Source organism: Plebeiibacterium sediminum (assembly GCF_026013605.1).
Taxonomy (GTDB): domain Bacteria; phylum Bacteroidota; class Bacteroidia; order Bacteroidales; family Marinilabiliaceae; genus Saccharicrinis; species Saccharicrinis sediminus.
Genome location: NZ_JAPDPJ010000042.1, coordinates 1 through 56,692, shown reverse-complemented (window position 1 = coordinate 56,692; position 56,692 = coordinate 1). Strand labels below are relative to the sequence as shown.

Genomic DNA, 56,692 nt, shown 5'->3' with positions numbered 1-56,692 from the left:
TTCATAGCCAATTAGTATTTTTATGATTAGACACCACAAAAATAATTGTTCCAGGAAACTGGAACCTAATTGGCTTTATTTAGGACAGATGTGAAATAATCTAAAGAAAATGGTTTTTCAATATAACTATCAGCACCATAATCCAAACCTTCAATTTTAGTATCCAGATTGGTTTTTGCGGACAACAATATTATAGGAATATGACTTGATTGTTCATTTTCTCTGGCCTTTTGTACCAATTCAATTCCATCAACCTCTGGCATCATTACATCGCTAATGATGATGCTAATAGATGTGTTTTCCAGAATTTCCAAGGCTATTTTGCCATTTTCAGCTGTATAAACAGTGTACTCCACTTTTAAATTTTTTTCGAGGAAATTGCTCAAGTCATCATTATCTTCAACTATTAGTATGGAAGGTCTTTCATTTGATTCAGTAATTAATGGTATATTGCTTTGTTTTATGTGTGGTTTTACTTGTGAAAGACTTCGCTTTTCCTGTTTTGATTCCGAAATTAGTTTTGTACTAATTGCAATTTGAAAGATACATTTTCCTTCTTTTGGTTCGATTAATCTCAAATTACCATCATGTTTTTCTGCAAGCTGTCTTGAGAATGCAAGACCAATTCCGGTACCATTTTTTTTATCATCATTATTTGTAGCATCAACCTGAAAGAAGGGATCAAAGATTCTTTCCTGATATTTTATAGGAATTCCAGGACCATCATCCTCCACATCTATGATTACAAAATCTTCATTTTGTTCCAACGAAATAGTAACTTTCGAGTTCGTAAATTTTAATGCGTTTGTCATTAGATTACTAAATATTTTAGTAATTCCATCTCTGTCGGCATTACAAATTATTGTAGTATCAGGTATTTGAGTTATAATAGATATGTTTCTCTGAGATGCTGTTGGTTTAAATCTATAGCATATATCTGCAATAAGAGCGTTAAATTCTAATGGTTCAATCTTAAGTTTATAGCTATTATCTTCAATCTTTCTGAAATCAAGTAGTTGATTAATCAGATTTAATAATCTATCCGCATTTTTGTCTATTACCTTAATGTTATCATCTAATTCCTGTTGACTTATTTTCTTTGTTTTTATGCAATCAAGAGGTGCTTTAATAAGACTAATCGGAGTTCTGATTTCGTGTGCGATATTGGTAAAAAAGTTTATTTTGGAGACATAAGTTTCCTTTTCTTTTTTTATTCTAAAATCCTCTAACTTTTTATTTTGACGAGTTTGGGAGATACTTACATAGTTCTTTATAATTAACAGGATTATACCTGTCATAAATAAAAAATAAAAGACATAGGCATAATTGGTTTTCCAGAACGGAGGAAGTATAGTGATTTTAATATAATCGCCATCATCGTTCCATTTTCCATCATTATTTGCACCTTTTACTCTAAATATATATTCTCCGTGTTTTAAATTAATATACGAAGCCTGATTTTGAGTTGTAGTTTGTACCCATCTGCTATTTAAATTTTCTAAAATATATGCATTGGTATTTTTTGAGGGTGCTTGATAACTTAGATTAACAAAACTTATTCTAAATGATGCTTCATTATGTTTTAAAGTTATATGTTTTGTTGTGTTTAATATTTCAATAAATGAGGTGTCGTTACTTTGTAATACATCAGTATCAAGTAATTCAAAGTTAGTTATAATAACAGGTGGATTATATTTATTTTCCTTTATTTCGTTGGGGTAAAAGGCATTAAAACCATTGATTCCTCCAAAGTAAAATTTACCATTTTTAGTTTTTAATGATGAGCGGTAGTTAAATTGATTACTTTGCAATCCATCCTCCTGTGTATATGTTTTTACTGACATGGTGTTCAGGTCAATGCAAGATATTCCCATGTTTGTACTAACCCAGATATTTCCATAATTATCATCTATTACACCATATACTACATTGTTGGGAAGTCCATCTAAACTATTTATGGTATAAAAATCATCTGTATCGTAGTTGTATTTGCTTACGCCTCCTCCTTCGCTAGAGAACCATAATCTTTTTTGTTTATCCTGATATACATCTGAAATTTTATTAAAGGGAAGTGAAGTCTTTTCTCCTTCAATATTTCTGTAGTTTTTCCAGGTCTTGGATTGCTTATTGTATTTAAATACACCTTCGCCATATCCTGCAACCCAGAAATTACCTTGATGATCATCAGTCATGTCATATACAAACCCTTGTACTTCATCAATTCTGGTGAAGTTATCGGAGTCTGGATTAAAGCGATTTAATCCGACTGTTGTTCCAATGAATAATTCATTATCTTCTGATTTGTAAAGAGAAAAAACGCAGTTGTCGTTAAGTGAATTAGGGTCCTTTTGTTTGAACTGGTAATTTTTAATCTTCCCGGTTTTAAGGTCCATTACATCCAAACCTCTTGAAAAAGTACCAATCCAAAGTTTTCCTTTATAAATAGTTAGTGCGTGTATGTTATGATAACTGATTTTTGATTTGTCAGAATTGGGTAAATAGGTTTTAAATTGTTTTGTTGTAGTATTAAAATAGTTTAAACCACCGTCTTCTGTTGCAATCCAAAGGTTTCCCTTTTCATCTTCACAAAATTGACTAACAGCCTTACCTGATAAACTGTTTTTTGGCGGATGTGGATAGTAATATTCAATAACCTGACTGTTGGGAGATAAATAATTTATACCACCAAAGTATGTTCCAATCCAGATTCCATCCTCTCTATCCTTATATATTGCATATACATTCTGATCACTTAAACTTTTAGGGTCAAGAGGATCATCAATCCTGGAGTATTCAGTGGTCTTTTTATTGAAAAGATATAAGCCATCATCAGAACCAATTAATAATTCATCTTTACTATACTCAAAAATGGCACGTATATGAGTGATATAGGTTTCGGATTTATTTGTGAAAAATGAAGTGAACTCATTGGCGGTACGATTAAATTTTACCAGTCCACCTTCCCAAGTTCCTAACCAAAAAATACCTTCAGAATCTTCAAAAATTGACAGGACTTCCGGATCAGTCATAGGGCTATTTTTATCGCGCGATCCGTAAGTGACAAATTCGGCTGTTTCTTTATTGTAAGTAGTTAATCCGTTTCTTGAGCCAAACCATATGTTACCAGCATAATCTTTAAATACTCTCCAAACTACATTTGATCTAATTGTTTGGTCATCGTTTCCTGCAGCGTACTGAGTAAGATCCTGAGTGTTTTTGTTAAAGCAAAATGCTCCCTGATTTCTGGTTCCAATCCATATTTTGTCATCGTTTTCGGCTTGTATGGACGTAACTCCGGTATTGATAGTTATACCATCTGAGGTTTTATAAGTAAATGCTTTAAATGTCTCCGTGTTTGGGTTAAAAATAAAAAGCTTGCTATCAGTACCAACCCATATTTTGTTATCGATATCCTGAAAGAGACTTATTACAAAATTATTGCCTAAAGATTGATTGTTGTTAATTTCATGTTTGAATATTTTAAACTCGTTTCCATCAAATCTGTTTAATCCATCATTTGTTCCAAACCACATAAACCCACGATTATCCTGAATGATACATTGAATGGTGTTTTCTGATAACCCATTACTCACTTCATACTTTCTAAAATTCATATGAACAGCCCATAATGAGATTGGCTGAATTAATAAAAACAGAAGAATAAAATTTATTTGAATAGAGGATTTTCTGAGACTTTTCATGACGCTACGATTCTTACATTACCATCTTATTTATTATAACAATAATGGATTTATTCGTGATAAAGGATAAAATAAATTAGTCATAAAATAACACAAATTGGTAACTTCTATGAGTAATAGTAAGGTTTTTCTTGTATGACCAGTAAATTCTATTGATTGCTTAAATAGTGGCATTTTATTATGTCAAGGTAAATTTACTTTGTTGCATAGGAAGATCAGATTCCGAATACTAAAATGTGTTAACTAAAAATCAAAGGTTATGAAAAAAATGTTAGCAGTTATATTACTGCTTGTTCCTCTTGGGTTGTTAGCCCAAACAATAAGCCTAAAAGGAAGGGTTACTGATAAAGGGGGAGAGCCTATTCCTGGAGTGAATGTTTTTATTCAGGAAACTACAAAAGGTACTATTACAAATTTAGAAGGGTATTATACTATTGCCGTAGAAGCGAATCAAACAGTTAAGTTCTCTTTTATAGGCATGAAAGAGCAGGCAATTGTTTACAATGGTCAGGCTACTTTAGATGTCACCATGTTGAGTGAGGATGAATTGGTAGATGAAGTTGTTGTAATCGGTTATCAAACAGTAAAAAAAGCCGACTTAACAGGTGCAGTTGGGGTTTTTAAACCTGATGAATTAAAGAGTAGTGTAGTTACAGGTTCAGTAGGTGAAATGCTGGGAACCATGAGTGGTGTGTTTTCTCGTACAGAAGGTAAGCCAGGTGCTGAAGGATGGGTAGAGATCAGAGGAACAAAATCTTTTGGATCAAGTCAGCCATTATATGTTATTGATGGAATTGCTGTAGAAGGTGGAGCTAATCGTGATTTTAACTTTAACGACATCCAATCTATACAGGTATTAAAAGATGCATCTGCTGCTGCGATTTATGGATCAAGAGCTGCCAATGGTGTAATTATTATTACCACAAAAAGTGGAAGCAAAGGTCCGATGAAAATTGAAATGTCTGCTAAAAACAGCTTTCAATGGTTACCAAAATATGATTTAACCAACAGAGATCAGTGGATTGAGTTAAATGATATGGCTTTTGAAAATAATGGTTTTGCAACAGCCAGTCACTTTGATGGGGATACCGATTGGCAGGAAGAAACTTTTAAAACCGGAGTTATTGAAGATTATAATATCTCATTTTCGGGAGGTGCTGATAATAATAACTATTTTATTTCAGCCAACTATCAATCAAACTCAGGTACAACTATCGGAACAGAAAGTAATCGTTTAACCATACGTGCAAATACATCGGCAACGAGAGATTTTGGCGAAAAAGTATCCTTTAAAATTGGGGAGAACATTATTGTTAGTAATTATGATATTGATGAGTTGAATACTAATCCTATTATTGATGTTTATCGTATGTTACCAACAATCTCAAAGTATAATGAAAATAATGCCGGAGGTTTTGGTTACGGTGATGGAGGCAGAGATGTTACTTTTGGAACCAATCCATTTGCTAAAGAAAAACTGACAGACACTCATAACCAAAATATGAGAGTTAGAGGTAATGTGTTTACTGAACTATCATTCTTTACAAAATTAAAATACAAGTTGAATATTGGTTTTGAAACCAGCTTTGATGAGCATCGTTATATTCGTAAAGAAGGTAACTGGACATACAATCAACCTTGGGATCCATCCTCACTTAATAAAAATAAAGCAAGGTTTAATTCAATGGTGTACGACAACACCCTTGAGTATAATGATTCTTTTGGTGAGCATACTGTAGCTGCTGTAGTAGGAACCAGTTTTATGGATCAGAATTATGAGCAACTATGGGGCTCAAAAAATGAAATATTAAGTACCAGTGACGGAACTTACTTTGAACAGCTAAATGCAGCAACTGTAGATCCAAGAACTGGAGGTTACAGGGATATGACCAAACTATTTTCTGTGTTTGGTAGAATTAACTATTCTTACGGAGATCGTTACTTGTTTAGTGCAACTGTAAGACGTGATGAATCATCAAAATTTGGTCCTAATTTTAGTCATGGTGTATTTCCATCAGTTTCAGGAGCATGGAAAATTAGTAGTGAAGAGTTCTTCAATATTCCTTGGATGAATACTTTGAAAGTAAGAGCTAACTATGGAGTTTTAGGAAGTTCAAATATTGGACCATGGGATTATGTTGCTTTTATCAATTCATTTCCGCAAGCTGTTTTTGGAACTGATCAATCTGTTGTAAACGGACAAACACAAGTTAAATTGGTTAATGATGATTTAAAATGGGAAGAATTACATCAGATGAATATCGGGGTTGATCTGTCATTTTTTGATAATAAATTAGATGTTACCGGTGAATATTTTAAGTCAGAAACCAAAGATGTTTTAACGGGTATGCAGATTTTAATGACTACCGGAAATAACGGAGGTAATCCAAACGTAAATGCGGCAACACTTCAAAATACAGGAGTTGAATTATCACTTACCTGGAGAGATATGATTGGTGATTTGAAATATAGTGTTAATGCTAATATTTCAACAGTTAAAAATAAGATTATTGAATTAGGGTACGGACGTGAGTTCTTTACTCAATGGAATACCAGATCATATGTAGGTAAGCCTATTGGAGAATGGTATTTGATTAAAACAGATGGTTTATTCAGAAGTGAACAGGAAGTACTTAATCATGTAAATTCTAATGGTAACCTAATTCAGCCTAATGCAAAACCCGGGGATATCAGATATGTAGATTTTAACGATGATGGTACAATCACAGATGCTGACCGTCAGTATATTGGCAGTCCATGGCCAGATTTACAATTAGGTATCAATGCTTCTCTTGAATGGAAAGGATTTGATCTTCAACTTCAAATGGCCGGTTCTTTTGGTCACAAAGTATTCAACGGACCAAGAAGTACAATGGATAGATTTGATGATAACTCCAATTACAGAGCTGATTATGATGCCTGGTCATTGGATAATCCTAATGCAAAAGATCCACGTCCTTTATATCAGGATAGTAGAAATGCCAGAGGAAATCAGGATCGCTGGATTGAAAATGGTTCGTACTTAAGGTTAAGACAAATGGCACTTGGATATACTGTTCCTAAACAGGTGTTAGGTAATGCAATTGATAAAGTACGTGTGTTTGTGAATGCTCAAAACTTAGTCACTTTTACGAAATATAATGGACTGGATCCTGAATTCAGAAATTCAAATATTTGGGAAAGAGGACATGATTATGGTGCATTCCCAAATCCTAAAGCTGTTACCATTGGTGCTCAATTAACTTTTTAAGAGATGAAACGAGTCATGAGAACGAATTCTCTCACATGAGGATGGTTTAATTAGCGAGTTCCATATGGCATTAAAAACAAATTTAGACATATGAATAAAAGCATAATTCTATTAAAAATTAGATTAATGAAAAAGATTCTATATACATTATTATTGTCATGCCTCTTAATCAGTTCATGTGATGTAGAGGTGACAAATCCCAATGATCTGGAAGTAAAAATCTTCTGGAAAACAGAAGCGGATGCACAAAGTGGCTTAAATGCCGTTTATAATATGTTCTACAAACCTGGTTTATATACTCGTTGGATTTGGTTTAGATATGATTTAGCTTCAGATGAAGCATTTAGCTCAAGTCCCTGGTTAGAGTTGGCAGACTGGACACGTTTTAATTATGCCAATTATAACTTTTGGGAAGGTAATGCCTGGACGTACAGAGACTCTTATGAGGCTATTTATAGAGCAAACCAGGTGTTGCATTATACTCCGGATATTACATTTGGTAATGAAACAGAAAAGACTTATGTATTAGGTCAGGCTTACTTTTTAAGAGCCCTTCATTACTATAATCTGGCTCTTTTATGGGGAAGTGAAAATAATAGTCTTGCAATTGTTTTAGAGCCTTCAAGTCCGGGAGATACTCCAGAAGGTCATAATGTAACTGAAGTTTGGCAACAAGTAAAGGATGACTTGGCAAGTGCCATTAATATGTTACCTGCCAGTTGGGATGATACAAATAAAGGACGTGCAACAATTGGAGCAGCAAAAGCTTTAAGAGCAAAATGTTTAATGCAACAACATGAATGGGAGGCTGCTAAACAAGAGTTAGAATGGTTGGTTACAGGTGAAGGATCACAGTATTATGGTTTAGCAAACAACTTTAAAGATAATTTCACGCATTTAGCAGAAAATAATATTGAATCGGTATTTGAATTACAATATTCAGATGCTCATAAAGCGCCAGCTGGAGATGGCGATTTTGATATTGATCCAAATTTAGGACAAAACAGAGCTCAGTTCTTTGGCCCTCCGGGAATTGGTTGGACAGATGGTGAAGCAAGAAGTTGGTTAGTGGATGAGTTCAAGAGTGAATTAAATAATGATGGGGAGTACGATATCAGATTAAAGACGAGTCTTTTTTATGAAGGAATGGATGTTGATTTTGCTGATAATGACAGAATGTATAGCAGAGATATGGGCGCGTGGCAGCAGGATAACTATATAGGAAGAGTGTTCATTAGAAAATATGCATCTGACTACTATCGCGATTATGAAGACTACCACAATCCTATTAATATTCGTTTGATTCGTTATGCTGATGTTATGTTGATGTATGCTGAGTGTTTGGCAAATACAACTTCCGGAAGTTTAAATGAAGCTGTTGATTTAGTAAATGAGATACGTGCTCGTGTTAATATGCCAGAATTAGCGGTTAATCATCCGGAAGCAGTTGCTGATAAAACTGCCTTTTTAAAGCGTTTACAAATAGAGCGCTCATTAGAGTTATGTCACGAAGGGCAAAGATGGGCTGATTTAAAGCGTTGGGGCTTGTTTGATACAAGTGCTGGTTTAAATGAGTTAAAGCAAAGAGATTCTGATTTCAATAATTTTGTAATTGGCAGACATTCTAGTCTTCCAATACCTTCAAACGAAATAGATAACAATGCCGGATTACAACAAAATCCAAACTATTAGCAAATAAACATTTTAATAAATGATTCAGGTTGCAATAATGCTTGCAACCTGAATTTAAAAGTATTGATTTATGAATAGAATGATTGCAATATCAATATTACAGAGTTTGTTATGCTTTTTTTCATTTGTTTCATGCAGTGCAAATGATACTGAAGGTATAGATGATCCGGTTACTTATGCAAAAGTTCCTCTTGGTGATCCTTTTATTTTATTACATAATGGAACTTACTATGCTTATGGAACACAATCTGCTGATGGTATTGTTGTTTATACATCGGATGATATGGAGAATTGGCGAATTCCTTCTCTAACTCATGGAAATTTGGCATTGTATAAAGATGATGTGTGGGGAGATCGTTGGTTTTGGGCTCCGGAAGTTTATGAAATTGATGGTACGTTTTATATGTATTTTTCTGCAGATGAGCATACTTGTGTTGCAACATCCGATTCTCCATTAGGTCCTTTTGTGCAGGAAAATAAAGTGCCAATAATTCAGGAAGAAAAAAGCATTGACAACAGTTTATTCATTGATGAAGATGGTAAGGCCTATATGTATTTTGTTCGTTTTAACGATGGAAATAACGTGTGGGTTGCTGAGATGACAGAAGACTTAAAGGGCGTTAAAGAGGAAACTTTTACTAAATGTATAAATGTTTCACAAGTCTGGGAAGAAGTATGGCCAAGAGTAAATGAAGGTCCATTTGTGAAAAAACATAATGGATTGTATTACATGACTTACTCTGCCAATAGTTTTGAGAGTCCAATGTATGGAGTTGGATTTGCAACATCAGAAAGTCCTTATGGTCCCTGGGTAAAATATGAAGGTAATCCGATTTTACAAAGTCCGGGGCAGTTAATTGGTGCAGGACATAGTGCTTTGTTTTATGGTAAAGATGGGGCTTTGTATAAAGTGTTTCATGCACATAATAGTGCACAAAGTATACATCCTCGTAAAATGTATATCTCAAAAGTATTATTTAAATCTGGCAATAAAGATTTTGATGTGATGGAAATAGAAAGTGAATATATAACTCCGGTAATTGGAAATTAGTATGACGAAATATTACGGAGTGTATCAATTGCTGTTTTTATTTCTGATAGGATCAATAATGAGTTGTTCATCTTGTTCAAAAAAAAATGATGATGAACCTCAATATGAAAAAGAAATAGGTCAAACTGTTGACGGAGTTCGAATAGCATGGGATTATAAATCATTGCAACGAATAGCTCCGCAAGAAGGACGTTCATTAAACTGGGCAGGATATCCAAGAGTACATAAATTAAAAGATGGAACAGTATGGGTTACCTATGAAACTCAGGGAAATATTGAATATGTCAAAAGCGATGATGATTGTAAATCGTGGTCAGAACCGGTGATCCTGTTTGAAAAACAGCAGCAATTTAACGGATCTGGTCAAGCTACTTTTGTTAATATGTCAAATGGTGAGCTTATAGAGCTGTCTGATGGTACTATTTTAACAGCTTGCAATTATCGTCCTGTGGATGGAGGAATTGTTCCTTTTGCAATAGCCATCAAAAGAAGTGTTGATAAAGGAGTTTCATGGTCGGATGCAGAAGTAATTTATGAGGCAGGAACAGACTTTAATAATGGCTGCTGGGAACCTGCTTTTCTTCAAGTGCCTTCAGGCGAAGTGCAAGTTTACTTTGCAAATGAAGGACTCTTTACACAAAGCGAGGAGCAAAATATTTCCATGTTAAAATCATTAGATAGCGGAATCTCATGGAGTACTGAAATTACAGAGGTTTGTTTTAGAGCACATCATAGAGATGGAATGCCAGTTCCAATATTGTTAAACGATGAAATTGTTGTTGCTATAGAGGATAATGTATCTGGTCAGTTTAAACCATATACTGTCAGAACATCAGTGATTGATGCATGGAATATTCCAATTTTAGCACAGTCTGACAATAGGAATAGTGCTTTAATAGAAGAATATCCGGATGCAACATATGCTGGTGCACCTTATCTGATTGCAGGACTTGATGGCGTTTCATTTTTATCGTATCAAACCACATATAAAAGAAATTCTAATTGGGAACTTTCTACAATGGAAGTAGCCATTAGTGATGAAAATGCCAAAGGATTTACAAAACAAACCCGTCCATTTGATGTGCCTATAACTAAAGAAGCCAAGTGGAATGCATTGGGAATGTTAGATGAAAATACGGTTGTTGCATTAAGTAGTACAAATTTTTCCAGTCAAAACTGTGGAGTGTGGCTTATAAAAGGATATATCATTCCGGAGTTAAGCTTACAAACTACAAGTATTAATGTGGATGGATCTATTGAAGCTGAGGATTGGGGAGAATTACCCTTGTTCGTTGGTCATACCAGTGCCAATCAAGTAAAGGCAGGAGTTAAGCACGATGGAGAAAATCTGTATTTCGCAGCAAAATTACTGTTAGATGAAGCCACAGATATACAACAATCAGAAGTAAGTATCACGCTTGATCCATTTGATAATTGGGATTCAGAAGATGCATCGATTTTGTATAAATATGTATTAACTCCTACAGGGAAAGCTGTTGCCTATATGAGAACTGGAGCCGATTGGAAAGAAACAGAAACATCAGCAAGGTGGGTTGTGAAACAAGATGAAGGGAATTGCTTTTCATTTGAATTAAAAATTCCTTTTGATCAGTTGGAATGGGAAAAAGCAGAAACTTTTCGGGTAAATGTTGGATTGGGTTATCCAGATAAATCAGACAATAAAATATACGAATGGATTGCAAATAGTACAGCCCAAAACCCACGTTCGTGGTGCAGAGTTAGTGCCAGATAAAATGGTGCTTAATGGAACATAATTGAATCTATTAAAATGAATGATATGACAAGGAATATAAAAAAGATATTTTTATCGATCTGTATTTTGGCCATGTTTACAGGGGTGTCCACTGCTCAAAGCTTAAAGGCTTGGTTGGAATTAAAAACGCCTGGTAATAATGCAAATACTTATCGTTTAGATGTTGAAAAAAGCGGATCAGGTATTGTTTATTCAAGTAAAGATGAATTACCTGTTGAGATTAAGGCAAATGTTCAGGAAAACGAAGAAGAACAGACTTATTCTATTACAATTACAGCATTAGATGATGTTTACTTTAATTTTAAACAGAGTGTTCAAGCAGGTAGTTTTGCACACGAAGACTGTCAGTTTCTAATGCCGGGTTTTTGGTATCGAAGAAACTTAAGATCGCCTAAAGAAGCACCTTCATTTCATACAAGTGATAGCTGGTTGGTACGTGAGGATCGTTTGAGTACTCCGTTAACAGGTGTGTATAATGAAAAATCGGGTGAGTATTATACCGTATTAAGAAGTAGTAAAATTGAAAAAGCTGCTTATAGCGCTATTCATGCCGGTGAAGTGATATTGTCTTCTCCAAGTGATTTGGGGTTTACAGGTTTTGAAAATATTGATGGAAAAACATGGTTATCATTTGGTTTTCCATATCAGGAAAATCCTAAAACATATATTCGTAAGTTAACATTAGCACCTTCAGTTACAGCGTTCGAAAAACTGGAAAAAGGTCAGAATAAAACTTTATCATGGAAAATAAATAAAGGGAAAGCTTCAAATTTTTCTGATTTTGTAAGTGATGTTTGGACTTACTCTTATGATAGTTTTAAACCTCAGGCTGTGCAGCTTGACTATAATTATGACTTTGTAAAGCAAACTTTATCAAACTTCTTTACAGAAGGATATACAGAAAAGAAAGATCTTAATTATTATTCTGGAATTCACCTTTTAACTTATGATTGTTCCAATAATGGAGGTGCTGAAATCGGATTTATCGGTAGAGTATTGTTGAATGCTTATTTTGCATTGGAATATGCTGAAGAAAAAGGCCTTGAAACAATGAAAGAGAATGCCAATAAAATCTTTGATAGTTATCTTAAAAACGGCTTCACTTCAACTGGATATTTCAGAGAGTTTGTTCATTTTGATCATAACGAAGAAACAGAGGTTTATAGCATTCGTCGCCAGTCTGAAGGAATATATGCCATTATGCATTACCTGAAGTACGAGAATTCTAAAGGTCGTAAACATCTGGAATGGGAAGCTCGCATGAAAACATTGTTATCGAACTTTATGGCTATTCAAAATGAAGACGGTAGTTTCCCTCGTAAGTTTGATAAGGATGGAAATGTAATCGATGCAAGTGGGGGAAGCACGCCATCAGCAACCTTGCCTTTGGTAATGGCTTCAGAATATTTTAAAAACAAAACTTATTTGGCAAGTGCAAAAAAGACAGGTAATTATCTTGAATCAGAAATTATTTCAAAGTCAGATTACTTTTCATCAACTTTAGATGCAAATTGTGAGGATAAGGAAGCTTCTTTATATGCATCTACCGCAATGTATTATTTAGCGCTAGCAACAAAAGGAAAAGTGCAAGAGAAATATACTGATTTAGCTAAAAAGGCTACCTATTTTGCGCTTTCATGGTACTATACCTGGGATGTTCCGTTTGCACAGGGGCAAATGTTAGGTGATATTGGTTTAAAATCCAGAGGTTGGGGTAATGTGTCAGTTGAAAATAATCATATTGATGTTTTCATTTTTGAATTAGTTGATGTACTTACATGGCTGGATAAAACTACCGATGAACCTCGTTTTACAGCTTTTGCAGATGTTATTAAAACCAGCATGATGCAATTATTGCCATTTGAAGGTCATATGTGTGGAATAGAGAGAGTTGGTTATTACCCTGAAGTGGTTCAGCATACCAATTGGGATTATGGTAAAAATGGTAAAGGTTTTTACAATAATTATTTTGCTCCGGGCTGGACTGTGGCCTCACTTTGGGAATTACTTAGTACAGGAAGTGCTGAGAAGTTTATGAAAAAATAAATGTTTAAATTATGAAAAAGATAGTATTCTTTTTAACGATGGTTTCCACAATTGTTGGATGTTCTAATTGTAGTCAGGAAACCAAAGTAAATGATACTCCCCTATATAATAATCCTGTAATTAACAGGAGTCTTCCTGACCCTACAATCGTTAAAGCCGAGGATGGAAGTTTTTATTTGTATGCCACTGAGGATGTACGTAATGTACCTATTTATAGATCGGAAGATTTAATTCATTGGAAATTCAGAGGAACCGCATTTACAGATGAAACCCGCCCAGATTTTGAACCCAAAGCTGGTATATGGGCTCCTGATATCAACTTAATCGATGGAAAATATGTAATGTATTATTCAATGTCGGTTTGGGGTGGTGAATGGACTTGTGGAATTGGTGTAGCAACAAGCAATCATCCTGAAGGTCCTTTTACAGATCAGGGAAAGCTTTTCAGGAGTAATGAAATTGATGTTCAAAACTCAATTGATCCGTTTTATATCGATGACAATGGAAACAAATATCTTTTCTGGGGAAGCTTTAGAGGTATATATGCAATTGAGCTTTCTGCAGATGGTTTGAGTTTAAAGGAAGGTGCTGAATTAATTCAAATAGCAGGTACAGCTTACGAAGGAACTTATATTCATAAAAGAGATGGTTACTACTATATGTTTGCATCAACAGGAACTTGTTGCGAAGGAGTAAACAGTACTTATACAACCGTGGTTGGTCGATCAGAAGAGTTATTAGGACCTTATGTCGATAGAGAGGGGTTACCTATGATGGATAACCATCATGAAATTCTTATAAAAAAGAATGAGCGCTTTGTGGGAACAGGACATAACTCAGAAATAGTAACTGATGATGAAGGTGCAGACTGGGTATTTTATCATGCTGTAGATATGAAAAATCCTGCAGGAAGAGTATTGATGTTAGATAAAATAGAGTGGGTAAATGGCTGGCCTGAAGTAAAAGGGAATACTCCGGGGATAAATAACTTAAACATACCAATTTTTAAATAAGCTATGAGAAAATATATTGGAGTATTCTTGTTTTTCGTTTTGATATGGGCAGTTGGATGTCAGGTCGTTTCAGAAAAGAAAAATAATTCAAAATCACAATGCAGCCTCAAGCCAGAAAGTTTCCTGAAAGAAATTGATGGTAAAACTACAGATTTGTTTTGGCTTAAGAATGACAATGGATTAAAGATAGCTATTACCAATTATGGTGGAAGAGTGGTTGGATTATGGGTTCCTGATAAAAATGGAAACCCAGTTGATGTGGTAGTTGGATTTAATTCAGTAGATGATTATCAGAACTCAACAGAGCCATATTTTGGAGCTTTAATAGGTCGGGTTGGTAATAGAATTGCCAACGGAAAATTTGTTCTCGATGGAGTGGAATATACATTGCCAACCAATAATGGAGTGAATACTTTACATGGAGGAGTAAAAGGATTTCAGGATGTAGTCTGGGATGTACAACAATCAACCGATTCTACTTTGATTTTGAGTTATGTTTCAGAGGATGGAAGTGAAGGTTTTCCCGGAAATCTAGAAGTTCAGGTAGCTTATCTATTGACATCTAATAATGGATTAAAAATTTCTTATGAGGCAAAAACCGATAAAAGAACACCTGTTAACCTAACAAATCATGCATTTTTTAATTTGAATGGTGAAGGTAGCGGTACTATTGTAAATCATCGTTTGATGATTGATGCTGATAAATACACACCTGTTGATGAAACTTTAATTCCTACAGGTAAATTAGAGTCTGTTGAAAATACACCATTTGATTTCAGAACGTTGACAACTATTGGTTCCAGATTAGATACGCTTTTAAACATACAACTTAAGTTTGGTAAAGGGTATGATCATAATTATGTTCTAAATCAAAAGTCAGAGGATGCTTTACAATTAGTTGCAAGTGTAATAGGTGATGTATCAGGCATTCAAATGGATGTATATACTGTTGAACCGGGTTTGCAGTTTTATAGTGGAAATTTTATGCAATCTCAAAATACACTTAAATGTGGTGTAAAGGATGATTTTAGAACAGCCTTTTGTTTGGAAACACAACATTTTCCTGATGCTCTAAATCAGCCTGATTTTCCATCAATAACTTTAGATCCTGAAAGTAATTATAAAACAGTATCAGAATATAAATTTTCGGTAAGGTAGAGCTGTATTATTATAAAATAAGCCATGAGAATCGTTAATAACAACGAAGTCAAATTTTTCTCTCATAGGGAAGTGTATAGATTTGGCTAGTTCCATCTGGCATTAAAAAATAAAATATCAAAAGATGAACTATAGAATAATTATTTTCTTGTTAGCTATGGTCTGTGTAAACACATTTGCACAGTGGAAACCTGCAGGAGATAAAATTAAAACAACTTGGGGTGAGCAGTTAAACGCGGAGAATGTACTTCCTGAGTATCCGCGCCCAATTATGGAAAGAGCCCAATGGAAAAACCTGAATGGTTTATGGGATTATGCAATAGAAAGTAGACTCAATAAACAACCTGCAAAGTATGATGGTAAAATTCTGGTTCCTTTTGCAGTAGAATCCAGTTTAAGCGGTGTTCAAAAAACAGTTGGAGAAGAGAATTTACTTTGGTATAAAAGAACATTTACAGTTCCTGCAGCATGGAAGGGCCAAAATGTATTGCTTCATTTTGGAGCAGTAGATTGGAAAACAGATGTTTGGATTAATGATGTAAAAGTGGGTAGTCACGAAGGCGGATATACTCCATTTTCGTTTGATATAACACCTTTTCTGGTTAAAGGCGAGCAGATGATTACTGTAAGCGTTTGGGATCCTTCGGACAAAGGTCCTCAGCCAAGAGGAAAGCAGGTCAATAAGCCTGAAGGCATATGGTATACTCCTGTAACAGGAATATGGCAAACAGTTTGGCTGGAACCAGTTCCTGAAAAGCACATTGTTCAGTTGCGTAATACTCCAGATATTGACAATAATAAAATCTCAATCAAGGCAAGTGTTGCAGGAAGCTCATTTGGAGATGTTGTTGAGGTTAAGGTTAAAGACAATGGAAAAATCATTCATGTTGCAAAAGCAGAAGTATCCAATGATGTTGAGATAAAATTAGATAATCCTAAGCTTTGGAGTCCGGAATCACCTTTCCTTTATGATGTAGAAGTTTCATTATCAAGAAATGGAAGAGTAATTGACCATGTAAACAGTTACTTTGCAATGCGTAAAGTTTCAATGGGCAGAGATGAAAATGGAATCATGCGTTTTCAACTCAATAATAAAAATGTTTTTCATTTCGGGCCATTAGATCAAGGATGGTGGCCGGATGGATTATATACCGCTCCAACAGATGAGGCTTTGGTTTATGATATTCAGAAGACTAAAGACTGGGGGTTTAATATGATTCGCAAGCATGTTAAAGTGGAACCTGCTCGTTGGTATACGCATTGCGACAAAATGGGAATTTTGGTTTGGCAGGATATGCCGAGCGGTGATAGAGAACCTGAATGGCAAAATTTTAAATATTTTGATGGTGTGGAGTTGAAAAGAACTGAGCGTTCAGAAGAGATTTATCGTAAGGAATGGAAAGATATCATGGATTATTTGTATTCCTATACAAGTATTGTTGTCTGGGTTCCATTTAATGAGAGATGGGGGCAATTTAAAACAGAGGAAATTGTAAAATGGACAATGAGGTATGATCCATCAAGATTGGTTAATCCTGCCAGTGGTGGCAATCATTATCCTGTTGGCGATATTTTAGATATTCATCATTATCCTGGTCCGGCAATGAAAATGTTTGATGCACAAAGAGCAACCGTTTTAGGTGAATATGGAGGTATTGGTTTAGCTTTTAAAGACCATTTGTGGACTCCTGATAGAAACTGGGGATATGTCCAGTTTAAATCATCAAAAGAAGTTACTGATGAGTATGTCCGTTTTGCAAAAGAGCTGCAACAATTTGTAAAAGCAGGCTATACAGGTGCCGTTTATACTCAAACAACAGATGTTGAGGTTGAAGTAAATGGTTTAATGACCTATGATAGAAAACAAATTAAAATAGATGAGGATCGAATTCGTGAAATAAATAAAGCAGTTATTGAAACCGTAAAATAGAACATTGATTTATCTAAAGTTATGATAACGAAAGGTGTTTGTTGTAACAATTCTTTCTAAAATTAAATTGAATGATCGCATAAATCATTTAAAAAATTAAGGGTGTCCTACGGATGCCCTTTTTTCATTAAACAATATTAGTGTTTTCCTGTTTTTAATTTGTTATATTTATAAGAATCAAATTACGAATCTATGGATTACTTAAAAGAAAAATTACTACAAATAGCTATCCCTAAAGCACAAAAAGTTAGGCAACTAGTTAAAGAGTACGGAGACGTTAAAATACAAGATGTTACAATGTCTCAGGTTTTAACAGGAATGAAAGGAGTGGTAAGTTTAATGACTTGTACTTCAAAACTTGATCCGGAAGAAGGTATTCGATTTCGGGGGTATTCAATTCCTGAACTAAAAAATATATTACCAAAAATTCATGAAGAAGGAGAACCTCTTCCTGAAGGTATATTTTATCTGATGTTAACAGGTGAATTGCCATCAAATGATGATGTTAGATATATCAGTGAGCAGTGGGCTCAAAGAGCTCAGGGTATTCCGCCTCATGTTTACGATGTGATAGAAGCCTTACCTAAAGATGCCCATCCAATGATTCAGTTTAATACGGCTATTTTGGCCATGTCAACCGAATCTCAATTCAGAAAGGCATATCTTATAGGAATGGATAAAAAGAATTATTGGGATCCTACCTATGAAGGAGTAATGGATTTGATTTCCAGGTTACCTATAATTGCAGCATATATTTATAGACGCGTTTTCCATCAGGGTGATCATATTCCTCCAGATCCATCTCTTGATTGGGCTGGAAATTTAGCACATATGATGGGTCATGATACAGAAGATGCAAAAAGATTGATGCGATTGTATATGTTAATTCACTCTGATCATGAGGGAGGAAATGTATCTGCTCATGCAACTCACCTGGTGGGTTCTGCACTCTCAAATCCATATTATAGCTTTTCTGCAGGAATGAACGGATTAGCCGGACCTCTTCATGGAATGGCGAATCAGGATGTAATGCATTGGATTAATAAGATGAAAAGAGAGATTGGGACTGATGATCCGAGTGAAGCACAAATTAAAAAGTATGCAGAAGAAACGTTGGCTAAAGGACATGTAATACCAGGCTATGGACATGCTGTGTTAAGAAAAACAGATCCAAGATTCCAGGTGCAATTAGACTTTGCTAATAAATATGTTCCATACGCTCCATATATCAAATTGGTAAATAAAATATATAATGTAGTTCCTGATGTTTTACTGGCTACAGGAAAAGTTAAAAACCCATGGCCAAACGTTGATGCAATTTCAGGATCGTTATTAACCAGTTATGGAATAACAGAATTCCCAATTTATACTGTTTTATTTGGAGTTTCAAGAGCCTTAGGCGTTTTAACTCAATTGATCTGGGATAGATTATATGGTTTACCAATTGAACGTCCAAAGTCTCAAAATTTAGGCTGGTTTATGGATAAAGCTAATTTAAAATAGCCGTACTTATATAACTTAAAAATGTTTATTTAAACCATTTGATTATATGTGAAGAATATTAAAAAAAAGGGTTGTTTTTAATTTAAAGCTTGAGAATTATTGATTTGAATTATTACTTTTAGCATCTAATATGGGAGCTATTATTTTAACTGGTTACAAATATAAATTCAGTAATTGTTTTTTATTAATAATTCTGTTCTGTATTGGAAGCTTAGGCGTTGTTCAAGCCTCTGATATTAAACTAGAAGCAACCTATTCTTCCTTATCAGTACAGGATGGATTGTCTGGTAATTCCATTAATACACTATTTCAGGATAGTAAAGGGTTTTTGTGGATTGGAACCCAAGATGGATTAAATCGTTATGATGGATATTCATTCGAAATTTACAGACATGAAATTGGCGATCAGACCTCAATTTCCGGTAATAGTATACAGTGCATTACCGAAGATGCAAGTGGAGATTTGTGGATTGGTACTATAGGAAATGGTTTAAATAAATGGAATCGTAAAACTGAAAAATTTACAGTTTACTCCTCAAAAGGTGCCAATACCATTCATTTACCAGAGGATAATATTCTGGGAATTTCATTTGATGTTGACTCAACGCTTTGGATTAAAACGGATAACTTTCTCGTAAATTTTAATACCAAAACTAACGAAATAGTAAAATATAGCCTTTATAGCAATATCTTCAAACATCATAATAATACTAACGTTCCTATTTTTCATAAATCACTATCCTACATATGGATTGGAACCAATGATGGGATATCACAATTTGATAAACAAGAAAAATTATACGAAAGAATACAGTTTGAGCGAAGTTCAGAATCTCTGTTGAACTCTTTTGGAGCTATAACGACTATTTTGCCATTATCTCAAAAATCAATTTTAATAGGAGGAAGTGGTGGTGTTTTTGAGTGTTCAAAAAACGATTCGGGCTTATATGAATTGTCAAAAGAGGAAATATCAAACTATCAGCACAGTATTGTGCAATGTGCAGTAGTACATTCCTCAGGTGGTGTTTGGTTAGGAACAAATACCGGATTACACTTACTTACTTTTGATTATGAAAATGAGGATTTAAAATATAAACCAACAGATTTTTATAATAAATCAAATAATCTAATTACTGATAAAGAAGTAACTGCTCTTATTGAAGATAAGTCTGGATTATTGTGGGTAGGAACCAAGTATAATGGCTTAATAAAGGTTGATTTTAAGCCTAAAAAATTTAAAGCGCTCGCCAAAAGAAATGAACAGTTAAAAGAACTTCAGAATTGTGATGTAAGATCAATTCATATTGATGATAGCGGGAAGATTTGGTTGGGAACAGCTAATAAAGGAATTAAAATTGTTGATACTGAAGCTCAGGATATTTATAATTACCCGGTAAATTATTCCTTATATAAAGAAAATAAAGATATCGTTTTAAGTATGTGTCAGGATTCCAAACAAAGACTATGGATTGGTACCGGCAATGGAATTTACATTTATTATAAAGATAGAGGAACCATATCTCCATTTACAAATTTAAACGATGTAGAAATATCATCGCTATTGAATCAAAATGCAATTAACTCAATTGAAGAGGATTATAGGGGTAATATTTGGTTTGGAACCCAGTTTGGTTTGTATAGGTACGATGGTTTTAAAGTGGTAAGCTATTTTTCAGATGCAGATGATGATAAAACGATTTGTGGAGATGAGGTCAATGTAATTTATAATGATTCAGAAGGATTTCTGTGGATAGGAACAAATAATGGCGTAAATTATATCGATCGTAAAAATGAAGTTTTTACAGGATTTGAAAATCTTAATAATAGCAATGACTCTCTTCCTTTGCTAAAAGGTAACCATATCTTATCCATTACTGAAGATGATAGAAGAAAAATATGGTTTGGTACCAGATCCGGCATTAGTTATTATGATAAAATAGAAGAAAAAATTGGATACTATTCACATCTGAATGGCATTGCCAATGATATGATAAATAGTATTGTTTATGATGAGGCTGGTATTTGGATTGGTACAAATAAAGGAATTTCATTAATAGATAAAAACGAAACTATTTTTAATTACGATCTTAACGATGGTTTGCCCGGTTACGTTTTTAATAAAAATGCAACAGCAATTGATAAAAATGGCGTAATTTATTTTGGAGGCGTGAGTGGTGTTGCTCATCTGAATCAGGATTCGGTAAAGTTTAATCATAGTAAACCTAATGTAGTAATAACTGCGATGGAACTTTATCATAAGGGAAAAATGATAAGTAAGTTCAGAGGGGATGAAAAAGAGATTTTATTAAAGTACCGGAAAAGTTCTAATTTAAAAGTTAAGTATGCTGCGTTGGAGTTTACTGATCCTTTAAGAAATAAATTTCAGGTTTATCTGGAAGGATTTGATGATGATTGGCGTACTATCACAACTGAAAATGAAGTGGATTTTTCAGATCTGCCATCAGGAGAATATGTGCTTCATATTAAAGGTGCAAATAGTGAGTATGAGTGGACTGAGCATCCGATTAATATAGCTATTAAAATTACGCCTCCAATCTGGATGTCGAATTATGCTTATGCGTTTTATCTTATTGCATTAGTATTTCTGGTACAGTCTATTATTAATTATAGAATCAGGCATTATAAGAGTGCATATAAGTCATTGGAAGAAAAAGCAATTGACAAGAAGAAGATTGAGGCTCAAAAAGAAATGTTATCAAAAATAAACCAAAGCTTAACGGATAGTATTTATTATGCCAAAAGAATTCAGGAGTCTATTTTACCTGATGAGAAGAAAATTAAGTCTTCATTACCTGATTCATTTATATATTATCGTCCCAAAGACCTGGTAAGTGGTGATTTTTATTGGTTGTTTGAACGAGATGATAATTTATATGTAGCAGCAGTAGATTGTACTGGCCATGGTGTTCCTGGAGCTTTTATGTCTATCATAGCTTACGATATGCTAAAGAGTATTCTTACTACAACAGATTTAACTTGTCCTGCTATGATATTAGATCAATTAAGCAAGGAGGTTATTTCAACCTTTAAAAAAGATGCTGATAGTAACAACAGCAGAAAGCAGGCTGTTAATGATGGAATGGATATAGCACTTTGTGTAATCGATAAAAAGAATCGTAAGTTAACTTATGCAGGAGCCTACAATCCACTTTATCTGGTTCGTAATAATGAGATTTTTGTTTATAAAGGAGATCGTTTTGCCATTGGATATTTATCGAATACGGAGTTGCATTATTCTAAGCATGAAATAGCCATAGAGCCCAATGATACATTCTATATCTTTTCTGACGGGTATGCAGACCAATTTGGTGGTTCTGAAGGAAAGAAGTTTAAATACAGAAGATTCAGACACTTATTGCTAAATATTCATAAACTTCCTGCAGAAGATCAAAAAGCTATTTTACATCAAAAATTAGAAGAGTGGATGGGTGATTTTGAACAGGTTGATGATATCATTGTAATGGGAATGAAACCTGTTGTTGAATTGGTGTAATTCAAAGTATACAGAGTAAAGTAATCTGAAATTCCAGAGTAAAAATCTTTGGAGGAATATTGAATGATATACTTCTTTCCTCCAAAGTCAATAATATTTCTTTAGTAGATATTTTACATCTACAGTAATGCCTCATATAAAATTTCAATAGGATGCTGAGCTTCTCTTCCTGTTCCATCCTTAATCTGATGTCGGCAAGATGTACCCGAAGCTGCAATTAAAGTTGAAGGTTCAGTATTCCGTACTTCAGGCAATAATTTCATCTCTGCTATTTTCAGGGATAGGCTGTATGATTTCTTTTCATATCCGAAGGATCCTGCCATACCGCAACATCCGGAATCAATTTCAATAGCTGAATAATTTTCAGGAAAAGATAGAACCTGTTGCACATATTTAGTAGAAGACAATGCTTTTTGATAGCAATGTCCATGAAACTTAATTTCTTTAGTTTCATTGGTAAAACTATCTTTGCTAATGCGTCCTTTATTCATTTCATTAGCTAAAAACTCTTCAATAGTATAGGTGTTCCGCTTAATTTTAAGCGCTTCCTCCTTTAAATCATCTTTAACTAAATTAATATACTCATCCCGGAATGTTAATACAGCAGATGGTTCAATGCCAATCAACGGACTTAATTTGGAAATCATAGGAGATAATAACTCTATATTCTTATTGGCTATTTTTCTGGCTTTTTTTATTAAACCTTTAGAGATATAAGTTCTTCCACTATAAATATGCTGAGGAACCACAACCCGATAACCAAGTTTTTCAAGTAAAAGAATCGTTTTAACACCAAGATCACTTTCCAGATAGTTGGTAAATTCATCTGCAAACAGATAAACAGTCCTGTGCTTTGCTACAGCTTTTTTATGCCATTTAGCCCATGTTTTTAACGTTTTGTTTGACATTTTGGGAATGTCGCGTTTGGTAGAAAAACCAAGCATTCCCTGAAGAATATTTTTCAAACCAGGCGCACCAACTACAAAGTTGTATATCCAGGGTGTATATGAAAATAATCGATTTATTACAGGTGAGTATCCAACAGAAATTGCACTTGTTGGCGTCCCTTTTTGATTGTAATAATATTGTAAAAATTCAGCTTTAAGCTTGGCAATATCAACCCCTGAAGGGCATTCTGATTTACAGGCTTTACATGATAAACAAAGACTTAATACATCATAAACCTCTTCTAGATAAAGGTTGTCAGAATCCAGAGTTCCCGTAAAATATTCTCTTAGAACATTAGCGCGTCCTCTTGTTGATAGCTTTTCATCTTTTGAAGCCATATAACTAGGGCACATTGTTCCGCCAATAATCTCTGATTTCAGACAGTCACCAGATCCGGAACATTTTTCAGTAGCTCTGACAATACCTTCGGTATCATCCCAATTAAATACGGTTTTGAATTTCTTTTGATCGTTTGGCAAACGGTACCTTAAAGAGGTACTCATTGGAGGAGTATTAACAATCTTATTTGGATTTAAAAGGTCTTCTGGATCAAAAGCCTTTTTTAGCCTGAGCAATAATTTATAATTAATATCTCCAATCATTAAAGGAATAAACTCACCTCTTAACCTACCATCTCCATGTTCTCCACTTAATGAACCCTTATATTTTTTAACTAACAGGGCTGTTTCTTTAGCTATTTTTCTGAACAGGATAATATCCTGAGGATCTTTTAAGTTTAATACTGGTCGTAAGTGTAATTCACCAGAACCTACATGCGCATAAAACACACATTCTTTATTAAAAGATGAAAGTAAGTCACTAATATCTTTGGCATAAGCAGGCAGGTCTTTAGGATGTAAGGCTGTATCTTCAATAACGGCAACAGGTAAATCATCACCTTTCATATTTGAAAGTACCCCTAATCCGGATTTTCTTAAAGCCCAAACACGACCCATATTTTTTGAATCAACCACAGGGTAGGCATAGCCCATTTCATTCTTCTGGAATTCAGAAGTCAGCTTCTCAATTTTTTGATCCAGTGCTTCCTGTGTTTCTTCTGCAAATTCAATTACCAAAAGAGCAGCAGGTTTACCAGTAATAAAAAATCGGTTACTTTGTTGTGCGGTACTTTTTCCTGCCAAATCAATGATTTTATCATCAATTAACTCTACAGCTCTTGGTTGATGTTTTAAAGCAAGAATATTAGCCTCAAGAGATTCCTTTAAGCTATTAAAGTGAGCACATAATAAGGATTTGTATTTAGGAGGAGTAGGGACCAGATTTAATTTTACCCTGTGAATCATCATCAAAGTACCCTCTGAACCGGCAATTAATTTACTCATGTTAAAAGGCACTCCATCTTTATCAAAAGGTTGCATTCCTGCTAATATGTCAAGGGCATACCCGGTATTTCTTCTTTTGATATCTTGATGAGGATATTCCTTAAAAATCTCCTTAATATTGTGTTTATCGCTCAAAATTTCATTGACTTCGCGATAAATATCACCTTCAAGTGTTTCTAATTTACATTTCTGTTGGAACTCTTTTTCGTTCAGTTCTTTAAAAATAACTTCCTGGCCATTGGCTAAATAACCATGAACTTCCAGTAAATGATCTCTGGTACTACCATATATTAATGAGTGTGATCCGCAGGAGTTGTTACCTACCATACCACCAAGTGTACATCTGCTCGAAGTTGATGTTTCCGGTCCAAAAAATAAACCGTGAGGTTCAAGATATTTGTTTAATTCATCAAGGACAACACCTGGCTCAACCATTACCCAGTTTTCTTCCTGGTTGAGTTCAATGATTCGGTTCATGTATTTTGATGTATTTACCACCAAATCGTTTCCTACAACCTGACCTGCCAATGATGTTCCGGCACCACGAGGAATAAGGGCAATTTTATGTTCCTGTGCAAACTCAACAATTAGATCTAAATCAGCTTTGTCTCGTGGCCATACAATCCCCAATGGTTTTTCTCTGTAGGCAGATGCGTCTGTTGCAAATTGAGCAATGTAAACATTATCGTATGAAACATCTCCTTTTAAAAGAGTTGATAATTGGTTAAGTGAGGATTGAATATTAGCGTTGTCCATTTAAATAGAATTTCCTGTAAAAATAGGAAAATTTGGTATGTAGGATGTAGCTAAGTACTTACTTTTATTTTTTTTATGGTTCTTTATTATATCTAAAACAGCTAATTATTAATTGTTGGATGATTGTTTTTCGTAGGCATACCAGTATAGCGTACCTACAAAAAATGCTCCGCCAACAATGTTACCGAGCGTAGCCGGAATTAAATTATCAACTATAAATGATCCCCATGTAATAGGAGCACCTTCGAATATGGCTAATGGAATAAAAAACATGTTGGCGATAGAGTGCTCAAAGCCCAATGCAACAAATGTCATTACAGGCCACCAGATTCCCAATATTTTACCACTGGTATGTTGAGCCGACATTCCCATCCATAAAGCAAGACAAACCAACCAATTTGCTCCAATTCCTTTTAAAAAAGTTTTATAAAACGGATTAGAAGTTTTTGCTTCAGCAATATGAAAGATGGTTTTTGTCCATGGTTCAGTGCCAACAACTTCAGTTAAATGAGTTAAGAAATAAGCTACAAAAATAGCCCCGAAGAAATTGCCTATATAAACTAAAGTCCAGTTTCGAATAGGTGCTGTCCACTTTTGCCTTTTGCTTAATACGTTTGGCATAAAGTAAGCATTGTTACCAGTGAATAATTCAGCTCCAGCCATTACCACCATCATAAGACCTACAGGAAACGCAGCACCAAAAACAAATTTGGTAATTCCCGGGTTTTTGGCAGAAATCTCAGGCATACCTCCGGCTAAAAGAATTGACAGTAATCCGCCAAATGCAATATAAGCGCCAGCCATAAAAGCTAACGTTAGTATCTTTTTTCCCGAGTATTTGTCTTTTTGCATTGCAGATTCACCTGCAATTTTTATGATTTCAGGAGGAGTAAATAAGCTCATTTTTTGGTATTAATTAAATGTGGTTTTACGCTTTTAGCTTTAAATACTAGTTAATTTTTACTTCTTTAAAATAGGGTGTTAAAATGTTTTTTACCTTTTCCAGTTGTTCCGGAGTGTTCTCTTCAATATGATTAAGCATATAATCATGTCCTAACGCTTCCCACTTATGAGTACCTAATTTATGGTATGGTTGTATCTCTATTTTCTCAAGACAGGTGAAGTTTTTAAATGTTTCGCCCAGTTTTATTAGTTCCTGAGGATCATCAGTAATACCAGGTATAAGAACATAGCGAAGCCAGAATGCTTTTCCTGTTTTTTCTCTGTGTTCAATAATTTCCATGTTCTTTGCCAGATTTTTACCACCGGTTAGGTTGTTAAAGCCTTTTTCATTGGTGTGTTTAATATCCACCATAATAAGATCGGAATAATCATCTAAAAGCAATTTTACATGATCATTAAAAACAGATCCATTTGTGTCAATGTTTGTATGTATATCTGCTTCTTTTAAAGCCTTAAATAAAGGAATTAAAGCTTTGGTTTGTAACAAAGGTTCACCTCCAGAAACGGTTACTCCACCCAATTTCCCAAAATAGGGTTTCATGTTCTCTGCTCTTTTAACTAGTTCTTCAATGCTGTATTCCATTCCTCCCTGAACAGTTATGGTATCTGGATTATGACAATAAAGGCATTTTAAATTACAGCCTTGTAAGAAAATAACCATTCTGATTCCAGGACCATCATGAGTTCCGAATGATTCAATAGAGTGAACTTTTAATTTGTCGGACATTGAGATATGAGATAATAGAAAAAAAACAAAAGTAGAGAGTTCTACTTTTGTTTTTTGTGTTTTATTAAAATATCATTGTGATTATTAGAATAAAGAAGAAATGTAAAGAAAAAATATCATGTAAATAGTCTTTTATCTCATGTCTATATTCTAGTATTCTCTTGTTTTACATTGAATCATGGAAAGAACGAGATAATACTTCTTGTTGTTGTTCTCTGCTTAAACGAATAAAGTTTACTGCATATCCGGAAACTCTGATTGTTAATTGTGGGTAATTTTCAGGATTTTCCATAGCATCCTTAAGTAATTCTCTGTTTAACACATTAACATTAAGGTGTTGGGCATTTTTCATAAAATAGCCATCCAATGCAGTTACCAGGTTATCAATACGCTCTTCTTCGTTTGAACCTAATGATTTAGGAACAATAGAAAAAGTGTTTGAGATACCATCCTGAGAATCCTTATAATCAATTTTAGCAACAGAGTTTAATGAAGCAATAGCTCCATGTGTATCTCGTCCGTGCATTGGGTTCGCTCCTGGTGCAAATGGAACTCCTTTTGCTCTGCCATCTGGCGTTGCCCCTGTTTTTTTACCATATACTACATTTGAGGTAATGGTTAAAACTGATAAGGTAGGATTTGCATTTTTATATACAGGAAGCTTATTTAACTCATTACTGAAATGATTTACCAAATCTCTGGCAATTAAATCTACTCTGTCATCATCATTTCCGTATTTTGGGAAATCGCCTTCAATTTCAAAATCAACAGTTAATCCATCTTCGTTTCTGAGAGGTTTAACTTTTGCATGTTTAATTGCCGATAGTGAATCTGCTACAATTGATAAACCTGCAATACCATAAGCAAGATTAATGCGTGGATTTGTGTCAATCAATGCCATCTGTGCTTTTTCGTAGTAGTATTTATCGTGCATGTAGTGAATAATATTCATTGACTCATTATACACACGAGCTACTTCTTTCATGGCAATTTTAAAACTAGCCATTACTTTATCGTAATCTAAGTACTCATCATTAGCTATAGATGGAATACCATCTACCATTTGCGTACCAGTATTTTCACAACGACCAGAATTTAAAGCTAAAAGAAGTGTTTTTGCTAAGTTGGTTCGAGCTCCAAAAAACTGGATGTGTTTTCCTAATTCCTGAAAAGATACACAGCATGCAATACCATAATCGTCACTATCACGGTGGCAACGCATTAAGTCATCATTTTCATATTGAATGGATGAGGTATCGATAGATACTTTTGCACAGTAATTTTTAAATCCCTGAGGTAAACTATTACTCCAAAGAATGGTAATATTTGGTTCTGGTGAAGGACCCAGGTTATAAAGTGTGTTTAAGAAACGGAAAGATGTTTTGGTTACTTTACTTCTTCCGTCAACCAACATTCCTCCTATACTCTCTGTTACCCATGTAGGGTCTCCTGCAAAAATCTGTTCGTAGGCTTCCATTCTTAAATGTCGAACCATACGAAGTTTCATTACAAAGTGATCAATGTATTCCTGAGCCTCTTCTTCTGTTATAATACCTGCTTGTAAATCTCTTTCAATATAAATATCCAGAAAAGAAGATACACTACCTAATGACATGGCCGCTCCATCTTGTTCTTTTACCGCAGCTAAATAAGCCATGTAAGTCCATTGAACAGCTTCTTGTCCATTTTGAGCAGGGCGAGATAAATCAAGGTTATATTCATTACCCATATCTATCATCTGGTACAAAGCTTTTATCTGCTCTGCAACTTCCTCTCTTAGTCTGATTGTTGCATCAGACATAGGACCAGTAATATTTTTTAGATCCTCTTTTTTAGATTCTATCAAATGATTGATACCATATAAAGCAACACGTCTGTAATCACCAATAATTCTGCCTCGGGCATAGTTATCAGGCAGACCAGTTAAGAAACCAAGGGATCTGAATTTTCTTATTTCATCAGTATATGCATCAAAAACACCATCATTGTGAGTTTTTGTGTATTTACCAAAAGCCTCTGTAATGATGTCAGAAGGCTTTAGTCCATGTTCTGATAATGCTTTTTGAACTACCTTAAAACCACCATAAGGTTTCATAGCTCTTTTTAACAGCGCATCAGTTTGTAATCCAACAATAGACTCATTGTCTTTATCAATATATCCAGCAGGGAAAGCGTTAACAGTAGAAACAGTGTTTGTATCCACTCCTCGCATGCCATTGTTGGCTCTCTCTTCTTTTAAGGCTTCAAGACAAATATCCCATAGTTTTTTAGTTCTGTCAGTAGGACCTTTCAAGAAGTCGTGAGTTCCAGTGTAAGGATGTATGTTTTTTCTAACAAAGTCTCTTACGTCAATAGCCGTATTCCAGTTTCCTTTTACAAATTCCTTAGTTTCCATATTGAGTTTAAATTTTGCGCAAAAGTATATCTATTTAATTAAAAAATAAAATTGAAAAGTTCAATATCTGTCTCATTCATAATTAATAACGGATATTGAATTGTTGTAATTAGCTTTAATTAAGTATAAAAGGTATAGAATTGCCTAATAGTATAAAAAAACAAAAAATGTGTGATGTAGTTTACAAGAAGTAATTAGTTATGCTGATCTTTTCGTATTTGAGTTAGTTTACTAATGAATTCTGCCTGTTTTAATTCGCTTTCATATTCATCAATAAATGTTTTAACGAGTATTCGTAATTCTTTTAAATCCATACTGTCTAAAACCAGTTTAAGAGATGTGCCGGGGAACAGGATGTGGATTTTTCTTATGAAGTTGTTTGATTTATTGTAATGTAATGCATCCTCTTCATTAAGGTCATTTAAATAATTGCCAAAATCTTTAAGTGTATCAAGTTTTGAAAAGTCAATTCCTAATTGATTGAACTCAAAATGAAACTTACTACATTTATTACATGTAAAAATATGACCATGATATGTTTTGATGTCTACGTCAATCATAAGATCTCGTTTTACTCTCTTTGAATTAAAACAATAGAAATCTTCATTTTGTTTTATAATCATGATGTTTTATTTAGATTAATTCTAACTAACACAAAAGTAATCTGATGATTTAAGTTGTTCAATACCTAATTGTGGTGATTTTGAAAATAGGAGTTTGGGATCTGTTCAGTGAGAATGATCAATAGGAAAGAGGTTTGTTTTGTAGCAACGAAAGTATATAAATGGTACTTGAATTAAATAGAGATTCAGTACAATTTGTTGAAGTTTAGAGATGATGCAGGCTTAGTACTTTAACGTTTAGGTTAATTTTACCTATGCGCATATGGTTTTTTCATCGTTTTTACAATCCCATTCTTTTACCGGAGTTTTCCAATCGCCATATTTAGCAGTCAAATAATCATGGTAGTTTACCGGAGTTTTTAAAATATTTCCATTAAAGTTTACGGTATCATGACCTTTGTAGTGTGATTTACAAACGCGTAGAATCTTACCTTTTGCCTGCCAGTAAGTATGTTTGCTATCAGTTACTTTTACAAAGATGTCACCAATCATGGCTTTTTGATCATAATTTCTGTCAAAGATATTCCAGAAAGAAAAAGCAATAGGTTTCACTTTAAAAATACGTGTCTGTCCTTTTTTTATGGCACCATAGGATTTGGTGTATTTTCTTTCACTAAGCTTTAGCCCTTTTTTCCAAAAGTGTTTTTGAAGTGATTTAAGTTTTTTAGCGTCAGTAATATCAATGGATAAGTCGATATCATGATCCCAGGGTAAAAGATCCCCATCCCTCACAATCCCCAGGAGCGTTCCACCTTCTAAATGATAAGTGATATGATTATTATCTAATACTTGCGTGATTAGTGTCAATAATTTTTTTGCTTTTAAAAGCTTCTCTCCTCTCAGTTCTAGCATACTTGATCCGTTATGATTGTTTTGAACGTGCAAAACTAAAAAATGTTACATAAAATCCTTGAGGATTAAGAAGAAGATGATTACTGCAACAGGCAAAATTAGTTGGTAATGGCTACATATTGTATGATAAAATCATTTGAGTCTTATAATTATTCTAACTTTGTTTATAAATTAGATAAAAACAGAATTGATAAATGGCTTACGATATAAGATTGGAAGGGAAGAATTTAGTTAATGCTTTGTCGTTATTAGAAGATATTGCAAAAATACTGGATAAACTTAAGATTGATTATTGGTTAGAAGGTGGAACATTACTTGGGGTTAGAAGAGAGAATAGATTGCTTCCCTGGGATAATGATGTAGACTTATCTTTAATGGTATTAGATGGTGATAAAGAAAGGGAATTAATCTCGGCTCTTAAGAAATCTGGATTTAGGGTGCGATTAAGAAAGTATGAAACTGATTATGATTATTGTAAGAAAGACGACTCAAGATTAATTAAAATTAGAAAGTCTTATTTATTTGGTTTAATAAAGGGTGCCGTGTGTTTGGAAATTTTTGTGAAGTATAAAATTGGAGATAAGGCGTATTGGAAGATAGGTGATGTAGTAAAAAATGTGCCTTATAAGTTTTATGCTAAAACAAAAAAAATTGAGTTTAATAATTATGAGTATTCAGTACCGGAATTAACTGATGAATATTTAACTTACAGATATGGTGATTGGGAAACTCCTAAAGAAGACTATAACCCATTTAAGGATGATAATGCTTTAAAAAAATAACAGTTCTTTTGAACTGTTATTTTTTTGTCAAATTTAAAGTATCTTTTAAAATAGTGCTACTTACACTTTTAGTATAAGGAATGTAAATCATATCGCAGGTTACTTTAGGATAACGTCCTTTCCAATCATCCCCAACAGAAATTGCATCGATATTGTAATTATCAACAACCTCCTGTTTGTTTTTATTTACCTGAGGAATAACTTCATCTACATATTTAATAGATTCAATAATCTTAACTCTTTCTTCAAAAGGAATAACAGGCAGTCTTCCTTTTTCTTTCAATATTAGGTCATCAGTAGACACTCCAACTATAAGGTAGTTACATTGCTCTTTAGACTTTTGAAAAATATTAAGATGTCCGTAATGAAAAAGATCATAACAGCCAGAAGTGTATACTCGATTGTATTTTTTTCTCTTTCTGTGAGTAATTACAATTGAACCATCTTCTTTAATTTCCCATTTGTCATCTGAAGAAAAGTGATTTAATAACAATTCCAGATGTTCCAGGGTATTTTTATTAGGTTGTATGATGATTCTATCTTCCTCGTGTTGGAATGTACATAGGTTATTAAGTACTTTTAATATATCCATGTTTATTGTATTGGGTAAAGAAGATTAAATTATTCAACAGGCTCACAAAGCGTATTGATTAAATTCCTCTCATTTAAATATTTTGTGTAATCTCCGGTAAATTCAATTCTTGTTTCTATAGCTTGTGATAAATCACCATTTAAGCCGATGATTAGTTCACATACCTCACGGACGCCACCATTACCTCCTGTGTTTCCTGTTCGGTAGTCGCAACTCATGGTATCCACTAAAAACTGATTAAATAAAGGATTGGCATTTCTGTTTATTTGAAAACTAGCTCCGCATGATCTTGCCAACTCAACATCTAAAATATCATCAAATACAAAAGCAATCTCTTCTGGCTTTAGGTTATTTTCTCTGCAAATACGTTCTAAAGCTTTTACTTTAAACTTACATCTGTAAAATGCAGCATTCATATGTTCTCTGGTTGCCAAAAATTGTGCACTTTTATTTTCTTCACCAGTAACAATAAACGTGTGCGGTAAATATCCATTTCTAAGCCAAAAATCCAGTTTTAGCATATTTATACCCATAGCATCCGGCTCAGCAAAGCTACTACCTTCATCTCCAACTTTTGATCCATTGTTAAAAACACCATCCCAGTCAAAAATGAAAGCCTTTATTTTAGAAAGCTTTTCTTTTAAATGATTTTCGGGAGTGATAAAAATTCCTCCTATATTTTCAAATTGGTTTTGAATAGTCATTTATCTGTTTTGAATAAATTCGTTAGCCTTCTTTAAATCTTCAGGTGTGTCAATGCACATGGTTTCATCCATATCTGTTAAAACGCAGGTAACAGGAATCCCATTTTCGATCCATCTCAACTGTTCCAGAGATTCTGCTTTTTCAAGTGTTGATGGCTCTAATTGAACAATTTTATTTAGGGTATCAATTCTGTAGGCATAAATGCCAAGGTGACGATAGTAAGTATGGTTATTAAGCCATTCAGATTGCTCTACGTTTCTTAAATAAGGAATTGGCGAGCGACTAAAAAATATAGCTTCACTTTTATGGTTTAAAACAACTTTAGCTTCTCCCGGATTAAAAATATGGTCTTGTTCAGTTGCTTCCTGAATCAAAGTTGCAATCTGAGTTTCCGGATTATTAAAGCTCTTTTTAATATCCTCAAGAATTTCAGGATTAAAAAAAGGTTCATCTCCCTGAATATTAATAATTACATCAGAGTCTAATCCATATTTTTCTTTAATATTCTTTGCTGCTTCTGCACATCTGTCTGTACCACTGGTGTGATCCTCTCTTGTCATTACAGCTTTCCCTCCAAATGCTTCAACAGCATCCACAATCCTTTGGTCGTCAGTGGCAACAAATACATGCTCCAATCCTTTACTGCAGTTTTCAAATACCCACTGAACCATTGGTTTATCACCGATCATGGCTAGAGGTTTACCAGGTAGGCGTGAAGAACTATAACGACTAGGAATTATTCCAACAATATTCATGTTTCTGATTTTAGATAATAGACAAAAGATAAGAGACCGTATCTAATCTCTTATCTTTAAGTCTAATGTCTTATTTACATTCTTTTAAAAAGATCTTTAATTTCTTCTTTAGAAATTTTATTTCTCCAATCCGGACCAAATGCATTATTCCACATGTGTTCTAAAGCCCAGCTTACTTCAACCATTTGGTCGAATTGTGCTTCAGTACAACCTGCAGTTATATTTGCTGGAATTTCAACTCCTTGCATAGCTTGCATTTCCTTGAAAGTTTTGTAACCTTCAGGATAATACTTTTCGAGCTGGTTGAATACGATACAGTTTCCAACACCATGATGTGTTCCTAAAACAACAGCTAATCCATAAGATAGCGCATGACAAACGCCAACCTGACCATAAGTTGTACTGTTACCACCCATGATAGATGCAACCATCATTTTTTCGTCAGCTTCAAGTCTGTCTTTATATTTGTTCATGAAAACATCAACAGTGATGTCGTTTGATTTTTCAGCAAAAGCCTGTCCCATTGAATTAATCCAACTTCCATTCATAGATTCTACATTATGAATAAAGTTGTCCATTCCTGTAAAGAAACGGTCTTCATCAGGTACAGTAGCTAATAATTCAGGATCAAAAATAATTTCGTTAGGAATTGTATAATCACATTTAATACCTAATTTTTTCTCAGGTCCACTAAGAACAGCAGTCATTGAAACTTCAGCTCCAGTACCTGTTATTGTAGGAATACAGATCGTATAAATTCCTTCGTTTTTAATTAAGTCTAATCCCTGATAATCTTTTGAATCGCCTGGATTTGTAACCATTAAACCTGTTGCTTTGGCATAGTCCATGGCACATCCACCTCCCATACCTACCATTACGGCTGGTAATGTTTCCTGATAAGCTAAAATTTGATCGCGATATTTGTTTACCAAAACAGTTTTTGGCTCATCTGTAGAATCAATAAAAATCACTAAATCTTTATCTGATTTAGGAATTCGATTCAACGTTTCTTCTTTATCCTGAAAGTAATGATCAATCATAAAAACAGTCCAATCGCTTGTTGGAGTTTTTCTTCTGTCAATTAGTTCTCCTAAGTGATTGAATGTTCCTTTTCCAAAAGCGTAATGCCCTGGATTTACAAAACTTCTAAAATCGTATAGCATGGTAAAAATTTGAAAGTTAATAGTTGAATATTGAAAGTAAGTATTACAATTCAATGATCAACAAACGAAATAAATCACGAATTATCAGGTAGGATCTACCTAATTCGTGATTTATTTAAAATATTATTATCCTAACACCTTATCAAAAGCTTTGCAAATAGCATCTAATTGTTCAGGTGTACTAGTGATATTTATATTAACAGAAACCAGGCGACCAATAATATCATAAGATTTTGGAAGATCAAGGTTGTTATAATCTTGTGGCTTCTCTAAAAATTGCATTCCAACAGGACCCGCAACTTTACACTCTTTTAAGTGGTTCCAGTTTTTAATAAAGTGGTAATTGTTGTTGTACCAATAAGCAGCAGGAACACCTTCTTTACCTAATTCAGCACATGCTTTTTCTGCATCTTGTTGTGTTGGTAAAAAGAAGTTTAATACAGTAGCAGAATCTCCTGCTTCATCAGGAACATTACGGAATGTAACCTGAGGGAATTTCTTTAAGTAATCTTTTAATACTTTTTTATTAGCTCTTAATCTTTCCAGGATGTAATCAATCTTTCTGAATTGAGCTAATCCAACTGCAGCATTAAGTTCACCAATTCTGTAATTGGTTCCTAAAATAGGATGATCCTCTGCACCACGATTGTCGCCAATATGGCTGTGTCCGTGATCACTATATGTGTGAGCAGTAGTGTAAACACATTCATCGTTAGTAATGATAGCACCACCTTCTCCTGCAGTAATTAATTTAAAGAAGTCGAAAGAATAACATGCTACTTTACCAAAAGTACCTAACATTTTTCCTTTGTATGATCCACCAAGAGCTTGAGCTGTATCCTCAATTAAAATGATGTTGTGTTTGTTACATACTTCAACAATTTCGTCAATTTGAGCCATGGCACCAACCATGTGAATTAATACAACCGCTTTGGTTTTAGGAGTAATTGCTGCTTCAATAGATTTAGCTGAAAGACAAAGTGTTTCGTCAATTTCAGCAAATACAGGTACTGCGCCACAATTAATAACAGCCTCAACAGGAGCAATAAATGTAAATGGAGGAACAATTACTTCATCGCCAGCTCCAACACCTACAGAAGCTAAAGAAACACAGTCTGCAGCAGTTCCGCTTGATACCATGTGGCAATATTTTGCTCCATGATATTCTGCAAATTCCTTTTCAAATTGTTTGGCTTTCCAGATGCCTTTTCTTTGAGCATCGTGATTATATCTGAACAGAATTCCGGTTTCAAGAACCTCCATTACTTGTTCTTTTTCTTCTTTACCAAATAATTCAGTACCTGGCATAATTTTATTTTTTTAATTATTAAACAATTGTAGTGATGCCCAGGTAAACCCTTAGGCCTTTATAAGGTCTTAAATACTCAATTTCTATACCTAAACATGTATTTTTCTATACTTAATAGGTGAATAGTGTAATACATTTCATGATGTCAGTGTTGTATATTTAAGATCATTATGTAAACGCAACAGGGGCGATTAAAAAATCACCCCTTTATAATTTAGCTATCCACAAAAGGATAATGTATAAATCTGTTTTGAATTAAAGTATTTCAAGTTTTACTAAATCTTGAACATCAAGCATTCCTGCTGGTTTTCCGTTTGAAACAGCAATGATGTTGTCAATTTGTTTTTCTTTAAAAATACCTACAGCTGTATGAAGTTTTTCATCGATATCAATAGAAATTGGCATTTTCATATCAAGGTCAGCCATTGTCATTGTAAGGATTTTTTCTCCGTTAGTATTCATATGACGACGTAAATCACCATCAGTAAAAATACCTTTTAAATTACCTTCTGTATCAACAACAGAAACAGCACCTGTTCCGTATTTAGTCATTTCAACAGTAGCGTCAGTTACTTTAGCATCTAATCCAATAGTTGGGTTTTTGCTTCCGATTACTTCACCAACTTTTAATGTCATTTGGCGAGTATGGTTAACAAACTGTTGAGTTCCTATTTCTGTAAAGTTGTTATTGTTTAGGTTTTTCATGATATTCCAAGGAATAGTGATGTTTTGACAACCTATTTCAATAGCGTTCTTAACATGTTCAGGATGACGAACAGAAGAAAACATAATTTTAGTATCGTAATTGTATTTGTTTACCAAATTAACACAATCCTGAACTAATTTTAATGCATCGTATCCCTGGTCTTGCATACGACCAACTAACACACAAACATAAGTTGCTCCTGCAGCCATTGCCATATATGCTTGTTGTATGTTGTACACCAAGTGGATATTTACCATCATGTCTTCGTCGCGAAGCATTTTACAAGCTTTTGCAGCAATTAATGAAGCTGGAATTTTAAAAACAGTCTTCTTTTTGTCAAGTCCTAAACTTAATAACCTTTTAGCTTCAGCAACGATTTCTTCAGCAGTATCGCCTAAAGCTTCGATCATAAGTACAGGAACCATCTTAGAAAGTTTTACAATAGCTCCGTCAATGTCGGTAATTCCGTGTCTGTGCATAAAAGTTGGAGTGGTTGTTAAACCGTCAATAAATCCTAACTTAAATGCTTCTTCGATTTCATTAATGTCAGCAGAATCAAGATATAATTCCATGATAAAATATTTGTTTGGTGATATTAAAATTCAGTTCTTGTTTGTTTCTCGATATTGTGGATCTCAATTAAAGGCTTTAAGAATTCTTCTAATTCCTCTAATGGATACTGACTTGCAGCATCACAAAGAGCTTCGCAAGGTACAGGATGAGATTCAATAAAAATTCCATCAATTCCGGCAGCTACTCCTGCACGGGCAATTGGTCCTAAGTATTGACGAGTTCCTCCGTTTGGATCAGAACTTGGAATTCCGTATCGTCTGATACAATGTGTAATGTCAAAAACTACCGGATATCCGGTTTGTTGTAGTTCATAAAAACTTCGGGGATCAACAATAAGGTCGTTATAACCAAAAGTGTATCCGCGTTCAGTTACCATGATATTATGATTTCCAAAGTGTTCAATTTTTTGAACCGGTTTAATCATATTTTCAGGAGCTAAAAACTGACCATGTTTAATATTGATAGCCTTTTGTGTTTTAGCTGCTTCTGTAACTAAAGAGGTTTGCATACATAAATACGCTGGTATTTGAATAATATCTAACACCTCTGCTGCTGCCTTAACTTCTGAAGCCTGATGTACATCTGAAATTACAGGTACATCAAATGTGTTTTTTACTTTCTCAAGCATTTTTAAACCTTCTTCCAAACCAGGACCTGGATAAAAGTCAACAGAACTTCTATTGTCTTTGATGTAAGATGATTTAAAAATAAATGGAAGGTTTAAGTTTTCGGCTATCTGCTTTAGTTTCTCAGCAGTTTTCATCATTATAGACTCACTTTCTACTACACAGGGACCTGCGATTAGAAAAAGTTTGTCTTTGCCAAATTCTTGTTGGCCTACTTTGATATTCTTCATGCGTTGTATTTGCCTTTTTATTCTCAACGAAATTAAACAGGATATTTGAAATAAATACCATGAAATGTCATGTATTTCGCACCCTTTTTATTTTAATAATGGAACCTCATTTATCTAAACTTGTGTTTACAAGTTGAAGTTACAAAAGATTAGACAAACGAATGTTGATATACACGTAGAACCATTATTGCAAAATTGTCGGCTAAAATAGTAAATAGTTAGCACATAATAGAAAAAGAGTGTTTATAATGTTTATAAAGTTTGTTGAGATATTAAAAATACGACTTAAAATGAGTTTTATCAAGAAGGTAATTAGATTAAATTATAATGCGCTTTTATCTACATTTGCACAGAAATTATAAAAGAAACGAATGTTGAGTTTGGATCCATATAAAATTGATTTACCAGTTGTTGCTATTTTCGATGAGGTAAAAGCGGTGTTGAAGGAGGAAAATACCTTGATTGTTAATGCTCCGGCGGGTGCCGGAAAAAGTACATTGTTGCCTTTGGTTTTAATGAATGAGGATTGGTTGCAAGGCAAGAAAATTATTATGCTGGAACCCCGACGATTAGCCGCTAAAACAATTGCTTTACGAATGGCGCAGTTGTTAAACGAAAAGGTAGGAGAGTCAGTAGGTTACCGAATTCGTTTTGATAATTGTGTTTCGGATAAAACTAAAATTGAAGTTGTTACAGAAGGTATTCTTACCAGGATGCTTCAAAGCGATAATGCCATTGAAAATGTTGGGTTGGTAATTTTTGATGAGTTTCATGAGCGAAGTTTATTTGCCGATGTGGCTTTGGCTTTAGCAAGAGAATCTCAGCAGGTTTTACGTCCTGATTTAAGGTTGATGGTGATGTCTGCCACTTTGAATTTACCTGTGTTGTCATCATTATTAAAATCAAGAGTTGTTCAGAGCGAAGGACGACAGTATCCTGTTGAAATAAAATATGACGGCGATACAGATCTGATGATGTTGCCAGAGTTGAGTGCTCGTTTGGTTAAAAAGATTATTCAAAATGAAGATGGCGATGTATTGGTGTTTTTACCCGGTGAAGGAGAAATAAAAAAGTGCGAAACCATATTAAAGCGTACTTTGAAAGGTGTTTTAGTTTATCCGCTGTATGGACAATTGCCTCCTTCGAAACAAATGGCTGCTATAATGCCCAATAGGGAAGGAAAGCGAAAAGTGGTTTTGGCAACCTCTATTGCGGAAACAAGTTTAACCATTGAAGGAATAAAGGTTGTGGTGGATTGTGGATTGTCGCGAACGATGCGATTTAATCCGTCTACAGCATTATCAAAGCTTGAAACGGTAGAGATTACTAAAGATGCGGCAGATCAAAGAGCTGGTAGGGCAGGTAGATTATCGCCTGGCGTATGTTATAGAATGTGGACAAAGGCAACACATTCAAGATTGAGAGAACATCGGACTCCGGAAATTATTGAAGCCGATCTGGCATCTTTAGTATTAGATTTAGCTGTTTGGGGAATTTCTAATCCTAATAATTTAATTTGGTTAACTCCACCTCCTAAAGGAGCAATTGCGCAAGCCACAGACTTGTTACATCAGCTGGAAGCATTGGAAGATGGACGAATTACAAGTCATGGAAAAGCAATCAATCAGTTGCCATGCCATCCTCGTATTGCTCATATGTTAATAATGGCGCAAGAAGAAGGGTTGACTGAATTGGCCACTGATATTGCAGCTATTCTGGAAGAGCGAGATCCCTTGGGTAAAGAGGCTGGTATTGATATTAATTTACGAATTGAAGCTTTAAGAAAGAGTAGAAAAGGATTAATTGGAAATAAAATATTAAGCAGAATAGAAAAAGTTGCCGGGCAATATCGTAAAATGTTGAATGTGGAGATTGATAATAGTAATGTTGATCCATACGAAACAGGCTTATTGTTGGTTTATGCTTATCCGGAACGAATTGCACATGCAAAACCAGGTAATAATGCTCAGTTTAAAATGGCTAATGGAGCTATTACGGCAGCGGGTCATAAAGATGATTTGGCTCATGAGGCATGGCTGGCTGTGGCTCATGTTAATATGCGGGATTCTGTTGGTAAAATATTTACTGCATCGGCTTTAAACCCCAGAGATTTAGCTCCAATGGTAAAAGAAAAAGATCAGGTGGAATGGGATACAAAACGAGGTGGTTTTTCAGCGGTTCGTAATTTGTGTGTCGGACATATTATTCTGCAATCAAAACCATTGCAGTATTATGATGAAGCGTTGAAGATAAAAGCTATTTCAAGTGCCGTAAGTAAAGAAGGTGAAAATTTACTGAATTGGGATAAAGAAGTTATTCAATGGCAAAATAGAGTATTGAGTTTGCGGAAATGGAATACGGATGAGGATTGGCCTGATGTTAGTACTTCTGCTTTGTTGGAGAGTAATGAAGAATGGTTAAGTCCGTACTTTAATTCAGTAAAAAAGCCAGAGGACTTAAAAAAGATTAATCTGAAAGAGGTGTTGCAACATCATCTGAGTTTTGAAAAGCAACAATTGCTTGAAGAGTTGGCTCCGGAAAAAATTGAAGTTCCAACGGGTTCAAAAATTAAGATTCAATATCATGCAAATGGTGAAGTTCCTGTTTTGCCTGTTAGGTTGCAAGAAATATTTGGTTGGCAGGATACTCCAACTGTTAATAAAGGGAAGGTTAGCTTGTTGATGCATCTTCTTTCGCCGGGTTTTAAACCTGTGCAAATTACTGGTGATTTACGAAGTTTTTGGAGTAATGCATATTTTGAGGTGAAGAAAGAGCTTAAAGCCAGGTATCCAAAACATAAATGGCCTGATGATCCATTAAATGAAAAACCAAATAGAAAATAATAGTGTTGCAGTCATAAATGATTCATTTAATATAAATTAGGAGATGGCTACTGCTTCTGTCATCTCCTCTTCTATGGACCTAACATTATTGGGGAGTTTTTATAAACTCTAATTATTACATCGGCCATTCGGAACTCACAAATTAATTTAATCATCCTCTCGGGTGATATTTTTGATAATCAAATTTACATGTTTATTTCAGATTTCTTTTGTTTTTAAAGCAATGCTACTGCCCGGTTGTAGTAGTTTGGTAATAGATGTTTGGAATGAATTGCTCGATGAACGAACCGGTATTTCGTATATTGATGTGTTGTAATATAAGTGCTTAAATGTTAGTTACTATATGGATTTCTGAGGTGTTAATGTATTTTTATCTTTGTGAACTAATAGAAGATTTGAGTTGTTGGTCTATTAAGTTTTGAAAGATATTTTATGGCATTAATAAAAAATGTAAATACAAAAGTTCTTCCTGTAATCACGGTAATGTTGGCTGGTTTGGTTACGCTATCTCCGTTTGCAATTGATTCCTATTTGGCTGCAATGCCTGTTATGTCCGAATTTTTTGGTGTATCCATAAGTATTGTTGAGTTAACAATTACTGCATATTTCCTGGGTTTCGCTATTGGTAATTTTATTGGAGGTCCATTGTCAGATTCTTTTGGCAGAAAGCCTGTTGCATTAACAGGAGTAACTTTGTATGCCCTTGCGTCTATTATTATTCCTTATTGCAGTAATGTAGAAGAGATAATTGCATTAAGAGTTTTACAGGCGTTTGGAGGTGGTTTTGCAACAGTAACTGCCAATGTTTTTATCAGGGATTGGTTTTCCGGGAAGCAAGTAGCAAAATTACTGACCATAGTTAGTATGATGATGATGTTGGCACCGCTGTTTGCTCCGGTTATTGGTAAGTTTTTAATTGATTGGAAAGGTTGGCAGGGGGTTTTTTACTTTCTATTTGTATTTGCAGTTTTACTTTTTGTGGCTTTTTTAATTCTTATTCCGGAATCAAGGGATAAAAAGATGATCACAAGAAAGCTTTCTGTAGAACAGTTGTTTGGAAAGTATAAAGTGTTCTTTTCTCATAAGCCATCAGTACTTACATTGTTCGCCGTGAGTTTTTCTATGTCGGGAATGTATATTTTTCTTACAGCAGCTTCGTTTATCTATATTAAGTATTTCGAAATTAGTGTAGCTCAATTCCCAATTGTATTTGGTGCAAATGTGGTGTTAAATATTTTATTGTCTTTATTGAATACGCAATTGCTTAAGAAATATAAGCCCATGTATATTTTAAGGGTGGGTTTGTTGTTGCAATTATTTGCTGGTATTCTGCTTTTGATTACAGTGATGATGGGTAACCCATCGTTTGTTATGGTATTTATTGGTATTGTTATATTCATAGGTAGTTTAGGGTTGATATTTGGAAATGGAAGTGCAGTGATATTGAATCATAATCCCAATGTTGCAGGTTCAGCAAATGCTACGATAGGAATTATGCGTTTTATCTTGTCGTTTATAATAGGTAGTTTAATTGCGCTTTTTCATACGGATGATTTAATTCCTATTGGTGTTGGTATGTTTTTATGTACTGCGATAGGCAATTTATTATACGTAATAGTAATGAAACAATATAAAAAGCAGGAATTAAAAGCTTAGCATAAGGATAGCACATAAAGAAGGGAGCTGAAACTTAATGTATCAACTCCCTTCTTTATTATTCGTCAATTTTATCCTCTTCTTCTTTATTAATCTGGGTGTCTTTGTCCCAGTGTGCTTTATTCATTAACTGATTAAAGTTGTAGGTCCTGAACATAACCATTAGGTAGGCAATCATGCCAGTCCAACCGGTTTGATGGCTTGCTCCAATTCCGGCACCATTGTCTCCATGAAAATACTCGTAAAATAAGAGGTTGTTTTCCCAATTAGGATCTTCCTGAAATTCTTTATACCATCCATAAACTGGTCGGTAGTTATTCTCATCTTTTAAGAATATTTTTTCCAGTCTTTTGATAATTTCAAGGGCAACCTCAATTAAAGTCATCATGTTTCCTGATCCTGTGGGGCATTCAATTTTAAAATCATCACCATAAAAAGCATATTGCTGATAGAGCGAACGAATAATAACCGTATTGGCCGGGAACCAAATAGGACCTCTCCAGTTTGAGTTGCCACCAAACATAAGACTGTCCGATTCTCCAGGAATGTATTTTACCGTAAACTCTTCTTCGTTCCATTTAAAAACATAAGGATTTTCTTCGTGGTACTTTGAAAGTGAACGAATGCCGTAGGGACTAAGAAATTCATTTTCATCGAGCATTATTTTTAAAACAGCCCTTAGTTTTTCTTCGTTTAAAATACCCAGCAACCTGCGTTTGTTTTTACCAACAATCATAGGACTTGCAATTGTTTTCGACAATCGCTTCGTTCTTGTAACCATATATTGGTATGTTTTGGCAAAGCCAGGAAGTAGTTTCAAATGTTCGGGTTCAAGAACTGTTACGGCACACATGGGTAATAATCCAACCAAAGAACGAACTTTAAGTCGGGTCGCACTTCCATCAGGGAATCTTAATACATCGTAAAAGAACTGATCTTCTTCATCCCACATTTCATCTTCGTTCTCACCAATTTTATCCATAGCAGACGCTATCTCAAGAAAGTGGTTATAGTAATCAACCGCTTTATCTTTATACTCAGAATATCCTTGAGTAATTAATTCTAAGCATATCTCAAGCATATTTTGTGCGTAAAGTGCCATCCATGCATTACCGTCAGATTGCTCAATATGACCTCCTGTAGGTAATGAATGACTCCTGTCGAACACACCAATGTTATCTAATCCTAAAAATCCAGCTTGAAATGCATTTTTTGAAGTTGGGTCTTTGTGATTGATCCACCATTGGAAATTTCTGTCTAATCCGTCAAAGCAAGTTTTTAAAAACTCTTTATCTGTTACATTAAGCATTTGCTTCAGGTTTTTGTAAAGAGTTATAACAGCATAAGCATGTACGGGAGGATTAACATCGTTAAAACTCCATTCGTAGGCAGGAATCTGGCCGTTGGGATGTTGATATCTTTTGCCAAGAAAAAGAGTTAACTGATCCTTGGCAAAACATGGATCCACCATGGTTAATGGAATAGTATGGAATGCTAAATCCCACACCGCATACCACGGATATTCCCACTTGTCGGGCATGCTAATAATATGCTTGTTTTTTAAGTGTTCCCAATCGTGATTTCTAAGGGAGCTTCTTGGTCCGCCCTTGTATTCGTTAAGCCATTCCGAAATATCTAATTCATAATATTGTTTACTCCAAAGCATTCCGGCTAAAGCTTGCCTGATAACTCTTTTTTCATCTTCCTTGCAATGAGGTGGATATATATCGTTGTAAAATTCATCAGCCTCTGTTTTTTTTATCTCAAGGTTTTTCTCAAAGGATGAAAAGTCATGTTTTGGTTTGTTAGTGGCTTTAAGCGATAGTCTTAATTCAACTTTGCCTCCTGCAGGGATGCATACATCAAACATAGCGCCCGCTTTTGTGCCCTGATGTTCCGGATTTATAACTTCACTTTTGTGATTTACTATAAACTCGTTAAAAGCATCTTTTACATAGGGTGTATGATTGGGTATATTATGGATGCGTTGATGGTTAGTTTCGTTGTTAGTAAATAACCACAAAGGAGAAAGTTCAGAACTAAGCACGTAATCTCCTAATGAATCAGAAGTAGCAATTACAGAATTATCATCTAATAATCTGATGATGGGTTCTGTAGTGTTGTAATTCCACCATGTGTTTCTAAACCAAAATGTTGGTAAAAGAACAACACTTGTATCTTCATTGGATCTGTTATGAGCCGTTATCTTTATAAGGATGTTATTGATATCTTTTTTTGCGTATTCAACAAAAACATCCAGATAATTATTGTTTTTAAATGCTTCGGTATCTAATAATTCGTATTCAAAGTCGTTTTTTGAACGAGCTGCATTTGTTTCAACGAGATCAAGATAAGGGTATTCGTTTAAAGGATACTTATACAAATATTTCATGTATGAGTGCGTAGGAGTAGAGTCAAGGTAAAAATAGTATTCCTTAACGTCCTCTCCATGATTCCCCTTAGGACCTGATAGTCCAAATAATCGTTCCTTTAAAATTTTATCCTTTTTGTTCCAAAGAGATAAGGCAAAACATAAGTGTTGTTTGTCGTCACTAATTCCTGCAATTCCATCTTCCCCGTAGCGATATGCCCTTGATCTGGATTGGTCATGGGTAAAAGAAAGCCAAGGATTTTCATTTGATCCATCATCTTCTCTTACTGTGCCCCATTGTCTTTCACTTAAGTAAGGCCCCCATTTTTTCCATTCTATATGTTGAGTTGAACAATCTTCTAAACGCTTTCTTTCCCTATTCATGTTGATATTGTTAGTATTGTTCTTGTACTATCGAAAAATACAATAATAATTTATAAAGAGTTGCGATATCTTTATTATTAACACTTTTTAGGGTTAGATTGAGTTGTGGTTTATTTGCGTTTTTGTCCTCTTGTTTTAGGCTTTTTGTATTTAGCTGCAAGTTCTCTGCGGTATGATCCTCCCAGATTAACCTTTTTGTTTTTTTCTTTCTTTTCATGAAAAGCAGCACCTTGGGTCGCTTTGATCTTAGGCGTTTTGATTAAGGTCTTGCCTGCGATTTCAGGAGCTTCGCTGTCGATTTGAAGTTCTGATATCTCCACATCTTTAGGAAGATCTTCAATGTCAACTTTAACGCCCATTAACTTCTCAATTTTATGCCACATTTCTGTTTCCTGTTCTGTAATAAATGCAATGGCATTACCTTCTGCTTCAGCTCTACCTGTTCTACCAATACGGTGGATGTAGGCTTCAGCTTCTTCCGGTAAATCAAAATTAATAACGTGAGTAACATTTGAAATATCAAGTCCTCGGGCAATTAAGTCTGTGGCTATCAGTATTCTTAAGTTTCCTTCAGTGAATTCGTTTACCATTCTAAACCTGAAATTCTGAGATTTATTAGAGTGAATAACACCTACTTCTTCTTCAAATATTTCTTCCAGATTGTTGTATAGAATATCTGCCACAGCTCTGCTTTTTACAAACAGTAAAACTTTATCCATACCATGATTAATATCTAAGAGGTAGAGAAGCAGGTTGATTTTGGTATAGAAGTTTGGGGCCTTGTAGCCTGATTGAAAAATTTTATCAACAGGTTTTCCGGCAGGAGCAACCTCTACTTTAATTGGATTGTAGAAAAAGTGCTTAATCAGTTCTTCTACATCAAAATTTAAAGTAGCAGAAAACATCAGGTTTTGTCTTTTTTCCGGTAGTAAGTCAATAATTCTTTCTAATTGAGGCTTAAAACCCAGATTTAGCATTTCGTCAACTTCATCGATAACCAGCTTTTGAATAGATTTTAACCTAAGTGTTCCTGTAAGAGTTAAATCAATCAGTCTTCCGGGAGTTGCCACCAATACATCTAACCCATCATATACTGTTTGCTTCTGAGTGTTTATGTTAGTGCCTCCGTATACGCCTGCAATTCTTACATTCATATATTCAGTAAGCTTTGTAAATTCACCAGCTACCTGCTCAACAAGTTCTCTTGTTGGAACCAGTACTAATACCCGTGGATGTTTTTGTTTACTGAATTTTAAATTTCGTAAGAGTGGTAATATGTATGAAATGGTTTTCCCTGTACCGGTTTGTGCAATACCAACAACATCACGTCCCGACATAGCTACGGGATATACTTCCTCCTGTATTGGGGTTGTATCTGTAAGCCCCATATCGGTGATGGCATTTAGTAATGGCGTATTTAAATTAAGATCCGAGAACTTCAAAATAGTATGTTTTAATTGTTTGGGGCAAAGATAAGAGGATATTTGCAAATCGTCCAATAAATAAAAAGCAGTCTGAAAATATCTTGTAAAAAAAAATATCTTCAGACTGCTCAATTAATGTGTGTGGTAAATAAATCTTCTCTATAGAGTAGGTTTATATATTTTTAATTTGTTCTATAATATTTATAGTTTTAATGGTTTCATTTCCAAAATTGAGGTCTATGTTGCCAATGTTTTCAATGCCATTTAATACTTCTTCTTTTAAGGCTTTATCTTTTGAGGCTATTGAAATTAAACATTCATACATGGCTTCTTTGGCCCAGTTGTTCGAAAATTGTATTTCCTGTTTGATTTTTTGCAAGAAGGCCTTGAAAAATAAGTCACTTTTTGAATCATCATTTTTAGCAAGGAAATTCAGAATCATAAAACCGGTACGTTTAACATACTCGTCAGGAGACTGGATCCATAAATACATAATGTCTTGTCCAAAACGTGTTTGTGCCACCAAATTTGCCAGATGATCAGCAATTAAGTAATAATTAATTACTGAAACCCATTTGTTTGCCAGGTTTCTTGTTGTTTTCTGGGGATCAGCGATCATACATGCTAATATTCTGGCGTCAACATTTCGTGTTTTCCAAAGATCTAATGCAAGCTGATGGTTCGTTGTTTCATTTGGCTTAGCTGAAAGTATTTCCGTTTTTATTCGGTTAATTTCGTTAATGCTAACGCCAAATAGCTCGCCTTTAGCACCTTGGCTTTTGTATGTTTTTACATTCTCAGAGGTGCCACAATTCTTAAGCTCAGTATAAATATTTTCAAAATTCATACCTGTAAAAATAATAAAAAATAAAATTTGTAAAAAATTTATCTTTTGTTTTTAAAGAAGTTTTTGACAATATCTGAACACTCTAGCTCTAAAATACCCTTTTTTATTATTGTTTTGGGGTGTATGATGGGGGGTGTGTGTCGTAAAAAACCTCTTTTATCGTCGGAAGCCCCAAAGGTAATATTTCCTATTTGAGACCAGCTTAGCGCTCCTGCGCACATCGTACAAGGCTCCAATGTTACATATAGAGTACATTCATTTAAATATTTTCCACCAAGAAATTCAGCAGCAGCTGTTATGGCAAGCATTTCCGCATGAGCTGTAACGTCGTTTAATGTTTCGGTAAGATTATGTGCTCTGGAAATGATTTGTTTGTTGCAGACAACCACAGCGCCTACCGGTATTTCATCTTTTTGAAATGCGATTTGGGCCTCGTTAAGTGCTTGTCGCATAAAATATTCGTCTGAGAAATTGATTTTAGTCATCTTTTGATTTTATATTTTATAAATAGGGGTGATTTATTTAATTTCTTTATATTTTCGCATGTTAAAACAATCAGTAGTTTGGTTTTCGAAATTAAGTAAAGAATTTCAGCTGGTTTTCAAAAATAATTATTGAGTAATAAATAACAATTATAATGTACAGAACGCATACTTGTGGTGAGCTTAGGCTTGAAGATGTAAATAAAGAAGTAACCCTTAGTGGTTGGGTTCAAAAAGTTCGTAACCTTGGAGGAATGACTTTTATTGATCTAAGGGACAGATATGGAATTACGCAATTGGTTCTTGATGTGGAGTCGAGAAAAGATTTAAGTGACGAAGCTCGTAAGTTAGGAAGAGAATATGTAATTCAGGTTGTAGGAAAAGTTGCTGAGCGTAGTAATAAAAATGGAAAAATTCCAACTGGTGAAATTGAAATTCTTGTTGATAAATTTGTATTGCTTAATCCTTCTGAATTACCTCCATTTACCATTGAAGATGAAACCGATGGTGGTGATGAGTTAAGAATGAAATACAGATATCTTGATTTACGTCGTAGTCCTGTTCGTAGTAACCTTGAGTTACGCCATAAGTTAGGTTTTGAAGTTCGTAATTATTTGAATCAGCAAAATTTTATTGAAACAGAAACTCCTGTTTTAATGAAATCAACTCCAGAAGGAGCTCGTGACTTTATTGTTCCTTCGAGATTAAATCCAGGACAATTTTATGCTTTACCACAATCTCCGCAGTTGTTTAAGCAATTGTTGATGGTTGCGGGTTTTGACAGATACTTTCAAATTGTAAAGTGTTTTAGAGATGAGGATTTAAGAGCTGACCGTCAGCCTGAGTTTACTCAAATAGACTGTGAAATGTCTTTTGTAGATCAGCAAGATGTATTGGGTACATTTGAGGGAATGACAAAGCACTTATTTAAAGTGATTAAAAATCTGGATATCGATTACGATTTTCCACAAATGCCATATTCAGAGGCAATGAAATATTATGGTTCAGATAAACCAGATATTCGTTTTGAAATGAAGTTTGTTGAAATGAATGAGTTGGTTTCTGGCTGTGGATTTAAGGTTTTTGAAGATGCTGAATATATAGGTGGTATTTGTGCCAGCGGATGTGCTTCTTATTCAAGAAAGGATTTGGATAAATTAACTGACTTTGTAAAAAAACCTCAGATCGGAGCGCAAGGTTTGGTTTATGTAAAGTATAATACTGATGGAACATTTAAGTCTTCAGTAGATAAATTCTTTGGTGAGGAAGAATTAACGAAGTGGGTTGAAGCTTTTGATGCTAAGCCTGGAGATTTATTATTGATTTTAGCCGGAGCAAAAGCAAAAACTCAAAATGCACTTTGTGAGTTACGTTTAGAAATGGGATCGCGTTTAGGTTTACGTGATAAAAATAAATTTGCTCCTTTATGGGTTGTTGATTTTCCATTACTTGAGTGGGATGAGGAGTCTGGTCGTTATCATGCAATGCATCATCCATTTACTTCTCCTAAAAAAGAAGATATAGACTTATTGGAATCAAAACCAGGTGAGGTTCGTGCTAATGCCTATGATTTGGTAATTAATGGCGTTGAAATAGGTGGTGGATCTATAAGAATTCATGATGATGAGTTACAGCACAAGATGTTCCAATTACTTGGATTTAGTGAAGAAGAGGCTGAAAATCAATTTGGATTTTTAATGAATGCATTTAAATACGGTGCTCCTCCACATGGTGGTGTAGCTTTTGGGTTTGATCGTTTGGTTTCATTATTTGCCGGACTGGACTCAATTAGAGATGTTATCGCATTCCCTAAAAATAACTCGGGAAGAGATGTGATGAATGATGCTCCTTCTCAAGTTGCAACTTCACAATTAGATGAATTAAATATTCTATTGAAGAAGATAGAAAAATAAGAAAAGTATATTTTAGTAAAAAGGGCGATTCCATTTTTTGGAATCGCCCTTTTTTGTCTGTTATTCAGAGTATTGTTATCCTTTAAAAAAGTTTTTTACCGGGTTGGCATACATCTCCATTAATGAATCTTTGATAAACTTCGCATCTGTGTTTAAACGAGAGATATGTTCGTCAATATATTCATTAAAAGTATTTAAATCCTCTTTTGTGTATTTATCGGCAAATTTATTGCTGTTATTAATGATGTCTGCTGCAATAAAGTTTCCGGGCCATAATTTATAATTATTATGTATTTGCTCATCAATAATTTCAGCCAGTTTGTTAATTTGTTCATTCTTATCAAATGAATTTAAGGTATTTAGTTCTCCATTCAGAGGAGTTCCGGCTTTGAAATTAACACGTCCTTTACGCCCTTTAATTCCTGCTCCCATATGTTTTAAATCATCTTCCTGAGTTTTTTTGTATTCAGGATTTTGTTTTTTAAGTAAAAACTCATGAGCTTTTAAATAATCACAAGGGTCGTATTCATATGAAATTGATAACGGTACAATTTGTAATTCCTTAAAATTATCAGCAAAGGTTTTATCACCACTTAAATTAAGCATTTTTAGTAAGCTGGATTGGGTTCTGTCATCGCCATCCTTTGATCTGCCTTCCCTTTGAGCAATCCAAACACTTGAGTTTCGTTGAGTAAGATTGTATCTGATATACTCAGAAAGTAATTTGGAACTCTGTAACATTTGTCGCGCTGGTAAATTTCGTTTTACCATAAACGATTTGTTCAGTTTTACCAATTTGGTAATCCAAGGGTAAATTAAAAGGTTATCACCTATAGCTATTTCGCATGTGTCGTGCCCATGATCATGTAATAATATGTTCAAAAAGGCAGAGTCTAATACAATATCTCTGTGATTTGAGATGAATATATAGCTTTTATTTGGATCTAAATTTTCAAATCCTTCAGCAGTAACTCCTTGAGTTGTGTTTTTTATTACTTGTTGTATATAAGGATATATAACTTCTATTTGAAACTCGTTAATAGATTGTAGTGATAGTAATTTTTTATTGAAAGCCTCAATAGGAATTTGAGGGAATAGAAAATTTAGCAATTTTTTAAAAGATTCTTCATTCATCAACTGCTCAAAAACTTCAGTCATCTCGTTATCACGATAAGGTCGAATAGAATCAAAATATTGGTCTGTTACCATTTTTTGCTTTTAATAGTTTGGCGCAAAATTATCACAATCATTTGATATAAGAAATTCTTTTCCGGCTATAATGGTTTTTGAGGTCGAATTTTATCGGTTAAAGGTTAATGTGTATGAAGAAGTTTATTATTTGCACAAATTCCAAAAAATGGAATAAATTCCAAAATTCAGCAAAAATTCATAGTATTAAAAATGTAATATATTGATAATCAATGTGTGTTTAAAAATGGCACGAGCTTTGGTATTTATAAATCGAAACACAAACACACATAGTTATGATTAAGATTAAAACTTACCAAAATACAATATTGGTGTCATTTGAACAGGATACTTATTTAAACTCAAAAGATACTAATTTATTTAAAGAAGAACTTATAAATGTTCTAACTCATCCATACTCTAATGTTATGGTTGATTTTGGACGAGTTAATGAAATAAATTCTGATACGATAGAAGCTTTAATCGCTGGACAAAGATTATCAGAAATGAATCAAGGACAAGTCAGTTTATTTAATGTAGGAGAAAATGTTTTTAAGAAATTTAAATTAGCCAATGTAGATCATTTGTTTTTCTTCTGCGATATACCTAAACCATTTTCAAAAGAATTGTTAATAGCCTAAAGATAGTGTTGTGTTGAATAAAGCCGGAAGTTGACTTTTTGTCCCCACATAAGCAACTTCCGGTAATTTCACCAGAAACATATTTATTGTTAAATATTTAGTTTAACAGATATAAAAACAAAAAACTATATTAGTCAAATGCTAGAAAAAACTAATTTAGCGGAAAATTAAGAGTGTTGTGTTGATTGATGCCGGGAGTTGTGTAATTTGTCCCCACAAATATAACTCTCGGTGTTTTTTCAAATTTAAGATATTTAAAATTGTGTTGTGTTGATTGATACCGGGAAATAACGAATCTTAGGATTTGTTTACCCGGTATTTTTCTTTTGTACCTATCTTAAAAAAATGAGATAGAGGTATACGGTCTTCTGTAATAAATATTAGATTTGGGCTAACTATTTTACAAAATAGTACGTATCTTTTATCATTCATTTTTAAACACACATAATAACACGCTATCATGACTAAAATATTAGTTCCTATTGATTTTTCTGAAAATTCGCTAAATGCATTGGAATTTGGTATTCAGATTGCCAATAAACTGAATGCAGAACTGAAAATACTTCATGTTAAGACTAAAAAAATAGCTTACAGATATTCAAAAACAGAATCAGAACTAATTTTGAGTGATAATGTAGCAGAGTGGTTACATGAGATTGTAGAGAAAAATAAAGAAAAATATACAGTGCCCGGTGGCCGTTTTGATTATAAAGTTAGAGAAGGAAATATCATTAAAGAAGTTACCAATCAGGCAAAATATGATGACACAACATTAATTGTAATTGGTACTCATGGAGCATCGGGTTTTGAAGATAAATGGATTGGTAGTAATGCTTATCGTTTGGTGCATAGTGCTACTGTTCCTGTTTTAACAATTCGTCCGGAAAGAAAATGGAGAAGCATTAATAATATTGTATTGCCTATTAGTATTAACAGATCTAGCAGGCAAAAAGTACCTGCAGTTGTTGGGCTGGCTAAATTATTTAATGCTAAAATTTATGTAGTAGGAATTAAAGAGCCTGGCTATAGTTTGTTGCGCAGCAGAGTTTCTGGTTTTGTAAAACAAACCGTAAGATTTATAAATAAGAATACGGAATTAAGAGTTGAATCAATTGTTTTAAGTGGAAAGTCAAAGGCTGAATTATTATTGGAGTATATTGATAAAGTGGATGCGGATGTTATTGCAACTAATATTTTACAAACAGCAAATCCATTTGAAAACCTTATTAAACCATTTGCAAATCAGTTAATCAATGAGTCAAGATGTCCGGTTCTGGCTGTTCCAACAAAAGAATCTTTATATTTGCAATCTAAATATTAAAATCAAAAGATGATTAGAGTATTATATATTGTAGTATTGGTATTTGTGTGTTGCATGAGCAATGCTCAGAATAAATCCGGACAAGATTTTTTTGAAAAGATAGGATCGAGTCAAGAAAGCGAAGGTTCACTGCAGGTTATTCAATCTCCTGAAATATCAGATTTAGTAGGAATTCATTTAGACATGAATAATAGAGCTGGTGGGATTGATGGATTTCGAATTCAACTATATCTTGGATCTAATAATAATGCAAAAAAAGAGGCCAGTGAGGTAAAAGCAAAGGTTCTGTCTTTGTTTCAGGATGAGAAAATATATGTAATGTATGAGGCTCCTTTTTGGAGAGTTCAGGTTGGGGATTTCAGAAGTAAAAGCGAATCGCTTGAACTGTATAGAAAATTAAAGAAAGAATTTCCAAGTTGCTATCCTGTGCCTGTTGATAATATTCAATTAACAAGTTTAGATAATAATAACGTCTCCAATTAGGGGGCGTTTTTTATTTTAACCCTTTTTACGTCTTCGGAAGTTGGGTAACCCAAAAAAATAAAATAAATTTGCGCTTTCTTAAAAATAGTTAGTCTCTTAAAATATGAGCGAGCAGATTAAGCATGAATGTGGTTTTGTGTTGATTAGATTACGCAAACCTTTAGAGTATTACAAGGAGAAGTATGGTTCGTGGCGTTACGGACTTAATAAACTCTATTTGTTAATGGAAAAGCAACACAACCGCGGGCAGGATGGAGCAGGAGTTGTGAGCTTAAAAATTGATCAGCATTCAGGATCAAGGTACCTTTCTCGTTCCAGATCAAATCAAGCAAATCCAATTCAGGATGTGTTTAACGACATTGATATTCGCTTAAATAAAGTTGAAGGAGCAACACCTGAATTAATGAAGGATCCGGTTTGGGCAAAAGAAAATCTGCCCTTCTGTGGTGAGCTTTATTTGGGGCATTTAAGATATGGAACTTTTGGAAAGCATAGTATTGACTATGTGCACCCGGTTATGAGAGAAAATAACTGGCGCTCCAGAAACCTTGTGTTGGCAGGTAATTTTAACCTTACCAATGTTGATGAGATTTTTAGAAACCTTGAGGATTTAGGACAGCATCCTAAAGACTTTACTGATACTGTAACGATTCTTGAAAATATTGGACATTTTCTTGATGAGGAAAATCAAATGTTATTCCGACAGTATAAAAATGAAGGATTTTCCAACCGAGATATTTCTCATCAGATAGAAGATAACCTCGATGTTAGAAAAATTTTGGAACGTTCGAGTAGAAGATGGGATGGTGGTTATGTTATTTCTGGAATGTTTGGTCATGGAGATGCTTTTGTAGCAAGAGATCCATGGGGTATTCGTCCTGCATCTTATTATATTGATGATGAAATTGTAGTTGTAGCTTCAGAAAGAGCTGTGATACAAACTGCAATGAATGTAGGAATCAGAGAAGTTCAGGAATTACGTCCGGGATATGCTTTGGTGATTAAGAAAAATGGAGAAGTAAAAGAAGAAGAAGTGCGTGTACCGCAAGAAAGACGTTCTTGTTCTTTTGAAAGAATTTACTTTTCAAGAGGTAGTGATAAATATATTTACCAGGAAAGAAAAGAGTTAGGACGTTTGTTAGCTCCGATTCTTTTAGAAAAGGTGGATTATAATATAGAACAAACAGTATTTTCTTATATACCTAATACTGCAGAAACAGCCTTTTATGGTATGGTTGATGGTGTTCGTAAATTAGTAAATGAGCGAAAAATTGACCAAATTCTGGGAGAAGGTAAGGAGATAACAAGAGAAAAACTTTCTGAAATAATTCATGTTCAACCTCGTGTTGAAAAGATGGCTATTAAGGATGTTAAGATGCGTACTTTTATTGCAGATGATGAAAGTAGGGATGATTTAGTAGCCCATGTATATGACGTAACTTATGGTATTGTTAAAAATCAGGAAGATACTTTGGTTGTTATCGATGACTCTATTGTAAGGGGTACAACACTTAAGAAAAGTATTCTGCGAATTTTAGATAGACTTCATCCGAAGAAAATTATTATTGTTTCTTCAGCACCACAGATTCGTTATCCTGATTGTTATGGTATAGATATGGCCAAACTTGGTGATTTCTGTGCATTTCAGGCAGCAATAGCATTATTGAAGGAAAGAGGTATGCAATCTGTTATTGATGATGTTTATAAAAAATGTAAGGAACAACAGAATCTTCCAAAAGAAGAGATTGTAAACTACGTTAGAGAAATTTATAAGCCATTTACAGTAGAAGAGGTTTCTGATAAAATTGCAGAAATGTTGACTCCAAAGAATATTGATGCAGAAGTTGAGGTGGTTTATCAAACGATAGAAAATCTTCATGTTGCATGTCCTAATGATAATGGAGACTGGTATTTTACAGGAAAATATCCTACAGCAGGCGGAAATAAAGTAGTGAATACTTCTTTTATAAATTTTGTTGAAGGAAGAAATACAAGAGCGTACTAGTAAAGTTTAAGAATATTGTTATTGCGGCAGTTTCAGATGAGACTGCCGTTTTTATTTTCTGGCATTTAATATTCTTTCTGCAGTATTTAAATAACTGTATGTATCTGTAGGATGATGGTTTATGTAATTCCTGCTGCGCTTGTGCCCCAATCTGACTATGATGGCATTATCTTCTGGAATAATAAAGATGTACTGTCCTAAAATACCTCGTGCGTATGGTACTTGTTTGCCATTATAATTCATAATCCACCATTGGTAGCCATAAAAATCTACGGCTTTATGTGTTTTGCTGTCTGTTAAATAATGGGCCGGGGTTATGGATTTTTTAATATAGTCGGCAGGTATAATTTGTTTACTATTAACCTCAGTTCGATTCTTAAATCGCAGTATATCAATGAAATAATCGAAAATAAAATCATGTAATATTTTGAAATAAAAATGGATTTTGCTAATT

General features: G+C 34.2%; 37 protein-coding genes and 1 pseudogene. 18 read left to right on the top strand and 20 right to left on the bottom strand.

Annotation, left to right across the window (positions count from 1 at the left end; translation table 11 throughout):
• Positions 1 to 65: 65 nt before the first annotated feature.
• Positions 66 to 3,701: a hybrid sensor histidine kinase/response regulator gene (locus OM075_RS16260; protein ID WP_301191594.1), complete on the bottom strand. Its 3,636-nt coding sequence runs from the start codon at positions 3,699 to 3,701 to the stop codon at positions 66 to 68.
• 259 nt (positions 3,702 to 3,960) lie between these two features.
• On the opposite strand from OM075_RS16260, the gene OM075_RS16255 reads away from it, so the two are divergent.
• The 10 genes from OM075_RS16255 to OM075_RS16210 all read left to right on the top strand — a co-directional run bounded on the left by OM075_RS16255 (position 3,961) and on the right by OM075_RS16210 (position 22,632).
• Positions 3,961 to 6,951 carry a SusC/RagA family TonB-linked outer membrane protein gene (locus OM075_RS16255; protein WP_301191593.1) on the top strand — a complete coding sequence of 997 codons (2,991 nt, stop codon included), beginning with the start codon at positions 3,961 to 3,963 and terminating at the stop codon, positions 6,949 to 6,951.
• A 126-nt stretch (positions 6,952 to 7,077) separates the two neighbouring features.
• The gene (locus tag OM075_RS16250; RefSeq protein WP_301191592.1) at positions 7,078 to 8,643 is read left to right on the top strand and encodes a RagB/SusD family nutrient uptake outer membrane protein; all 1,566 of its coding nucleotides are present in this window, start codon (positions 7,078 to 7,080) and stop codon (positions 8,641 to 8,643) included.
• 70 nt (positions 8,644 to 8,713) lie between these two features.
• Positions 8,714 to 9,694, top strand: coding sequence for a glycoside hydrolase family 43 protein (locus tag OM075_RS16245; protein ID WP_301191591.1), 981 nt, complete (start codon positions 8,714 to 8,716; stop codon positions 9,692 to 9,694).
• Between the two features lies 1 nt (position 9,695).
• Positions 9,696 to 11,447, top strand: a complete 1,752-nt coding sequence (locus OM075_RS16240) for an exo-alpha-sialidase (protein ID WP_301191590.1) — start codon at positions 9,696 to 9,698, stop codon at positions 11,445 to 11,447.
• Between the two features lie 45 nt (positions 11,448 to 11,492).
• Positions 11,493 to 13,514 carry a hypothetical protein gene (locus tag OM075_RS16235; protein WP_301191589.1) on the top strand — a complete coding sequence of 674 codons (2,022 nt, stop codon included), beginning with the start codon at positions 11,493 to 11,495 and terminating at the stop codon, positions 13,512 to 13,514.
• An 11-nt stretch (positions 13,515 to 13,525) separates the two neighbouring features.
• Positions 13,526 to 14,527: a family 43 glycosylhydrolase gene (locus OM075_RS16230; RefSeq protein ID WP_301191588.1), complete on the top strand. Its 1,002-nt coding sequence runs from the start codon at positions 13,526 to 13,528 to the stop codon at positions 14,525 to 14,527.
• Between the two features lie 3 nt (positions 14,528 to 14,530).
• The gene (locus OM075_RS16225) at positions 14,531 to 15,685 is read left to right on the top strand and encodes an aldose epimerase family protein (RefSeq protein ID WP_301191587.1); all 1,155 of its coding nucleotides are present in this window, start codon (positions 14,531 to 14,533) and stop codon (positions 15,683 to 15,685) included.
• Positions 15,686 to 15,809: 124 nt separating this feature from the next.
• A complete protein-coding gene (locus OM075_RS16220; protein WP_301191586.1) occupies positions 15,810 to 17,615 on the top strand; it encodes a glycoside hydrolase family 2 protein in 1,806 nt (601 codons plus the stop codon).
• A gap of 192 nt (positions 17,616 to 17,807) precedes the next feature.
• A complete protein-coding gene (locus tag OM075_RS16215; RefSeq protein WP_301191585.1) occupies positions 17,808 to 19,118 on the top strand; it encodes a citrate (Si)-synthase in 1,311 nt (436 codons plus the stop codon).
• A gap of 130 nt (positions 19,119 to 19,248) precedes the next feature.
• A complete protein-coding gene (locus OM075_RS16210) occupies positions 19,249 to 22,632 on the top strand; it encodes a two-component regulator propeller domain-containing protein (RefSeq protein ID WP_301191584.1) in 3,384 nt (1,127 codons plus the stop codon).
• Between the two features lie 119 nt (positions 22,633 to 22,751).
• Here the strand turns inward: OM075_RS16210 and OM075_RS16205 are convergent, their stop codons facing one another.
• From OM075_RS16205 to OM075_RS16180, 6 genes are all read right to left on the bottom strand, one after another.
• The gene (locus OM075_RS16205; RefSeq protein ID WP_301191583.1) at positions 22,752 to 25,679 is read right to left on the bottom strand and encodes an FAD-binding and (Fe-S)-binding domain-containing protein; all 2,928 of its coding nucleotides are present in this window, start codon (positions 25,677 to 25,679) and stop codon (positions 22,752 to 22,754) included.
• A gap of 108 nt (positions 25,680 to 25,787) precedes the next feature.
• Complete coding sequence (locus OM075_RS16200; RefSeq protein WP_301191582.1) at positions 25,788 to 26,582, bottom strand: formate/nitrite transporter family protein; 795 nt, start codon at positions 26,580 to 26,582, stop codon at positions 25,788 to 25,790.
• Positions 26,583 to 26,628: 46 nt separating this feature from the next.
• Entirely contained in the window at positions 26,629 to 27,369 is a 741-nt protein-coding gene (gene pflA / locus OM075_RS16195; protein WP_301191581.1) for a pyruvate formate-lyase-activating protein, read from the bottom strand.
• Positions 27,370 to 27,535: 166 nt separating this feature from the next.
• On the bottom strand, positions 27,536 to 29,764 hold the full coding sequence (gene pflB, locus OM075_RS16190; protein WP_301191580.1) for a formate C-acetyltransferase: 2,229 nt from the start codon (positions 29,762 to 29,764) through the stop codon (positions 27,536 to 27,538).
• A gap of 194 nt (positions 29,765 to 29,958) precedes the next feature.
• The gene (locus tag OM075_RS16185; protein WP_301191579.1) at positions 29,959 to 30,324 is read right to left on the bottom strand and encodes a DUF6686 family protein; all 366 of its coding nucleotides are present in this window, start codon (positions 30,322 to 30,324) and stop codon (positions 29,959 to 29,961) included.
• 315 nt (positions 30,325 to 30,639) lie between these two features.
• Positions 30,640 to 31,239, bottom strand: coding sequence for a LicD family protein (locus tag OM075_RS16180; protein ID WP_301191578.1), 600 nt, complete (start codon positions 31,237 to 31,239; stop codon positions 30,640 to 30,642).
• Positions 31,240 to 31,433: 194 nt separating this feature from the next.
• Between OM075_RS16180 and OM075_RS16175 the strand changes: the two genes are divergently transcribed.
• Entirely contained in the window at positions 31,434 to 32,021 is a 588-nt protein-coding gene (locus OM075_RS16175; protein ID WP_301191577.1) for a LicD family protein, read from the top strand.
• A 16-nt stretch (positions 32,022 to 32,037) separates the two neighbouring features.
• On the opposite strand, the gene OM075_RS16170 is transcribed toward OM075_RS16175, so the two are convergent.
• The 7 genes from OM075_RS16170 to kdsA all read right to left on the bottom strand — a co-directional run bounded on the left by OM075_RS16170 (position 32,038) and on the right by kdsA (position 38,680).
• Positions 32,038 to 32,613, bottom strand: a complete 576-nt coding sequence (locus OM075_RS16170) for an FAD synthase family protein (protein ID WP_301191576.1) — start codon at positions 32,611 to 32,613, stop codon at positions 32,038 to 32,040.
• 29 nt (positions 32,614 to 32,642) lie between these two features.
• Positions 32,643 to 33,317, bottom strand: coding sequence for a hypothetical protein (locus OM075_RS16165; protein ID WP_301191575.1), 675 nt, complete (start codon positions 33,315 to 33,317; stop codon positions 32,643 to 32,645).
• Entirely contained in the window at positions 33,318 to 34,073 is a 756-nt protein-coding gene (gene kdsB / locus OM075_RS16160; RefSeq protein ID WP_301191574.1) for a 3-deoxy-manno-octulosonate cytidylyltransferase, read from the bottom strand.
• A 74-nt stretch (positions 34,074 to 34,147) separates the two neighbouring features.
• The gene (locus tag OM075_RS16155) at positions 34,148 to 35,236 is read right to left on the bottom strand and encodes an iron-containing alcohol dehydrogenase family protein (protein ID WP_301191573.1); all 1,089 of its coding nucleotides are present in this window, start codon (positions 35,234 to 35,236) and stop codon (positions 34,148 to 34,150) included.
• A 126-nt stretch (positions 35,237 to 35,362) separates the two neighbouring features.
• A complete protein-coding gene (locus OM075_RS16150; RefSeq protein ID WP_301191572.1) occupies positions 35,363 to 36,544 on the bottom strand; it encodes a DegT/DnrJ/EryC1/StrS family aminotransferase in 1,182 nt (393 codons plus the stop codon).
• A gap of 256 nt (positions 36,545 to 36,800) precedes the next feature.
• A complete protein-coding gene (locus tag OM075_RS16145) occupies positions 36,801 to 37,823 on the bottom strand; it encodes a transaldolase family protein (RefSeq protein WP_301191571.1) in 1,023 nt (340 codons plus the stop codon).
• Between the two features lie 23 nt (positions 37,824 to 37,846).
• Positions 37,847 to 38,680: a 3-deoxy-8-phosphooctulonate synthase gene (kdsA, locus tag OM075_RS16140; protein ID WP_301191570.1), complete on the bottom strand. Its 834-nt coding sequence runs from the start codon at positions 38,678 to 38,680 to the stop codon at positions 37,847 to 37,849.
• A gap of 371 nt (positions 38,681 to 39,051) precedes the next feature.
• On the opposite strand from kdsA, the gene hrpB reads away from it, so the two are divergent.
• Positions 39,052 to 41,523: an ATP-dependent helicase HrpB gene (gene hrpB / locus OM075_RS16135; RefSeq protein ID WP_301191569.1), complete on the top strand. Its 2,472-nt coding sequence runs from the start codon at positions 39,052 to 39,054 to the stop codon at positions 41,521 to 41,523.
• A 432-nt stretch (positions 41,524 to 41,955) separates the two neighbouring features.
• Positions 41,956 to 43,179 (top strand): multidrug effflux MFS transporter, encoded by a 1,224-nt coding sequence (locus tag OM075_RS16130; protein WP_301191568.1) that lies wholly within the window; start codon positions 41,956 to 41,958, stop codon positions 43,177 to 43,179.
• Between the two features lie 58 nt (positions 43,180 to 43,237).
• On the opposite strand, the gene OM075_RS16125 is transcribed toward OM075_RS16130, so the two are convergent.
• From OM075_RS16125 to OM075_RS16110, 4 genes are all read right to left on the bottom strand, one after another.
• A complete protein-coding gene (locus tag OM075_RS16125) occupies positions 43,238 to 45,934 on the bottom strand; it encodes an MGH1-like glycoside hydrolase domain-containing protein (RefSeq protein WP_301191567.1) in 2,697 nt (898 codons plus the stop codon).
• Between the two features lie 110 nt (positions 45,935 to 46,044).
• Positions 46,045 to 47,376 (bottom strand): DEAD/DEAH box helicase, encoded by a 1,332-nt coding sequence (locus OM075_RS16120; protein WP_301191566.1) that lies wholly within the window; start codon positions 47,374 to 47,376, stop codon positions 46,045 to 46,047.
• 154 nt (positions 47,377 to 47,530) lie between these two features.
• Positions 47,531 to 48,205, bottom strand: coding sequence for a DNA alkylation repair protein (locus OM075_RS16115; protein WP_301191565.1), 675 nt, complete (start codon positions 48,203 to 48,205; stop codon positions 47,531 to 47,533).
• A gap of 38 nt (positions 48,206 to 48,243) precedes the next feature.
• Complete coding sequence (locus tag OM075_RS16110; protein ID WP_301191564.1) at positions 48,244 to 48,690, bottom strand: nucleoside deaminase; 447 nt, start codon at positions 48,688 to 48,690, stop codon at positions 48,244 to 48,246.
• 152 nt (positions 48,691 to 48,842) lie between these two features.
• Between OM075_RS16110 and aspS the strand changes: the two genes are divergently transcribed.
• A complete protein-coding gene (gene aspS, locus OM075_RS16105) occupies positions 48,843 to 50,600 on the top strand; it encodes an aspartate--tRNA ligase (protein WP_301191563.1) in 1,758 nt (585 codons plus the stop codon).
• Between the two features lie 75 nt (positions 50,601 to 50,675).
• Here the strand turns inward: aspS and OM075_RS16100 are convergent, their stop codons facing one another.
• Positions 50,676 to 51,809: a 1-acyl-sn-glycerol-3-phosphate acyltransferase gene (locus tag OM075_RS16100; RefSeq protein ID WP_301191562.1), complete on the bottom strand. Its 1,134-nt coding sequence runs from the start codon at positions 51,807 to 51,809 to the stop codon at positions 50,676 to 50,678.
• A 275-nt stretch (positions 51,810 to 52,084) separates the two neighbouring features.
• Here OM075_RS16100 and OM075_RS16095 point away from each other — a divergent pair, with 275 nt between their 5' ends.
• The 4 genes from OM075_RS16095 (at position 52,085) to OM075_RS16080 (ending at position 56,238) form a co-directional block, all read left to right on the top strand.
• A complete protein-coding gene (locus tag OM075_RS16095) occupies positions 52,085 to 52,429 on the top strand; it encodes an STAS domain-containing protein (protein WP_301191561.1) in 345 nt (114 codons plus the stop codon).
• Positions 52,430 to 52,889: 460 nt separating this feature from the next.
• Positions 52,890 to 53,750 carry a universal stress protein gene (locus OM075_RS16090; RefSeq protein WP_301191560.1) on the top strand — a complete coding sequence of 287 codons (861 nt, stop codon included), beginning with the start codon at positions 52,890 to 52,892 and terminating at the stop codon, positions 53,748 to 53,750.
• A gap of 9 nt (positions 53,751 to 53,759) precedes the next feature.
• Positions 53,760 to 54,233 carry an SPOR domain-containing protein gene (locus OM075_RS16085; protein ID WP_301191559.1) on the top strand — a complete coding sequence of 158 codons (474 nt, stop codon included), beginning with the start codon at positions 53,760 to 53,762 and terminating at the stop codon, positions 54,231 to 54,233.
• A 103-nt stretch (positions 54,234 to 54,336) separates the two neighbouring features.
• Positions 54,337 to 56,238 carry an amidophosphoribosyltransferase gene (locus OM075_RS16080; protein WP_301191558.1) on the top strand — a complete coding sequence of 634 codons (1,902 nt, stop codon included), beginning with the start codon at positions 54,337 to 54,339 and terminating at the stop codon, positions 56,236 to 56,238.
• Positions 56,239 to 56,289: 51 nt separating this feature from the next.
• Here the strand turns inward: OM075_RS16080 and OM075_RS16075 are convergent.
• Positions 56,290 to 56,692: pseudogene (locus tag OM075_RS16075) on the bottom strand (hypothetical protein); the annotation flags it as partial.

What these genes read in the sequence shown, in the direction of transcription:
- kdsA (WP_301191570.1), bottom strand. Translation starts at nt 38,680, where the DNA reads ATGAAGAATATCAAAGTAGGCCAACAAGAATTTGGCAAAGACAAACTT.
- OM075_RS16185 (WP_301191579.1), bottom strand. Translation starts at nt 30,324, where the DNA reads ATGATTGACGTAGACATCAAAACATATCATGGTCATATTTTTACATGT.
- OM075_RS16090 (WP_301191560.1), top strand. Translation starts at nt 52,890, where the DNA reads ATGACTAAAATATTAGTTCCTATTGATTTTTCTGAAAATTCGCTAAAT.
- pflA (WP_301191581.1), bottom strand. Translation starts at nt 27,369, where the DNA reads ATGTCCGACAAATTAAAAGTTCACTCTATTGAATCATTCGGAACTCAT.
- OM075_RS16245 (WP_301191591.1), top strand. Translation starts at nt 8,714, where the DNA reads ATGAATAGAATGATTGCAATATCAATATTACAGAGTTTGTTATGCTTT.
- OM075_RS16150 (WP_301191572.1), bottom strand. Translation starts at nt 36,544, where the DNA reads ATGCCAGGTACTGAATTATTTGGTAAAGAAGAAAAAGAACAAGTAATG.
- OM075_RS16125 (WP_301191567.1), bottom strand. Translation starts at nt 45,934, where the DNA reads ATGAATAGGGAAAGAAAGCGTTTAGAAGATTGTTCAACTCAACATATA.
- OM075_RS16235 (WP_301191589.1), top strand. Translation starts at nt 11,493, where the DNA reads ATGACAAGGAATATAAAAAAGATATTTTTATCGATCTGTATTTTGGCC.
- OM075_RS16215 (WP_301191585.1), top strand. Translation starts at nt 17,808, where the DNA reads ATGGATTACTTAAAAGAAAAATTACTACAAATAGCTATCCCTAAAGCA.
- OM075_RS16225 (WP_301191587.1), top strand. Translation starts at nt 14,531, where the DNA reads ATGAGAAAATATATTGGAGTATTCTTGTTTTTCGTTTTGATATGGGCA.
- kdsB (WP_301191574.1), bottom strand. Translation starts at nt 34,073, where the DNA reads ATGAATATTGTTGGAATAATTCCTAGTCGTTATAGTTCTTCACGCCTA.
- OM075_RS16220 (WP_301191586.1), top strand. Translation starts at nt 15,810, where the DNA reads ATGAACTATAGAATAATTATTTTCTTGTTAGCTATGGTCTGTGTAAAC.
- OM075_RS16250 (WP_301191592.1), top strand. Translation starts at nt 7,078, where the DNA reads ATGAAAAAGATTCTATATACATTATTATTGTCATGCCTCTTAATCAGT.
- OM075_RS16210 (WP_301191584.1), top strand. Translation starts at nt 19,249, where the DNA reads ATGGGAGCTATTATTTTAACTGGTTACAAATATAAATTCAGTAATTGT.
- OM075_RS16085 (WP_301191559.1), top strand. Translation starts at nt 53,760, where the DNA reads ATGATTAGAGTATTATATATTGTAGTATTGGTATTTGTGTGTTGCATG.
- OM075_RS16080 (WP_301191558.1), top strand. Translation starts at nt 54,337, where the DNA reads ATGAGCGAGCAGATTAAGCATGAATGTGGTTTTGTGTTGATTAGATTA.
- OM075_RS16230 (WP_301191588.1), top strand. Translation starts at nt 13,526, where the DNA reads ATGAAAAAGATAGTATTCTTTTTAACGATGGTTTCCACAATTGTTGGA.
- OM075_RS16255 (WP_301191593.1), top strand. Translation starts at nt 3,961, where the DNA reads ATGAAAAAAATGTTAGCAGTTATATTACTGCTTGTTCCTCTTGGGTTG.
- OM075_RS16240 (WP_301191590.1), top strand. Translation starts at nt 9,696, where the DNA reads ATGACGAAATATTACGGAGTGTATCAATTGCTGTTTTTATTTCTGATA.
- OM075_RS16145 (WP_301191571.1), bottom strand. Translation starts at nt 37,823, where the DNA reads ATGGAATTATATCTTGATTCTGCTGACATTAATGAAATCGAAGAAGCA.
- OM075_RS16260 (WP_301191594.1), bottom strand. Translation starts at nt 3,701, where the DNA reads ATGAAAAGTCTCAGAAAATCCTCTATTCAAATAAATTTTATTCTTCTG.
- OM075_RS16155 (WP_301191573.1), bottom strand. Translation starts at nt 35,236, where the DNA reads ATGCTATACGATTTTAGAAGTTTTGTAAATCCAGGGCATTACGCTTTT.
- OM075_RS16100 (WP_301191562.1), bottom strand. Translation starts at nt 51,809, where the DNA reads ATGGTAACAGACCAATATTTTGATTCTATTCGACCTTATCGTGATAAC.
- aspS (WP_301191563.1), top strand. Translation starts at nt 48,843, where the DNA reads ATGTACAGAACGCATACTTGTGGTGAGCTTAGGCTTGAAGATGTAAAT.
- OM075_RS16165 (WP_301191575.1), bottom strand. Translation starts at nt 33,317, where the DNA reads ATGACTATTCAAAACCAATTTGAAAATATAGGAGGAATTTTTATCACT.
- OM075_RS16170 (WP_301191576.1), bottom strand. Translation starts at nt 32,613, where the DNA reads ATGGATATATTAAAAGTACTTAATAACCTATGTACATTCCAACACGAG.
- OM075_RS16180 (WP_301191578.1), bottom strand. Translation starts at nt 31,239, where the DNA reads ATGCTAGAACTGAGAGGAGAGAAGCTTTTAAAAGCAAAAAAATTATTG.
- OM075_RS16130 (WP_301191568.1), top strand. Translation starts at nt 41,956, where the DNA reads ATGGCATTAATAAAAAATGTAAATACAAAAGTTCTTCCTGTAATCACG.
- OM075_RS16095 (WP_301191561.1), top strand. Translation starts at nt 52,085, where the DNA reads ATGATTAAGATTAAAACTTACCAAAATACAATATTGGTGTCATTTGAA.
- OM075_RS16205 (WP_301191583.1), bottom strand. Translation starts at nt 25,679, where the DNA reads ATGGACAACGCTAATATTCAATCCTCACTTAACCAATTATCAACTCTT.
- OM075_RS16175 (WP_301191577.1), top strand. Translation starts at nt 31,434, where the DNA reads ATGGCTTACGATATAAGATTGGAAGGGAAGAATTTAGTTAATGCTTTG.
- OM075_RS16110 (WP_301191564.1), bottom strand. Translation starts at nt 48,690, where the DNA reads ATGACTAAAATCAATTTCTCAGACGAATATTTTATGCGACAAGCACTT.
- OM075_RS16115 (WP_301191565.1), bottom strand. Translation starts at nt 48,205, where the DNA reads ATGAATTTTGAAAATATTTATACTGAGCTTAAGAATTGTGGCACCTCT.
- pflB (WP_301191580.1), bottom strand. Translation starts at nt 29,764, where the DNA reads ATGGAAACTAAGGAATTTGTAAAAGGAAACTGGAATACGGCTATTGAC.
- OM075_RS16200 (WP_301191582.1), bottom strand. Translation starts at nt 26,582, where the DNA reads ATGAGCTTATTTACTCCTCCTGAAATCATAAAAATTGCAGGTGAATCT.
- hrpB (WP_301191569.1), top strand. Translation starts at nt 39,052, where the DNA reads ATGTTGAGTTTGGATCCATATAAAATTGATTTACCAGTTGTTGCTATT.